This is a genomic window from Pseudomonas paraglycinae (genome assembly GCF_021601625.1).
GTDB classification, from domain to species: Bacteria; Pseudomonadota; Gammaproteobacteria; order Pseudomonadales; family Pseudomonadaceae; genus Aquipseudomonas; species Aquipseudomonas paraglycinae.
Window position 1 is genome coordinate 339,336 of sequence record NZ_BQHR01000002.1, and the last position, 55,033, is coordinate 394,368.

Sequence of the window (55,033 nt, forward strand, 5' to 3'; positions counted from 1 at the left end):
TGCCTCCACCGGGCCCGGCCCCGACCGGCTGGGGATGGCCATCTAATGGCATTCTGATTGGAAAATTCTCTTCAAACGGTAGTTTGAATAAAGGAATTGATATCGCCGGAGATTTGGGACAGCCTGTTTTAGCTGCGTCTGATGGGACGGTGGTATACGCCGGGAGTGGCTTAAGGGGCTACGGCGAATTGGTCATCATCAAACACAGCGAAACCTACGTCAGTGCTTACGGACACAACCGTCGGCTGTTGGTACGGGAGGGGCAGCAGGTCAAGGTCGGACAGACAATTGCCGAAATGGGGTCAACGGGTACAGACCGGGTGAAACTGCATTTTGAGATTCGCCGACAAGGTAAACCTGTAGATCCGCTGCAGTTCCTGCCAAGACGTTGATTTGCAGACCAGCCTGTTCCGTCGCGTAGAGGGGACAGGCTCCAGCGTTGCCAAGGATAAAGGCGCCGCTTGAGCTTGGGGTCGAACTCACCAAAGGACTATAACAATGGCTCTCAGTAAAGAAGTGCCGGAGTTTGACATCGACGATGAGGTTCTCCTGATGGAGACCGGCATCGATTCGGATTCGATGTCGAATGATGAAGGGGCTGCTCCACCTTCCGTTCGTGCCAAATCCAAACACTCCGCTTCACTTAAACAACATAAGTACATCGATTACACTCGGGCACTCGATGCCACGCAGCTGTACCTCAACGAAATCGGCTTTTCCCCACTGCTCTCCCCGGAAGAAGAAGTTCATTTTGCGCGCTTGTCGCAAAGTGGCGACCCTGCCGGGCGCAAGCGCATGATCGAAAGTAACCTGCGGCTGGTGGTCAAAATCGCCCGGCGTTACGTCAATCGGGGGCTGTCGCTGCTGGATCTGATCGAAGAGGGCAACCTCGGACTGATCCGCGCGGTGGAAAAGTTCGATCCCGAGCGCGGCTTCCGCTTCTCGACCTACGCGACCTGGTGGATTCGTCAGACCATCGAACGCGCAATCATGAATCAGACCCGGACCATCCGGTTGCCGATCCATGTGGTCAAGGAGCTCAACGTGTACCTGCGGGCTGCACGGGAGCTGACACAAAAGCTCGACCACGAACCTTCACCCGAAGAAATCGCCAACCTGCTGGAAAAACCGGTGGGCGAAGTCAAGCGCATGCTGGGCTTGAACGAGCGGGTTTCTTCGGTCGACGTCTCGCTGGGTCCGGATTCGGATAAAACCCTGCTGGACACCCTGACGGATGACCGTCCGACCGATCCATGTGAACTGCTGCAGGATGACGACCTGTCGCAGAGCATCGATCAATGGCTCTCGGAGCTGACCGACAAGCAACGCGAGGTGGTCGTGCGCCGCTTCGGCCTGCGCGGCCATGAGAGCAGCACGCTGGAAGATGTAGGCCTGGAGATCGGCCTGACCCGGGAACGGGTGAGACAGATCCAGGTAGAAGGCCTCAAGCGCCTTCGGGAAATTCTCGAGAAAAACGGCCTGTCGAGCGAGTCGCTGTTTCAATAAGCCACCCGCATGACCGCTATACAGAAAGCCCCGACTGGTTCGGGGCTTTTTGTTGGCGCACTGAAAGCGGGAGGCGTTCCCACCTTGTAGGTTTGCGTTGTAAGCCTTTGCTGACTGTATCGTAAGTGTTCGTTATTTTTACACTGCCGCTGAAGGCGATTGCGCTCATGGACGAATCGTAACGCAATGATTTATATGGTTATTTTTTAATGTGAAGGGCTTATGACAGCAGGTTAGTGCGCTGGAGGCCAGTTGCCCCCGGCGGGGAAATCTCTAGTATCTGGGTTGTGTCGACGGATAGACACGCCCTTCAAGGAAGAGGGGAACGGACATCGCAGGAAGCGATTCATCAGGACGATGAAAAGGAACACAGGGAATAGGGAAAAAATGTGGGCGGGTCAAACCGCCCCTTTTTTTGCCTGAAATAAAGCAAAACCCGAAAAAGCAAAAAGGCCCGCAAGGGGCCTTTTCTTCAAACGCGGGACAGATCAGCGTTCGAGGTCTTTGATCTTGCCTTTGACGCCATCCCACTCTTCGGCATCCGGCAGCGATTCTTTCTTTTCGGTGATGTTCGGCCAGATCTCGGCCAGTTCTACGTTCAGCTGAATGAATTCCTGCATCTCTTCCGGAACTTCGTCCTCGGAGAAAATGGCCACGGCCGGGCATTCCGGCTCGCACAGGGCGCAGTCGATGCACTCGTCCGGGTGAATCACCAGGAAGTTCGGGCCTTCGTAAAAGCAGTCCACCGGACAGACTTCTACGCAGTCGGTGTACTTGCACTTGATGCAGTTGTCGGTGACGACGAAGGTCATTTCTAATTTTCTCCTCAGGCGGCGGCAGCGTTGCCCCTTCACGGTTGGGGTCGCCAGGTTCGGGAGCGATGTCTGCCAGCCAGGCTATTAGCCAGCAGCATCCCAAACCGCGCGAGATTCTAACAGCTTGAAGCCGTTTGCGTTATATCCGGTTCGTCGGTGCTTAGATCCGGTTCTTTAGTGCATAGAGCATTTCGAGTGCACGACGCGGTGTCACGTCATCCAGATCCAGCTTGGCCAACTCATCCAGCACCGGGTGCGGCAGGCTGGCGAACATGTCGCTCTGCTGCGGCGTCGCCGGTTTGCCCTTGACGGCCGGTTTTGGCGCCTCATGCGGCAGCGCGGTATCTTCCAGGCGGCTCAAGTGCTCACGAGCACGTACGATCACTTCGCTTGGCACACCGGCCAACTGCGCGACCGCAAGGCCGTAGCTCTGGCTCGCGGGCCCTGGCAGCACATGGTGCAGAAACACGATGCGCTCGTTGTGTTCGGTGGCGTTGAGGTGCACGTTGGCCACCAGCGGTTCGGCTTCCGGCAACACGGTCAGTTCGAAATAGTGCGTCGCAAACAGAGTATAGGCGCGCAGCTGCGCCAGACGCTCCGCCGCCGCCCACGCCAGGGACAGACCGTCGAAGGTGCTGGTGCCGCGACCGACTTCGTCCATCAGCACCAGGCTGCGCTCGGTGGCGTTGTGCAGGATGTTCGCGGTCTCGCTCATTTCCACCATGAAGGTCGAGCGCCCGCCGGCGAGGTCGTCGCTGGAACCGATCCTGGTGAAAATCCGGTCCACCAGCGACAGTTCGCAACTCGCCGCCGGCACGAAGCTGCCGATGTGTGCCAGCAGCACGATCAGAGCAGTCTGGCGCATATAGGTGGATTTACCGCCCATGTTCGGACCAGTGATCACCAGCATGCGGGTGTTGTCGTCCAGGCTCAGGTCGTTGGCCACGAACGGCGTGGTCAGCACTTGCTCGACCACCGGGTGACGGCCCTGGGAGATACGCATGCACGGTTCGCTGACGAATGTCGGGCAATTCAGGTCGAGATTCAGCGCACGTTCGGCGAGGTTGCTCAGCACGTCCAGCTCAGCCAGGGCGCCAGCGGTGTCCTGCAACGGCGGCAACTGGCTGATCAGGTCTTCCAGCAACGCCTCGTAGAGCATTTTCTCGCGAGCCAGAGCGCGGCTCTTGGCCGACAGTGCCTTGTCTTCAAACTCTTTCAGTTCCGGGGTGATGAAGCGTTCGGCACCTTTGAGGGTCTGACGGCGGATGTAGTCTGCCGGCGCCGATTCAGCCTGCTTGCTTGGCAATTCGATGAAGTAGCCATGAATGCGGTTGTAGCCGACTTTGAGATTGGCGAGGCCGGTGCGGGCCTTTTCACGGGCTTCCAGATCGATCAGGAACTGGCCGGCGTTCTCGCTCAGCGATTGCAGTTCGTCTAGCTCGCTGTCGTAACCGGTTTTCAGCACGCCGCCGTCACGGATTACCGCTGGCGGGTTGTCGATGATGGCTTTTTCCAGCAGCGCCGCCAGTTCCGGGTAAGTGCTGGTGGTGGTCGCCAGACGTTGCAGGTGCGGCGCCTCGAGATCCATCATCGCCACTTGCAGTTCAGGCAGCGCACCGAGCGCATCACGCAGGCGAGCGAGGTCGCGAGGGCGAGCATTGCGCAGGCCGATCCGCGCCAGAATCCGCTCGATGTCGCCGATCTCCTTGAGTTGCGGTTGCAGGTTTTCAAAACGATAGCGGTCGAGCAGGCAAGTGATCGAGGTCTGGCGAGCCAGCAGCACAGTCAGGTCGCGCAGCGGACGGTTGAGCCAACGGGTCAGCAAACGGCTGCCCATGGCCGTCTGGCAACGGTCGACCACCGATTGCAGGGTGTTGTCGCGGCCGCCAGCCAGGTTGGTGTCGAGTTCGAGGTTGCGGCGGCTGGCGCCGTCCAGCACCACGGTGTCGTCCAGCCGCTCATGGCGCAAGCTGCGCAAGTGGGGCAGGGCGGTGCGCTGGGTTTCCTTGGCATACGCCAGCAGGCAACCGGCGGCGCCGATTGCCAGGGTCAGGGTTTCGCAGCCAAAGCCTTTCAGGTCCTGGGTGGAGAATTGCTGACAGAGGCTTTTCAGCGCCGAATCGCGCTCGAAATCCCACGGTGCACGACGACGTACCCCACGGCGTTTTTCTGCCGGCAAGTCTTTTGGCCAATCATCCGGGATCAACAACTCGACCGGATTGACCCGCTCCAGCTCCGCCAGCAGGTTTTCCCAGCCCTTGATCTCCAGCACGGTGAAATTGCCGCTGGTGATGTCCAGCACAGCCAGGCCGAACAGGCGCTCGTCGCCCAGCACCGCCGCGATCAGATTATCGCGACGCTCATCCAGCAACGCCTCGTCACTGACCGTACCCGGGGTGATGATCCGCACCACCTGACGTTCCACCGGGCCTTTACTGGTGGCCGGGTCGCCGACCTGCTCGCAGATCACCACCGACTCGCCGAGCTTGACCAGCTTCGCCAGGTAGCCTTCCGCCGCGTGATACGGAATCCCGCACATCGGAATCGCCTGCCCCGCCGACTGCCCGCGCGCGGTCAGGGTGATGTCCAGCAACTTGGCCGCCTTCTTCGCGTCCTCGTAGAAGATCTCGTAGAAGTCGCCCATGCGGTAGAACATCAGCTGGTCCGGGTGCTGATTTTTCAGGCGCCAGTACTGCTGCATCATCGGAGTGTGGGAGGACAGGTCGGAGACGGCTTTATTCATCGGATTGTCAGGCAACTCGTTCAAAAGTGTGGGGCAAAAGCGCGGCAGTGGCCGGGCTTTTCCGTGATGGGCGCAAGGTTACCATGGGCGGTCTGTCGGACGCAGGCATCGCGGTCGGGTGACATGCATCGGTGGTAAAAAGGTCGACTATGCACGATTTATGCAAATCAGCATTTGTTTTCCCGAAAAACTTCAAGCACTATGCGCGTTATGCAAAAACGCAACGTATCTACCGTCTTAAGAGCACTGCTCGACCAGCACGGGATCTCCCCCACGGAGCTCCACCGTCGCACCGGCGTGCCTCAATCCACGCTCTCGCGGATTCTCAGCGGGAAGATCGTCGATCCTTCGGATAAACATATCTCGAAGATCGCCGAGTACTTCGCCGTGAGCACCGATCAGTTGCGCGGGCGCGCGGATGTTGCGCCTGCCGCCAACGGCGGACGCGACGAGTTGCATTCTGAACTCAAGGACATAAGCCTGTGGGACGACGACACCCCCGTCGATGACGATGAGGTGTCGGTGCCCTTTCTTCGCGAGGTTGAATTGGCTGCTGGATCAGGAAGATTCGTCATCGAAGAGAGCGAACGCTCCAGCCTGCGCTTCGGCAAGCGCAGCCTGCGCCATAACGGTGTGCAGTTCGATCAGGCCAAATGCGTGACGGTACGCGGCAACAGCATGTTGCCGGTGCTGCGCGACGGCGCCACGGTCGGGGTCAACGCCGGCAAGTGCGGGATCGGCGACATCATCGATGGCGACCTTTATGCGATCAACCACAATGGTCAATTGCGGGTGAAGCAGCTCTATCGCCTGCCTACCGGAATCCGTCTGCGCAGCTTCAACCGCGATGAACATCCGGACGAGGACTACAGCTTCCAGGATATGCAGGAAGAGCAGATCGTCATCCTCGGTCACGTCTTCTGGTGGGGCATGTACGCCCGTTAACCCGATCCCTTTCAGATAAAACCCGCCTCGGCGGGTTTTTTTTCGCCTGTAGAAAACCGGGCAACCCTTGATTGGCGGGGCTTCCATGCATCCGCGCATTTCTCGTGCATAAATAAATGCATTTACGCATTGACTGTATATGCATCCATGCATATTCTTGCCACCAAGCCGCTCGACAAAGCGGCTGGCAACAACAGCTCTTTAGTTCCACAAGAACAGGCAGCGATGAACCGGCCTCAACGGTTCAGAGGGTTGGCAACTGACCCGGGTGTGCAGCGTAAAGCACCAGAAGCAGTTATCCGGCGGGCAGGGACCGCGGTCGGAAAAACAATTTGAATGGACTCGTACCGCGCCAGTAGCGCCGAAAAGTCAGCTTCCTTCACGAACACAGGATTGAAGGAAGGCAAAGGAGTGCATTACTGAAAAGCCCGGCGGATTGCCGGGCTTTTTGGAATGCCTTCTGGGCAGAAACAGAAATGCCGGGAGGCCGGCAATCAAAAAGGATGATGACCATGAAGAAGTACGTGCGTGTTGTGGATGGCAAAGTCGACAACATCTTCGAAACCAACAACCCGATCACCGACGATTTTCCGGCGAGTCAAGTCTGGGTGGATGTCACCGCATTGCCAAAGATCGACTACTCCTGGAACGCGGTGAATACCGATGGCGTCTGGACCTTTACCGACAGCGATATGTGGGGTCAGCCATCGCAGTTGTCCATGCAGCTGCGCGCCGAACGCTCCCGCCGATTTGATCGAGTCAACGCCACTCTGCTGGCTACCGCCCTGGAGCAGAAGGTTGAGCTGGGTCTGGCGACGCCTGCCGATATCGCGGGGTTGCAGGCTTACAAGCAGTTTTTCGTTGATATGAGCAACGTCAACAAACAGCCAGGTTACCCGCTGGCAATCACCTGGCCTGAAGTTCCATAAATCACCGTTTCATGACTCTGCATAAGGACCGCATGACTGAATGACCCGGCGTATAGCCGGGCTTTCTGGATTGCCTGTCCGGCAGGAACGGAAATGCCGGGATTCCGGCAATCAAAAAGGACGATAAGAATGAATCGATACGTTTTCATCACGATGCCCAATTCCAAGGTATATCGGGTGGTTGATACCGACGAAGGGATGCCGGTCAGCTTTCCTGACGGATTGGGGGGGCTGTGGGTGGATGCCACAGGAAACACGGAAGTCGTGGTCGGATGGAATGCCCGACTGGTCAACAACCAGTGGGAGTTGCATGCACCCACTTTCGAAGAGGTGGCAAGCCAGGTCAAGTTCATCGCCACTGAGAAGCTATCGAATGCCAAAGGTTGGCTGACGTTCAACCCGCTGGATTACAAGCAGGATCTGGGCATCGCAACGCCAGAGGAAGAAGCGGCGTTGCTGGCTTACAAGCAATACGTCATCGCCGTGTGCGATTACAGGAATCAACCGGGTTACCCGTACACCATGATTTGGCCGACAGAGCCTTTTTCGCTGGTTTGAATCGACGACCCGATTGTTCTGGTCTGTATGACCGAAAAGCCCGGCCCCTGCGCCGGGCTTTCTGGAATGCCTGCCTGAGGCAGGCGCTTCAACAAGGTTTCGCGGCATGAGCAAGGCCACGCAGAGAATCAAAAGGATTTGTCGATGTTGAAAGAGTGCCGCTGCGGCCATTGCAAAAGACTGCTCGCCCGGGTGGGCGAGTACACAGAACTCCAGATCAAATGTTCCCGCTGCGGAACGTTGAATCATGTGAAGGCCGCGAGCCCCGAGCGATCGCCTGTGAGCGACATGCGTGCTGCATCGTCAGCACAACCTGATCAATCTCCTCATAGGTAAAGACATGAACATTCTCAAGAAATACGTAGCACCGTTTCTCGCTGTTGCACTGCTGGGCAATGGCGGCAGCGCAATTGCCGCCAACCTCCTGGTGAACGGCAGCTTTGAACAATCGACATGCGGTGGTGGCTGCATTCTGGACACCCCGGCAAAAACCAATGCCATCACAGGCTGGACGACGTTCCTGTCCGGTGCCGAATACTTCAACATGCCCAATGCCATCGGCGGTTCTGTGGCAGCAGATGGCGTGATGATCGTCGACCTGGCCAACTACGTTTATGGCAACGGTGGCGGGATTCAGCAGAATTTCGCGACCACTCCGGGCGCCAAGTACCGTCTGACTTTCAGTGCCGGCAACTCCCGATTCGCCAGCCGCTCCGGCGACGGTGTCATTCAGGTGAAAGTGGCCGGGCAAACCGCTACGTTCAACACACCGACAGCCAAAGGCGTCGCGGTCGAGTGGAGCACCGTCACTTACGAGTTCACCGCGATTACCGCGCAGACAACTCTGGCGTTTTCCAACGAGCAGAACCCGTACGCCAACTACGCCTTCATCGACAACGTCATTGTCGAGCGCCTGTAACTGCTGAATGCGCGGAACCTGTCGCTGTTCTTCCCCGCATCAGAGGCGACACCCGTCCGGTGTCGCCTCTTCACTTCTCTTCATTCATCAACGCTTTCAGGAGGCGTGACATGACAAACGAGCAACAAGCGTTGCTGGACATGCCAATCTGGCTGGTCATCCTCCTTGCCGTGGCGGGCGGGGTGTCCGGCGAAATGTGGCGCGCCGACAAGGAGGGCGCCCGCGGCTGGCCGCTGCTGCGGCGGCTTGCCTTGCGCTCCGGTGCCTGCATGATCTGCGGCGTGTCGGCAATCATGCTGCTGTACGCCGCCGGCATGTCGATCTGGGCCGCCGGGGCATTTGGTTGCCTCACTGCAATGGCCGGTGCCGACGTCGCCATCGGCCTTTACGAACGCTGGGCTGCCAAGCGCATCGGCGTCTGCGAAGTTCCGCCGCGCGACCCCTCATCCGAACAATGATCATTGCCAAGAGAGTCACAGACCATGAATGACGAAGACCTGGCGGCGCTGAACAGGCTTATTGCCGCTCTGCAGGCTCAGACCGATAGTCAGACGGCCATGAATGCTTCCATCAGATTGTTGGCTCAGAGCAATCAGGCGCTGGTCGACCTGATCAAAAGCCGCGAGCCGGATCCGAATGCCCCACCTTACCTGGATGGTACGCCGGCGCCCTGAGCGCATCGGCGATGCTCTTCCAGAAGTACTCAACCGAGCAACACCCACAACCCCGCATCCGCGGGTTTTTTTATGTTCGCTGGAGAACGCCAGATGTCGATCCTTACCCAAGGTACTCAAATTTTTGCCCTCGTGCCGCCGACCACCGGTTCCGGTCCTTACACCGTGCTGGAAGTCGAACACGCCACTTCTTTCGATCCGGGCGGTGCACCTGCCGAGCAGATCGAAGACACCACGCTCGATGCCCAGGAACGCACCTACAAGAAAGGTCTTCGTACACCTGGCACGGCCAGCCTGGGTCTCAATGCCGATCCGACCAATGCCAGTCACATCCGTCTGCATCAACTTTCCGAAGCCAATGGCGACACCGGCATCAAATGGGTGGTGGGTTGGTCGGATGGCAAAGGCGTTCTGCCAACCGTCAATACTCAAGGCAATGCCTTTGAGTTGCCGACCACTCGTACCTGGTTCACCTTTGATGGTTACGTTTCGGACTTCCCGTTCAATTTCGCCTTGAATGCCGTAGTGACCACAACTGTCACCATCCAGCGCACCGGCGGTTCCGCCTGGATCAAGAAAGCCTGAGGCCCGTCATGAACCTCAAACAGTTGAAAGCCAGGGGCGGCATTGTCGATGGTCAGCCCGTCAAGAAAGAAGTGAGTTGGAAGCATCTGGATGCCGAGTCGGGCCAGGAAGTGACCGAGTCCTTCACATTGCATATCCGCCGTCAGTCGTTCGGGGTCATCGAGCGGCTGTTCGCTCAAGATGAAACCGAGCAAAGCCGCAATGCGAGCTATCTCGCAGCTTGCGTGTCGCTCGGCGACGACGGGACGGAAGCGCTCGGCTACGACGATGCCTACAACCTTGAGCCATCGTTGGGGTTCCTGATCCTCAACGCCGTCAATGAGGTCAATGGCACTGGCGGTGTTGCAGCAAAAAACTGACGGCCGCCGATGAGTTCTGGCACGAACTGGTGCTGAACGGAGTCGGCGGCCGGACGATTGCCGAAGCCAAGGAACGCATGACCTACCACGAAGCCTTGGCGTGGGGCCGCTATATCGATCGATATGGCTCGCTCCACACCGGTAGGCGGCTGGAGGCGGGCAGCGCGCTGGTCGCGCTGCAAACCCACCGGCTGGGCGGCGGGATGGCGGAGCTGCTGGACTTCATGCCTTATGAGCATCGCCAGGGGCTTTCTCTCGAGCGTGCCCTTGAGCAGTGGCGATAGGCGTTCATTCACACGACCCGTTTCGGCGGGTTTTTTCTTAACCCGGAGAAAAGCACATGGCAGTTACTTCTTCAGCAGGGTTGACGCCTAACCTCGACGGCCTTGAACAAGCCTGGACCCAGGCGTCACGTATTACTGAACAAAAGCTGCGTCAGATGCAAAAGCAGATCGAGGACGCGGCAAAGAAAATCGGCGTGACGCTGAATGCGTCTGCCAGCTCGATCACCCAGGCAAACATCGCGACCTATGTCGATGTTCAGGAAGAAGCCAGGAAGCGAATCAATTACTCAGACGATTTCGACAAATTGCGACGTAATGGTGCTCTTGCTGCCGTGCAAGTCGGAATGGGGACCCGCGAAAGTGCGGGGGCGCAGGCGCTGAGCGATATCGACCAAAACTATGCTGCGGCACGCAAGAAGCTGGACACACCTTTGGCAGGAGGGGGCGACCCTCGGGAAGGGGCCGATTACGCAGCCAATCTCGATGCGTTGAAAGCCAACCACGATCAATTGACCCTGCAAGTTCAAAGCAACTATGAGGCGATGACCGAGGCCCAGGGTAACTGGATCAACGGGGCCACCTCGGCCTGGGATGACTACCTCACAACGAGCGGCAATGTGGCCGGCAAGTCCAGGGAGGTTTTCACCAAAGCCTTCAACACCATGGGCGATGCCGTGAGCACGTTCGCGATGACGGGGAAGTTCTCGTTTTCCGACTTTGCCAAATCGGTACTCGGCGATATGGCCAAACTGGCCGCGCAGACGGCTGTTTCCAGCGGTTTGAGTTCATTGTTCGGCCTGGTGGGGTCGGCGGCATCGTCGATGTTCGGCAGCGCAACTACACCGACTCCGCAAACATTCAAACTGGATGGCATGAGTACGACTTACGTCCCGCAACTCGACGTGTCGAACGTTTCCTTCCACGCCAAGGGCGGGGCCTTCACCAATGGCATCGCCACCGGGCCGACCCTGGCTCCGATGGCAATGTTCGGCGAAGCCGGACCGGAAGCCATCATGCCGCTGAGTCGCGGTTCCGATGGCTCCCTCGGCGTGCAGGTGCAGGGCGCTGGCCTGGGTGGCAGCAGCAGCCAGCAGGTCGTGATTCAGCAAACCATCAATGTGGGCGACAGCTCGGGTGCAGCGGCGAGCGGGGATATGAACTCGCAGACCGTCGCCAAGGCTTACGCCAGCGCCGCCAAGCAGGGCGCTGCCGAGCAGATCGCCCGTGATCTGAAACCGGGCGGCCAGATCTGGTCTGCCATCAACGGCCGTTGAATATCAGCGGCCGCAACGGCTTACGCCCGGAGGAAACATGACAACAGAAACATTCACCTGGACTCCGAAAGTCGAACCCGTCGGCAACGTCGAGTTTCGTCTCAAGTCCGCAAAGTTCGGCGATGGTTATCAGCAGGTGGCACAGGACGGCATCAACAACAGATCTCAGTCCTGGCCGTTGACGTTTGTAGGGGATGAGGCGCGGATCAAAACAATCGTGCAGTTCCTCGATCGCCACGCTGGCGCCACACCGTTTTATTGGACGGCCCCCTTGGGCGAACCTGCTCTCTACCGTTGCAAGGGTTATCAGCCGAGCCCGCTGGGGGCTGGCTTGTACAGCCTCGCGGCGACCTTCGAGCAGGCCTTTCATCCATAAGACGCTGACGGCGCTGAATGCCATGACCACAACCCCGCTTCAAGCGGGGTTCTCTTTGCCCGGAGATTCACATGTCCATTACTGCAGATATTCAGGCGCTGGAGCCCGGCGCCTGGGTCGAATTGTTCGAGCTCGATGCCACCAGCCTCGGCGCCGAGTTGTACCGCTTTCACGGCTATCCCCAGCAATCCTCGATTTTCTGGCAAGGCCTTGAGTATTCACCCTGGCCGATCCTGGCCGAGGGTTTCGAAATGACCGGACAGGGCACGCAACCGACGCCGACGTTGTCGGTGGGCAACGTCGGCGGTTTCATTACGGCGCTGGTGCTGTATTTCCAGGATCTGGTCGGGGCGCGGTTGATCCGTCATCGCACCCTGGGCAAATACCTTGATGGCCAGCCTGAAGCCGACCCGGAAGAAGAACTGCCTCCCGACCTCTGGTACATCGAGCGCAAGGTCAGTGAAGACAGCGAAGCAGTGAAGTTCGAACTGGCCAGCGCACTGGATTTCAACGGCGTGCAATTGCCACGTCGGCAGATTGTCGCCAACGTTTGCTGGTGGCTCAGTTGCGGTGGTTACCGTGGCCCCTACTGCGGTTATACCGGTGGCCCGGTGGCAGATGCCAATGACGTGATCGTCACCGACGCCGTCAAGGACAAATGCGGTGGACGTCTGAGCAGCTGCAAGCTGCGTTTCGGCGAAAACAATCCGCTGCCCTACGGCTCGTTTCCAGCCGCCGGCCTGGTTCGGGGCTGATCATGAACAAGGCAATCCTGGCGGCCATCGAACTTCACGCCATCGCTCAATACCCCGACGAATGTTGCGGCCTGTTGATCCTTGAAGGGCGCAAGCAACGATATGTACCGTGCCGCAATACCGCAACCACGCCCAGCGAGCATTTTCGTCTGGCACCGCAAGATTATGCGGCGGCCGAAGAATGCGGCGAGATCCTGGCCGTGGTGCACAGTCATCCGGATTATCCGGCGACGGCCAGCGAGGCGGACCGGGTCGCCTGTGAAGCCTCCGGATTGCCCTGGCACATTCTGGAAGTACGCAAAGGTGATGATGGAACAGTTGGCAAAGGCGAACTGGTCAGCATCGCCCCCTCGGGTTATCGGGCGCCCTTGATCGGGCGGGATTTTGTCCATGGTGTGCATGATTGCCTGAGCATCATCCTCGATTACTACCGCCGGGAAATGGGCATTGAACTGGGCAACTATCAGCGCGAAGACGGCTGGTGGGACAAGGGCGGCAATCTCTATCTCGACAATCTGCCCGCCGCCGGTTTCGAACAGGTCAGCCGGCTGCAACAAGGCGATGTCGTATTGATGCAGATCCGCTCGCCAGTGCCCAACCATGCCGCCATTTATCTGGAAGATGGCGTGCTCAACAGCGAGCCGGATCACTTTCCGGCGCCGGGTTCGATCCTGCATCACTTGTACGGACGCGACAGCCGTCGTGACACCTACGGCGGGTATTGGGCAGAGGTGACGGTGAGTTGCTGGCGACATCGGTCGAAGATGTCCAGTGCGACCGTCTGATATCCGAACAACGGATTTACAACCACATTGGAGTTCTTCTCCTGGAGCCGTGAGATGAATCAGCAAAAACTCAGAACAATTCGCCTCTACGGCACCCTGGGGGCCAGTTTCGGCCGTGTACACCGGTTGGCCGTCAGCAACACGGCTGAAGCCATTCATGCGCTGTGCATTTTGATCCCGGGTTTCGAGCGCTTCCTGATGGAATCAAAGGACCGCGGGCTGGCGTATTCGGTCTTTCTAGGGCACGAAAATATTGGTCAGGACCGGCTCAAGGCGCCGAGTGGCAATACGGATATTCGTATTGCGCCGATGGTGATCGGCAGCAAGCGGGCGGGGTCGTTACAGACCATCATCGGGGTTGCACTGGTCGTCGCAGCCTCCTACTTCACCGGAGGAATGGCTGCAGGTGGCACAGGCCTGCTGGGCACAGGGGCCGGTGCGGGCTGGACAGCGGCTGCGAATGTCGGGATTGCAATGGCAATGGGCGGCGTCATGCAAATGATGTCGCCGCAGGCCAAGGGGCTGGGCTCCATGGACGCTCCCCAGAATCGTGCCAGCTACAGCTTCAACGGACCGGTCAACACCAGCGCCCAAGGCAATCCCGTGGGCCTTCTTTACGGTCAGATGATTGTCGGCAGCGCCGTGATCAGCGCCGGCGTTTACGCTCAGGATCAGCTCTAGCGTTACTCGTTTCAATGACTTCCACCCAACCCGCCCGGTGCGGGTTTTATTTCGCCTGAAGGAAAGCCATGACTGACCTCATTCTCGCTGGCAGCAAAGGCGGCGCCGCCAAGCCGCGCCCCTCCGTGGAGGCGCCAGACAGCCTGCAAAGCACGGCCTACGCTCGTATCCTCGATCTCGTCAGTGAAGGCGAGATTGTCGGTCTAAAAAGCCATACTCAATCGGTGTTTCTGGACGAAACGCCGCTGGCCAACGACGACGGTAGCCTGAACTTCAACGGCGTGACGCTCGACGTTCGTACCGGTAGCCAGGACCAGGCACACATCCCGGGTTTTCCTGCGGTGGAAAACGAAACGGCGGCGGCTGTCGAATTGCGCAGCGATCAACCCTGGACCAAGGCCTTCACCAACCTGCAACTGTCTGCCGTACGTATTCGCCTGGCGGTTTCGCGTCTGGCGCAGACCAATACCGGCAATGGCGACACCAATGGCTACACGGTCAAGTACGCCATTGACCTTTCGACTGACGGCGGTGCATTCGTCGAGGTGTTGGCGTCTGCTTTCAGTGGCAAGACCACCACCAAATACGAACGCTCGCACCGCATCGATCTGCCGGTCGCCAAAAGCGGCTGGACCGTGCGGGTGCGTCGTTTGACGCCCAATTCCACCAGCGGCGCCATCGCCGACACCACCAGTGTCGAGTCGAGCACCGAGGTGATCGATGCCAAGTTGCGGTATCCCGGTTCGGCGATCATTGGTCTGCAATTCGACGCGTCGCAGTTCCAGTCCATCCCGTCGCGCTCCTTCGAGCTGCTGGGCCGGATCATTCGAGTACCGAGCAACTACGACCCACAGAACCGCGTGTATTCGGGCGTTTGGGACGGTACGTTCAAATCGGCCTGGACCGATAACCCGGCGTGGATCTACTACGATCTTTTGCTGCATCCACGTTATGGCCTGGGGCATTTGCTCAATGCAGGCCAGGTCGATAAATGGGAGCTGTATCGCATCGGTCAGTATTGCGATCAGCCCGTCCCCAATGGCAAGGGCGGCACCGAGCCGCGCTTTACCTGCAACCTGTATCTTTCGGCGCGTTCCGATGCGCTGAAGGTGCTGCAAGACTTGGCCACGACGTTCAGGGGTATGTCGTATTGGGGCGCAGGTTCTGTCATGGCGGTAGCCGATATGCCGGAGGATCCGGTCTACACCTACTCCAATGGCAATGTCATCGACGGTAAATTCATCTACGGCGGGTCGGCGAAAAAGACCCGGTTCAGCGTGGCGCTGGTCAGCTGGAACGACCCTTCGGACTTCTACCGGCAGAAGGTCGAGTATGTCGACGACCCGGACGGCATCGCCCGTTATGGTGTGCAGCAGACAGAAATCAGCGCCACCGGCTGTACCTCTCAGGCGCAGGCACAGCGAATCGGTAAGTGGGCACTGCTGACCAATCGCCTGGAAACCGAAAGCGTCACCTTCGCGGTGGGGCTTGATGGCACGTTGGCGCGCCCGGGGCAGATTATCCGGGTGGCCGACAATGACCGCGCCGGGCGACGAATCGGCGGACGCCTGCGTGATGCGACGCTTGATATGCTGACCCTTGACGCGCAGGTCACCGCCACAGTGGGCGACACCATCACGCTGGTCATGCCAACTGGCAAAGCGGTATCCCGTTCGATCAAGTCAGTAGACATCAGTGGCGATGTTCAGCGCGTGAGACTGGCTCAGCCACTGATCGAGCGGCCGCCGGCCCAGTCGATGTGGGCGATCGATTCGCCCAACCTGGCTACGCAACAATTTCGCGTCATGTCGATTGCCGAAGATTTCACCGATAACGAAATCAAGTACAGCATCAGTGCCGTCAAGCATGTACCGAGCAAATTTGGCGCCATCGACAATGGCTCCCGTATCGAGCGGCCGCCGATCACCGTCATTCCGCCAGGTGTTCAGGCGCCGCCGGGTTCGGTCACCGTCAGTAACAACCACTTCATTGATCAGGGCAGCGCGGTCGGCGTCATGACCATTGAATGGACGCGTCCGGCCAATGCCATCGCCTATGAAGTCCACTGGCGCAAGAACGACAGCGAATGGGTTTTCGCCGGCCGTACCGGCGGTACGTCGATGGAATTGCGGGGCATTTATGCCGGGCGGTATGTGGCCAAGGTTCGGGCAATCAATGCGCTGGACATCGGCTCGGTGTTTGCGACGTCCGTGGAAACGCAACTCTCTGGTAAAACCACGCCACCGCCTTCGGTGACCACGCTCAAGGCCGAAAGCCTGTTGTTCAGTATCGGCCTGAAATGGGAATTCCCTGTGGGTGCCGAAGACACTCAGCGCACGGAAATCTGGTACGGGCCGACGCCAAACCTGGAAACGGCCACGAAACTGGCCGACCTGGCTTATCCGCAAAGTGATTACACGATGCAGAGCCTGCTGGCCGGTGCAACGTTCTTTTTCTGGGCGCGGCTGGTTGATCGCACGGGCAATATCGGTCCGTGGTATCCCGTCGGAGACGGGGTACTAGGGCAGGCCAGTTCCGAGGCGGGGCCGATTCTCGAAATGCTCGCCGGAAAGGTTTCGCAAACCGAGTTGGGTAAAGACCTGCTGACTGAAATCGAGAAGATTCCGGGCTTGCAGAATCAGATCGACTCACTGGAAGAAGGTTATGACGCGGCCCGAACCTACGCCAAATACGCGATCGTGCGTCAGGGCGATCGACTGTATCAAGCCAAGGGCCCGGTACCGATCAACTTGCCACCGCCGAATACTACTTATTGGGCGGACGTAGGGCAGACGGTCGAGACCGCCAGTGGTCTGGTTCAACAGGTTGGAAGCAACACTGCCGAGATCAGCAAGATCGACGGTGTGGTGACCGCCCAGGCGGCGACCTTCCAGGCACTGCGAGCAGCATCCCGCGACGATAACGGTGAAGGCGAGCTGGCGGATGCGCTCAAAGGGTGGACGAGTACGGCGGCCATCGCTACGGAAAGCCTGGTCCGGTCGACACAGAACGAGGCAACCGCGCAGCGGCTTTCGACGCTGGAAGTCAGCACCGGAGGCAACGCTGCAAATATCAAATCGCTGGAGAAGGTCGTCACGACGACCAACTCGGCAACAGCGACGAAAATCGAGCAGTTGAGCGCGACTGTCGGTGACAACAGCGCGGCCGTTCAGCAAACCTCGACAGCCCTGGCAGATACCAATGGTAAGTTATCGACGATGTGGTCGGTGAAGATGGATACCACCGCAGGTGGCCAGAAGTACGCAGCGTCCTTTGGTCTGGGACTTCAGGTCGATCCATCCGGCGTCTCGTCGCAGTTTGTCGTTCGTGCGGACACGTTCATGTTGCTAAACCTGGCCAATGGCACTCCCGTCTCTCCATTTGCGGTCAGTGGCGGCCAGACCTACATCAGAGATGCCTTTATTCAGGACGGCACGATCACCAACGCGAAGATCGGGGAATACATTGCCTCGACCAACTACCAGATCGGCAAGTCCGGCTGGGCCATTCATAAAAATGGCGGCTTCGAAATGAATGGGCAGGGCGCGGGATCGAGCAGAATTGCAATCAATCCAAATAGCGTAAGGCTCTATCACCCTAACGGCGTTCTCGCCATTGATATGAGTGTCTGACATGACCGGGCTGATAATCAGAAGTCCTACGGGCGCGATCATGGTCGATATGACGATGAACATTAGCCAGGATCAAGGCTTCGTCGATACCGGTGGCGTCAATGGTTCTATCGCCATTGCGCCGCCTCCCGCCGGAAAGACTCAATTCTTTGGAGTGGTTCCACTGGTTGATATGCAGCGCGAGGCTGGGCATTTACCCGGAGTTACACTGTCGTCGGGTGTGCTGTCGTGGAACTATCGCTATGTCACCAGCGGCTGGGGGTTCTTTTCCGCCAATGCCAGAATTTTCTATGGGTACTATTAAAGATGGCAGGATTAACCGTCTATAAAGACAACGGTCAAATGCTCTTTGACACCACGAAGATTTCTTATGGACTGGTAAAGAGCGGGTACATGACGTTTCAGCAATCGTGGTCGCGCCGGCAACTAAGATCGGCCCAACTTAATCCGACCGAAGGGGCAAACTGGTCCCCGGTGCAAAATGTTGCGCAAGACAAGGGTGATAACCTGTTTGGTTTTACCTTGAGCAATGCGCGTAACCCAATTGTATTTCTGGTGGGGTCAGGAACACTTAACGGTTCGCAGAGGGCGGGCAACAACATCACGTTTCTATATTCGAACTCTACTGCTGAAACGCGATATTACTGCTTCGATCTGATGGCCGATAACATCGCCGGAACCACGTTCTTGAAGATCTATAACGACGATCGGACCCTGACGTTCAACTCTCTGCAGCCACCACTCAATGTAGTCGGTCAGTACACCGCTCCACCTCCTGACCCGCGAACGCAGGCCGGCCGGTACTTTCTCCTTTACCAGGGCGGGAGAACCCAGCGACGTCAATTGAGAATGGCGCCCGACTACAGAGTGCCGCAGGCCGATTGTATTTTTGACGTGCCGCTGGCGTCAGGCGTTGAGTATGCCGCTTTTCTCCCATGGTCCAGAGGTTCGAGCATCATGGATTTCAACTCTGGGTATCAAGGTGATGCGGCGGCCTATGCTGTTCTGGAGGGTGCTTACGGGCGCACTGGAGGCATCAGCTTCATGTTTGGAGCCTCGGCCGGGACTACAGACTCCAGAGCCATGGCCGGGGGCGGTGTGCCAGCCGGAATAAGTTATGGCAGCGTGGCCATCGATCGATTTCCCACGGCCTTGATTATTCAGACTGCCGCACTTCCGCTTCCATACGGTTAGAGCAACTCAATTGTCTTGAAATGTGATCTTCAATGCCTGGATCGTTTATCGGTGTCTCGGTTGTATTGAAGTGAGTTCTGGTGTTTGTCTTTATATTTGATAGATGCCGCATCTTTTAAGTTGGTTTGTCTCTGGAGAGATATATGCCATGGTATAAGTCCGGAACAGTTTCTGTTGTCCAGAATTCAACTGCCGTCGTTGGAAGTGGTACGGCCTTCATTGCCAACAGCCGTGTGGGAGATGCCTTTAGAGGCCCAGACGGGGGATGGTACGAGGTCGTCAATATTGCCAGTGATACGGCGCTATCCATCTCGCCGGAATACAGGGGGGCCACCGCAAGCGGGGCTTACACCCTGGCGCCCATGCAGGGTTACGTCAAGGATTCGGCGGATCAGTTGCGTACCTTCGTTAATCAGGCCGGGGCGAAACTGGCCGCGCTTGGCGACACTGCGTACTACAACATATTGCCCATTTCAAAGGGTGGAACCGGCGGCACAACGCCCGCCGAAGTGAGGGCTGCGCTGGCGCTCGGCACCACGGGCAACTACGACGTACTGCCGGTTGAAAAGGGTGGCACCGGCAGCGTGACATCCGCTGCGGCACGGGTTGCCCTGGAGCTTGGCTCCGCCGCAACGGCAACCCTTCAAGTCAATTCAAAGGACGCCACCGCAGGCCGTGTCATGCAGGTCGGCGCCTTCGGCATTGGGGGTGACAGCCCTGTTTTTGATGGAAATATTGACGACACCACAGCAGTACCTGCGGGGCGCTGTTTCGTTATCAACACCAGCGGCGGGGTCAAGCCCCCAAACGCCAGTTACGGCTTGCTGGACACTATCAAAGTTGTTGGCCAACCCGTTCATCAAATCTGGCACGAAGTAAACGGAATTGCCTCCGGCGGCACCCTGCGCACCTGGGAGCGTGATCAATACGGCGCGGGGGTATTTGGCCCGTGGCGCATGGTTTACCGGCAGAACAACATTATCGGGGCCGTTACCGGGGCGGGTGCTCCTACGGGGGCGATCATCGAGCGTGGCGCCAATGCCAATGGTGAATACACCAAGTATGCCGACGGCACCTTGATCTGCTGGAAGGCGATCACGACGAACTCGACGGGCACCTACGCGGCGGGCGCGCTGTTTGGTAGCGATGCCTATGGACCGGGTGCATTTCCCTCAGCCTATGTATCGGTGCCAATGGTGGCTGCGGGCGCGACGCGGGGTGTCAACTCCGATTGTGTCCTTGCCAGCGCTTTCAATCCCCCGACGCTGAACAGTTGGGGCGCATGGCGCGCAATGGCAATTTCCAACGCAGCCGTGGCTGCTCAAATCAACCTGATCGCAATCGGGCGGTGGTACTAATGAAGATTATTTTGTCGCCGCAGCGCAGAGAAGACTCTCTGGTGCTGCGCAAGCTTGGAGATCAGCTCACGGTCAACGGTGAAGTGTTTGATTTCTCCCGCCTGGGGGACGGCGATACGCTTCCGGAAGGTGCAATTCAATCCGAATGGTTTGTCGGGGATGTCACCCGTGAGCAAGGCGAGCTGACGCTTCGTCTGTTGCTTCCGATTCCTGCTTACTACAGCCCGGCTCAAGCGTATCCCGAGGACCTTGTCGAGGTTCCTGATGGAGAGGTGGCATTGCCACAGCCGTTGTCGCAACCGGAGGCAGGCGAATGAATATCGACTGGTCGCAACTGATCACCCGTGACATGAAAGAGGCCGCTGCTGCTGTTACCAGATTGAACGAAGCGCAAGCGCTGCTCACTGAGCGGAACGAGGCGGCTGGCGCGCAGATTTCGCGTATTCAGGATCGTGTCGAAACCTTGGGTTACGGCATTGAAGCCGGCGCCGCGACGCCTCAGGACGAGGCGGAACAACGCGCGTTGATGGAGGGACTCAAAGCCTGGAAAACCTACAAGTTCAACCTCGGTAATGTGCCCCGTCAGGCCGGTTGGCCAGTGTCGCAGGCATGGCCTGTGCCGCCGGCCATTCCGGAGATTTCAGCAGTGTCGGAACAGGCCGTCGATGCAACGGCATGAGCCTGCGCAGCCTGTGATTCCCCGCCCTCAGAGGCGGTTTTTTTTATTCAGAAAACAAGGACGATGACATGCCATGGCTAAGAGCAGGCACGGTCAATGTCACGAACAACTCGCCAGCGGTCATCGGTGTCAATGTTGATTTCGTGAGCAATGCCCGGATAGGCGATGCCTTCGTCGGGCCGGACGGCCGGCAATATGAAGTGAGCAATATCGCAGGCCCGGCGCTGTTGTCGATCACGCCGGCCTATCAGGGCGCAACAGTAAACGGTGCGAGCTATTCGATCATGCCGGTGCAGGGCTACCCCAAGGCGCTGGCCGATGCATTCAACAACCTGAATGTTCAATACGGCCCGAAGCTGGCGGCACTGGGTGCTGCGAGTGGTTTCGATGTCCTGCCTGTACGAAACGGCGGAACCGGCGCGACCGATGCCATTGCCGCTCGTCAGGGACTGGGATTGGGGGCCGTGGCCACTGATGCGATCGTCCCGATCGTACGGGGCGGAACCGGTGCCACCGATGCAGCTTCGGCGCGAGCGGCGCTTGGTCTGGGTGCCGTTGCCGCCGACTCAGTCGTCCCGATTGCGCGTGGCGGCACCGGGGGCACAACCCTGGCAGCGGCCAGGTCTGGCCTTGGTTTGGGGAGCGCGGCTGTCGCCTCGCTGGTGGGAACGGTCAGTCAAGTCGCGGGCATTGCCACCGGCGCTGTCATCGAGCGTGGCTCTAACGCCAACGGGGAATACGTCAAGTTTGCCGACGGTACTTTGATTTGCACGCTCTTCAATAAGGGGCCGGTCGCGTTCAACAACACGTCCAACATGGGATTCAACTGGACGTATCCAATGGCCTTCGTGGCGCCGGGTTTTGTGACCGGCAATCTGGTGGGCGTATTGGGTGTGGCGAGACAAGTGACGTCCGTTGGCGCCTATAGCAGAACCAACACCTTCGCCAGTATCTGTGTCTTCAGTCTCGGGCAATTCGCGGAGGCCGACGTCTCGATGGTCTCCTTCGACTGTCTCGCGATCGGACGCTGGTTCTAGCGACAGCACCTACTGGTACTTTCATCATGAAAATGACTCCCCTGATCACGCAACTGCGCGGCCAGTGCCCGACCCTGGGCAATCGAATCGCAGCCGGGATCGACCTGGCAACACTTCAAACTGACAACCCGCTGCAACCTCCCTGTGCCTACGTTTCACCGCTGGAGGATCTGGCCAGCGCCAGCACCGCACAGAACGCCGCCATCCAGCCGATCCGCGACCGCTTCGAAATCATCCTGGTACTGGATGCCACGGACGCCACAAAAGCGCTGGATCTGTTGCACGACCTGCGCGCCGAACTGTGGCGTGCGCTGGTGGGGTTCAAACCCGATTCCAACTACAGCGCCATCGTTTACGACGGCGGCGAAACGGTCTCGATCAACAGCAGCCGCGCGTTCTACCGGCTGCGCTTTTTTGCCGAGTTCCAGCTGGGCCGCAATCTGCCAAGTCAGCCTGCGGAGAGCTGGCACGAACGCGAACTGGACGGTTTGTCGTCCTTTACCGGGGCCACCGTGCGGGTCGATGCGATCGACCCGGCCGACCCCAACCTGAAACGCCCGGGCCCTGACGGGCGCGTGGAACTGACTTTCTCTGGAGACGTAACCCCATGAGCAACCGCATCACCGTAGTGCCGGCCGCCGGCCGTGCCGTGCCGGACCCGGAAGCAGGCGACCTGCTGCCACTGGAAGGCCGTGAAGTGCTGGACAGCGCCTGGTGGCGCCGGCGTCTGGCCGACGGCGATATCACCCTCAAAACCGCAACAGCTAAACAAAAGGGAGCCAAATAATGGCGATCGGATTCAGCAACATCCCTGCGGACATTCGTGTACCGCTGTTCTATGCCGAAATGGACAACTCGGCCGCCAATAGCGCGACCTCGTCCATGCGTCGCCTGATCGTGGCGCAGGTCAACGACGACATCGCTCCGGGCGAAGTCGGCAAACTGGTGCTGGTTTCCAGCGTGGCGCTGGCCAAGAGCATTGGCGGCCAGGGCTCGATGCTCGCGTCCATGTACGAAACCTTCCGCAAGGCTGACCCGATCGGCGAGATCTGGTGCCTGCCGCTGCACAACGCAACTGGCGCCATCGCCAAAGGCGTAGTGACCCTGACCGGCACCGCGACCCAGGCTGGCGTGCTCAACCTGTATGTCGGCGGCGTCCGCGTACAGGCCACCATCGCCAACGGCGCCACCGCTGCACAAGCGGCCACTTCGCTGGCGCAGAAAGTCAACGCCACCGCCGATCTGCCGGTGAGCGCGACCGTCGCCGAGGGTGTGGTAACGCTCAACGCCAAATGGACTGGCGACAGCGGTAACGACATCAGTCTGCAATTCAATCGCCTGGGCAAGAGCAACGGCGAAGAAACGCCGGCCGGCCTGGTCACCGCGATCACGCCGATGATCGGTGGCGTCGGCGTGCCGGATCAGGTGGCAGCGGTTGCTGCGCTGGGTGACGAGCCTTTCGAGTTCATCGCTCTGCCATGGTCCGACCTGGCCACCCTCAACACCTGGCAAGCGGTGATGGACGACAGCACCGGTCGCTGGTCGTGGGCCAAGCAACTGTTCGGTCATGTGTACAGCGCCAAGCGCGGCACCGTCGGCACTCTGGTGGCAGCCGGTCAGGCGCGCAACGACCAGCACGTGACCATTCAGGCACTGGAGCAGGGCGTTCCGCAACCGGTCTGGGTGCAAGCCGCCGCATTGACTGCGCGCACCGCCGTGTTCATTTCCGCCGACGCCAGCCGTCCGACCCAGAGCGGCAGCCTGCCGGGTGTCGATCCGGCCCCGGCCAGCGAGCGCTTCACCCTGACCGAGCGTCAGTCGCTGCTCAACTACGGCATCGCCACCGCGTACTACGAAGGCGGCTACGTGCGCATCCAGCGCTCGATCACCACCTACCAGAAGAACGCTTACGGCCAGGCTGACAACTCGTACCTGGACAGCGAAACCATGCACCAGTCGGCGTTCATCGTGCGTCGTCTGCAAAGCGTGATCACCAGCAAGTACGGTCGCCACAAACTGGCTGCCGACGGCACCCGCTTCGGCGCCGGCCAGCCGATCGTCACCCCGGCAACCATTCGCGGTGAGCTGATCGCCCAGTACGCCAAGCTCGAACTCGAAGGCCACGTGGAAAACGCCGAGCTGTTCGCCGAGCACCTGATCGTCGAGCGCGACGTGCAGGACCCGAGCCGCGTGAACGTGCTGTTCCCGCCGGATTACATCAACGGTCTGCGCGTGTTCGCACTGCTCAACCAGTTCCGTCTGCAGTACGACGACGTCGCCTGATCGGCGCGTTTGACACTGTGATTTCAGCCCACCTTGCGTGGGCTTTTTATTTGAAGGGAGTAACACCATGGGTCAACTGATTGCAGGCACCTGCTACGTCAAGGTCGACGGTGCACAACTGACTATCAATGGCGGCTGCGAAGCCCCGCTGATGGCCGTCAAACGCGAAACCGTCGTGCCGGGTTTCTACAAGGAAACCGACGTCGCGCCGTCGTTCAAGGTGACCGCGCTGCACACCGCCGACTTCCCGCTGAAGAAGCTGATCGAAGGCACCGATATCACCGTCACCTGCGAATTCAGCAACGGCAAAGTCTACGTACTGGCCGGTGCCTACCTGGTCGAAGAGCCCGTCTCCAAAGGCGATGACGCCACCATCGAACTGAAATTCGAAGGCATCAAGGGGACCTGGCAATGAGCGGCGCCGTGAAGCTTCAAGTTGCGATCGAAGCTCACGGCGAGCCTTTGACCGAACTCGTCCTGCGCCGTCCGACGGTGCAAGAGGTGCGAGCGATCAAGGCGCTGCCGTACAAGATCGACAAGAGCGAAGAGGTCAGCCTCGACATGGACGTGGCGGCCAAATACATCGCCGTGTGCGCCGGCATTCCGCCGTCGTCGGTCAACCAGCTGGACCTGGCTGACCTCAACGCGCTGAGCTGGGCCGTTGCAGGTTTTTTCATGAGTGCGGCGTCGGAACCATCACCGACCTGATTTCGGTCGCCTATGACCTGGCCTGGTTCTGGAAGGTTGACCCCGAACAGATGATGGCCAGGCCACTGGATGTGCTTCGCGAATCGCTGGAGCACGCGCAACGGATCAATGCGATGCAGCAGGTGCAGTGATGGCTAATACACAATTGAGCCTGATCCCGCAGAACTTCCCCGTCACGGTCAACATGCTCGTGGTGCTCAAGGGCGCCGAGAAAATGGAGGCCGAGATGAAGGGGCTGCGCGGCAAGGTCGCAGCATTCAAGAAAAGCATGGAAGACAGCGGCCTGGAGCCGCTGGATGTCGCCGGATTCATTTCCGAAGGTGGCCTGCTCAAGCCGTTTCAAGACGGCATCAAGAAGGCCATCGAAGCGCAGGATGCGCTGGCGAAGAAAGTCCGGGCGAACAAGGGGCTGAAAGTGCCCAAGGTTGTGCACGGAGAAACCTCGGCCAACCTTGAGAAGTTCAACAAGGCACTGGACAAGGTATCGCTGAAGATCGGTCAGGCGCTGTTGCCGGCAGTCAACAGCATCGTCACCGCTATCACGCCGGTGATCACCTCGATTGGTCAGTTCCTCGCGAACAATCCGTACCTCGTCGAGGGACTGGCTGCCGCGGCGGTGGCGTTCACGGTGGTGACGGTCGGTGCAATGGGGCTCGTCGCAGTGCTGGGCATCCTGGCTTCACCGATCGGCCTTGTTGCTGCGGCCATCGCCGGGGCTGTGGCGCTGATTGTGATTGGTGCGCGCCTGATCACCAACAACTGGTCTTCGATTTCCGGGGTCTTCAGCAAGATGTGGGCGTTCACCCGTGAGGCCTTCGATAGCGGAGTCACATCCGTGAAGGAGGGACTGGCTTCGATGGGCGCCTCTGTCGGCAAAACGTGGGATGAGACAGTTGAGCTGTTCTCTGCGGGCGTCGACAGCGTCACGAAGTTCTTCGACGAGACCGTGGCGAGTGCGACGGCGGGTATCGAGGCACTCAGTACGAAGTTCTCTTTCTCGCCGCGTGAGGTGATGGATAAGGCCTTGGCAACCGCCGGTACAGTCATCAGTGACTTCTTTGACAGTACGATCGCCAGGACGAAGGCGGGTATCGAAGCACTCAGTGCGAAGTTCTCTTTCTCGCCTCGCGAGGTGATGGACAAGGCGCTGAAGACCGCCAGTACGGTCGTCAATGATTTCTGGGACAGTGCGGTCGCCAATGCAACGACCGGCATCGAAAAACTCAAGGCCTCGTTCTCGTTTTCGCCCCGTGAAGTGCTGAGCCAGGCGCTGGCCACTGCCAGTGGTGTGGTCGGTGATTTTTACAACGGCGTGGTAGCCAGCGCAGGGGCGGGTGTGGAGTCGCTCAAGGCGCGGTTCAGTTGGTCGCCGATCCAGACCATCAACGAAGCCTGGCAGCCGGTCACTGATGTGTTCTCGGCGCTGCGGGATGTCGTTGGGGCTTCCATGGCCTCGTTGCAGGACAGCTTGCGCCGAGTGTTCGACGTCTTGCCTGTGGAGTCCGCAACGGCGGCCTGGGGTGGCGTGACAGGCTACTTTTCCGGTTTGTGGGCATCGTTGACCACGGATGCGCAATCGGTGAAGGGTGTGTTCGGTGACCTTTTCGGCCAGTCTCCGCTGGACTCGATCAAACAGAAGTGGGAGCCCGTCATCGTCTGGTTCAGTGATATGTGGACGAGGCTGCAGAGCATCTTCGGACAGGTCAAGGAACTGCTGGGTGGCCATTTCTCCGGATTCTTCGAAACCGTAACCGGCAGCGCTGCGACACCTGCGGGGGCGGCCGGGTTGAACAGTCCGTTGCCACAGTCCTCCAGCGCCCTGATCCAGCAAAGTGCCGCCAACAGCCGCACGCAACTCGAAGGCGGCCTGACGGTGCGCTTCGAAAATGCGCCGGCCGGGCTGCGTACCGATCAACCGCAAACCAATCAGCCGGGCCTGGCGCTGTCTTCGCGCATCGGCTATCGCTCGCTGTCCATGGGAGGTTCCAATGAACTGGCGTGACCGTTTGGTGCCGGCGTCCTTTCGGGGGGTCGGTTTTTGGGTCGATCAGGCGAAAACCCCGGTCGGCCGCAACGGGCAATTACACGAATATCCGCAACGCGACCTGCCGTTTTTCGAGGATCTCGGCCAGCAGGCCAAGACCCACGACCTGACGGCGTTCATCGTCGGCCCCGATTGCCTCGAGCAGCGCGACAAGCTGCTCAAGGCGCTGGAGCAAGGCAGCGGCGAACTGGTGCATCCGTGGCTGGGGCGCCTGCAGGTCAAGGTCGGCGAATGCGACATGACCCACACCCGCCAGGATGGCGGGCTGGTGACTTTCGCACTGAAGTTCTACCCCGACCGTCCTTTGCCGTTTCCGACCGCCACCGTCAGCACGCAGAAGGTGCTTCTGGCCAAGGCTGATACCTTGCTGGGTTCTGCGGTGGCACGTTTCGAACAGGCCATGACCCTGATCAAGGCTGCGCGGATCGGCATCGCCAATCTGCGCAATAGCCTCACCGGGGTCTATGACGTGATCAAGGAACAGCTCAAGCCACTGATCGAGCAGTACAAAGAGATCACCGAGCTGGTCAAGGCCGTCAAGGAACTGCCCAAGGAAGTGGCGGCGGAGTTCAAGGGGCTGCTGGGTGATATCAAGGAGCTGAAGGCGTTTGCGAAGGAGGGCTATCGTGGCGTGATTGCCGACGTGTCCCAACAGATCGAAGCCATCCGCAAGGCCGATGCGCCGAAACTCACCACCGGCAAGGACACCACGGCAGCGGCGCAGGCCATGGCCGATCTGGTGCAGGACACGCTGATCGTGAAAGTGGCGCAGTGGGTCGCCTCGATGCCGGTGGCTTCGACACCGGTGAAACTGACGTCGACGCCCACGGTGGCGCAACAGGCGATTCAACCGGTTACCCGCCAGGAAGTGCCGGTCACCGACGATCTGCAACTGCTGCAAAAAGAGCTGGTCGAGGCGCTCCAGCTGGCGCAGAACAAGGCCGATCCCGCGCACTATCAAGCCATCAGCGATGTGAAGGAAGCGCTGATCGCGCACCTCAAGGCTGTGGCGTCGTCCGGTGTGCGACTGGTCAGCAAGTCGTTTCAGGAAAGCCTGCCGGCGCTGGTCGTGGCCTACAAGCAATTTGCCGATGCGACCCGGGTCACGGAAGTGACCCAGCGCAACGGCATCGCTCATCCGGTGTTCTCACCCAACGATGTGAAAGTCTCCAGGGAGTGAGCCATGGACGAGATGGACAACCACGTCACACTGACGGTCGGCGACATGGAATATGGCGGCTGGAAAAGCGTGGAAATCAGCGCCGATCTGGAGCGCCAGTTCCGCACCTTCAAACTCGATATCACCTGGCAATGGCCGGGACAGACCGTCGATCAGCGGATCAAGGCCGGCGACCCGTGCGAGGTGCGGATCGGCAAGGATCTGGTCCTCACCGGATACGTCTTCAAAGCCCCGATCAGCTATGACGGGCGGCAGATCAGCCTGAGTGTCGAGGGCAGTTCCAAGACCCAGGATCTGGTGGATTGTGCGGCGCGAAACATCCCCGGCCAATGGCAGGATCAATCGCTGTTGAACATCGTCCAGGCCCTGGCCGGGGAATACACGCAGTTTGTGGTCAACGAGATTCCCGAGACTGCACGCCTGAGCAAGCACACGATCGTCCCGGGTGAAACGGTGTTTCAGTCGATCGATCGTCTGCTCTCGCTGTACCGGGTGTTTTCCACCGATGACGCCGAAGGTCGACTGGTGCTGGCCAGACCGGGCAGCGGCGGCCGCGCCAGCGATGCGCTGGAGCTGGGCAAGAACATCCTGTCGGCCAACGCGCCGATGGATTACAGCCAGGTGTTCTCCGAATACCGGGTGATCGGCCAGCAAAAGGGCAACGACAAGAAGAGTGGGGCGGCGGTCAGCGAGGTTGAATCCAGTGCGACCGATCTGACATTCAAGCGTCGACGCACCACCATCATCAACGAAGGCTCGCAACTCACGTTCGAACTGGCCCAGCAACGGGCCCAGTGGGAAAGCGCCACGCGCATGGGCCGGGCGCTGACCACCACCTATCAGGTGCAGGGCTGGCGCCAGTCCAACGGCGATCTGTGGCGCCACAACACGCTGGTGAAGGTCAAGGATCCGGTACTCGGGTTCGATGAAGACATGCTGATTTCCAAGGTCACGTACTCGTTGTCGGCGCAAGGCTCGGTGACCACCCTGCAAGTGGCGCCGCCGCATACCTTCGACGCCAATCCGATCCCACCGAAAAAAGCCTGAGCCGGCACCTCCCTCCAAGGAAACCCTATGAGCCTACTGACACGCCTGCTGGCGCGCGGCACTGTCGTGCTCGCCAGTTCGGCCTCCAAGCTGCAATCGCTGCAAATGCGCCTCACCGCCGGTGAAGTGAACGACGACGTGGAGCACTTCGAACCCTACGGTTTCACCAGCCATCCATTGGCCGGTGCCGAAGGCGTCGTCACGTTTCTCGGCGGTGACCGCTCTCATGCCATCGCCCTGGTGGTCGCTGACCGCCGTTACCGCCTGCAATCGCTGGCGGCCGGCGAGGTGGCGATCTACACCGACGAGGGCGACAAAATCCACCTCAAGCGCGGGCGGATCATCGACATCGAAACCGCCACGCTCAATATCCGTGCAAGCACGGCCGTGAACTTCGACACACCGGTGATCAACCAGACCGGCAAGATCTTGTCCACCGGCGATCAGGTGGCCGGCGGCATCAGCCAGATCAAGCACGTGCACGTCGGCGTGCAGGCCGGTAGCGGCCAGACCGGTGCGCCGGCGGGAGGCCAGTGATGTTTATCAGTCAAAACCTGCACGCCGCGCTGACTCGCGCGGTGTTGATCAGCCTTTTTACCTGGCGCCGCGCTGCCGACGACGATGCCCTCGACGACGAGGAACGTTACGGCTGGTGGGGCGACACTTTTCCCACCGTGGCCAATGACCGCATCGGTTCGCGGCTGTGGCTGCTGCGTCGGGTCAAGCTGACCCGCCAGACACAGATGGACGCCGAGTTCTACGCCCGTGAAGCCTTGCAATGGCTGATCGACGACGGCCATTGCAGCGCCATCGACATCATCAGCGAACGCCTCGACGCCCAGCGCCTGAACCTGCGCACGGTCCTGACCCTGGCCGACGGCGAGCGCCTGGACATCAACCCCGAAAACAGTTGGCAGGTGATCTATGCCGTTTGAAACCCCTTCGCTGCCGGTGCTGATCAAGCGCACCCAAAGCGACCTGGCCGGCGATTCGCTGCGCCAGTCCGATGCGCAAGTCCTGGCCCGCACCCTCGGTGGTGCGGTCTATGGACTGTATGGCTATCTCGATTGGATCGCCGAGCAGATCCTGCCCGATACGGCCGATGAGTCGACCCTGGAACGGATCGCCGCCCTGCGTCTGAACCAGCCGCGCAAATCCGCGCAGGTTGCCACCGGCAGCGTCAGCTTCAGTGCCAGCGCCGGGGCGGTGCTGGATGTCGACACGTTGCTGCAATCGAATGACGGCCGGACTTACCGGGTCACTGCCGCACGCACCACCAGCAACGGCGTCAACAGCACGACCATTGCAGCCCTGGATCCCGGTAGCCAGGGCAATGCCGATGCCGGGCTGACACTGGTGCCGGTGCAACCGATTCTGGGCATTGCCGGTAACAGCTTTATCGTCCTGGCACCCGGGCTGACGGGCGGCATCGCCCGGGAAAGTCTGGAGTCCCTGCGTTCGCGGGTGATCCGCTCCTACCGGCTCATTCCTCACGGCGGTTCGGCCCAGGACTACGAGACATGGGCGCTGGAGTGCCCCGGGATCACTCGGGCATGGTGTCGCGGCAACTTCCTGGGGCCGGGCACGGTCGGCGTATTCGTCATGCGGGACGACGATGCGCAGCCCATCCCCAATGACGAGCAGCTCGCTGAAGTACAGGCCTATATCGAACGGTTGCGGCCGGTGACGGCGGATGTGAGCGTGATGGCGCCAGTGAAAGTGTTAGTGCCTTACAAGCTGCGCATCACGCCTGACACCAGTGCCGTGCGTGCCGCTATCGAAAGTCAGCTGCGCGATTTGCATAACCGTGAGGCGGGTCTGGGCGAGACGCTGTTGCTCAGTCACATCAATGAAGCCATCAGCAGTGCAACGGGTGAGACGGATCACTCCCTCTCATTACCCTCCGCCAATGTCACGGCCGCCAGTAACCAACTCCTGGCTTTTGGGGGGTGCGAATGGCTGTCTTGAGAAGTGCCACGCAATACCGCGATCAGTTGCGCAACCTGTTGCCCAGTGGCCCGGCCTGGGAGCCGGGACGAGTTCCGGAGCTCGACCAAGTGCTTGGAGGCATCGCCCAGGAACTGGCGCGGCTTGACGCCCGTGCGATCGACGTCCTCAACGAGATGGATCCGGTCACTGTCAGCGAGTTGGTGCCGGATTGGGAGGCAGTGATGAACCTGCCGGATCCGTGCCTGGGCGCCACACCGCTCTTTGACGATCGGCGACTGGCCGTGCGCCGGCGCTTGCTGGCGGTAGGCAGCCAGACGGCAGCCTATTTCGTCGAGGTCGCACGAAGCCAGGGGTATCCACAGGCAACGGTCTCCGAACTCCGGGTTCCGCGCATGGGGCGCTCGCGATTTGGCAATGCGCATTTCGGCACCTGGAGAGCGCAATTCATGTGGATCCTCAATACCGGCGGACGCCTGTCCAGCGGGCGCCGTTTTGGTGCCAGTTACTGGGGGGAGCGTTTCGGCATGAATCCAGGCTCGGCTCTGGAATGCCTCATTCACCGCAGCACACCGGCTCATACCCAGGTGTACATCAACTATGACTAAGGAATGAATAATGGATTATCCAAAGAGTGTGCCCAGCGTTGGGCTGGTCAATGGCAAGTTTGTCGATGAAAACCCGGTGGCCGGTACTCCTGGATCGCTGATCCCGGCAGTGTGGGGCAATTCCGTCACCGAAGAGTTGCTCGGCGTCATCAAGGCCGGTGCGCTGGTTCCAGACGAAGCCAACGTCGGTCAATTGCTCGTGGCCATCCGCAAGATCAATCAGGCGGGTCTCATCGATTTCGCCCTCGACACCGGCGCGGTCAATGCCTATGCCGCCACCTACTCGCCGGCTCCGACCGCTCTGGTCGACGGTATGGTGCTGCGTTTCAAGGCACTCAATACCAACACCGGCGCCAGTACCTTTTCCGTGGCGGGATCAATCGCCAAACCTATTGTAGGCGTCGATCATTCCCCGCTTCGCTCCGGTGAAATCGTCGCGACGGGCGATGCCTGGGTGCAATGGAACAGCTCCGTGGGCAGCGGAGCCTGGATTCTGATTGCGAGTACCGGTGTGGCGCGGCAACTGGGGGCCGATGTCGGCGACGTGAAAACGGTCGCTACCGTCGACGCTCCAAGCGGCTGGCTCAAGTGCAGCGGACAGCCTGTATCGCGGACTCAGTACGCCAATCTGTTTGCCGCGATCGGTACCCGGTTTGGTGCCGGGGATGGTACCAACACCTTCAACGTGCCGGATCTGCGTGGCGAGTTCGTTCGAGGTCTGGACGATGGTCGCGGCGTCGATCCTGGTCGTGTACTGGGCAGCAAACAGGCAGGACAGAACGCCTCGCACATTCACGATGTTTCGGCGGCCGCTGCGGGCAACCACGCTCACACGGCGCGCACGGATGCTGCCGGCGTCCACGCACACGGAGGTGCTGTCGTCGGCGGTGGCGCGTTCAACATTGATGTCGTCCTGGGCGGGCAGGGTGTCATCAACGGCGGCAACACGGCGGGGTCGATCATGGGCTCCAGTTCGGCCCCCTTCGTCAACCGCAACTTTACGACCAACGCCCCGGCGCACTCCCACGGCATCGTGGCGGACGGCAACCATGCGCACAATGTGGGCGTGGATGCCGCGGGTCAACACACGCACACGATGTCTGTCGCTGCGTCGGGTGGCAACGAGGCGCGTCCGATGAACACGGCTCTGTTGTACGTCATCAAGTTCTGATGTCTACCGGCGGGGCTACTGATCGCTTCGGCGAACAGTCCCCGACAGCACCCCTGAAAATTCTGGCAAAAAATGGCTGACAGGCATCAGCCTGCAGCCATGGTTCAATCGGAGCATCCAGGGAGGATCACGCATTATGCAAATAACTGAAAACAACCTTTTAACCATCATGCCCAACGCCCGCTCCCAAGCGGGCGTTTTTGTTTCGGCGCTCAACACGGCCATGGCCCGCCATCGCATCGATACACCGAAACGCATCGCTACGTTTCTCGCCCAGATCGGACACGAGTCCGGGCAATTGCAGTACGTACGTGAGCTGGGCAACAACCAGTACCTGAGCAAATACGACACCGGTACGCTGGCCTTGCGCCTGGGCAACACGCCCGAGGCTGACGGCGACGGGCAGAAGTATCGCGGGCGCGGGCTGATCCAGATCACCGGGCGCAGCAATTATCGTCAGTGCAGTCTCGGACTTTTCGGTGACGAGCGCCTGCTGGCCTTGCCTGAGTTGCTCGAACAACCGCAATGGGCGGCGGAGTCCGCGGCGTGGTTCTGGGAGAAGAATGGCTTGAACGAACTGGCGGATCAGGATCAGTTCAACAGCATTACCCGGCGGATCAACGGCGGGTTGAACGGTTTGCAGGACCGCCTCGACATCTGGGCGCGGGCGAGGGCAGTGTTATGCCAGCCTTCGGTCTGAAGTTCTGGTGTGTCATCGGCGCTTTGCTGCTGGCCGGTGGTTCGGCGGCGCTGGCCTGGCAGGTCCAGGACTGGCGCTACGAAGGACGGCTGGCCGAGCAGGCCCGGCTGCATGCCGAAGCCCTCAATCAATTGACTCTGACCGCCGCCACAGCGCAACAGGCGGAGCAGGACAAGCGCCTGGCCCTGGAGCAACGGCTCACGGCCAGTGATCAAACCCATTATCGAGCACTGAACGATGCCCAACGTGATCAGGATCGCCTGCGCGATCGTCTTGCCACTGCTGATCTGCGCCTGTCAGTCCTCATCGACGCAGGCGACGCTGCCCAAGGCTGCGGTGTGCCAGCCACCTCCGGCGCCGGCGGCGTGGATCATGCAGCCGTACGCGCCCGACTTGACCCGGCGCATGCTCGACGAATTGTCGCCATCACCGGCGAAGGCGACCGCGGACTGATTGCCTTGCAGGCTTGTCAGGCCTATATCAGAGCGCTGGCGCCCGAACATTTTGAATAAGCTTGTGTATTGAAAGCGCAACCGGCTCGTGTACGGTGGTACCCATTCCATCCGATCCGGAGCGCGCCGTGAAAGAAATCACCCAACTGGCGGCCGAACTTGGCCGACGTCTGCAATTGCTCAATTCTCACGTCACGACGGCCGAGTCCTGTACCGGTGGCGGGATTGCCGAAGCGATCACCCGCATTCCTGGGAGTTCGGCGTGGTTCGAAGCGGGTTACGTGACCTACTCCAACCGCCAGAAAACCCAGCAGTTGAATGTGCCGGCGGAGCTGTTCGGCACCGTGGGCGCGGTCAGTCGCGAAGTGGTCGAGGCCATGGTGCGCGGCGCCCAGGAAAAAAGCCTGGCGCGGTTTGCCGTGGCGGTCAGCGGCGTGGCCGGGCCGGACGGTGGTTCGCCGAACAAACCGGTGGGCACCGTCTGGCTGGCGTGGGGCGTGGGCGACCAGGTTTCCAGCGAGGTCCAGCACTTCCCCGGCAACCGCGACGACGTCCGCCGACAAACGGTGAAGGCCGCGCTAGAGGGCTTGCTGCGACTAGCGGCACGAGAAATCGAAAATCAGGGGTAGGCGATCCGTGAACGCTGTGGAATAATACTGGCTACTTATACAGGTGTTGGCCGTCAGGCCTTATTGATTACGTGAGGACTTTAATGGACGACAACAAGAAGAAAGCCTTGGCTGCGGCCCTGGGTCAGATCGAACGTCAATTCGGCAAGGGTGCCGTAATGCGTATGGGCGATCAGGACCGTCAGGCGATCCCGGCCATTTCCACCGGCTCTCTGGGTCTGGACATCGCACTCGGCATCGGCGGCCTGCCAAAAGGCCGTATTGTTGAAATCTACGGTCCTGAATCTTCCGGTAAAACCACACTGACGCTGTCCGTGATCGCCCAGGCTCAAAAAGCCGGTGCGACCTGCGCCTTCGTCGACGCCGAACACGCCCTCGACCCAGAGTACGCCGGCAAGCTGGGCGTCAATGTCGACGACCTGCTGGTTTCCCAGCCGGACACCGGCGAACAGGCCCTGGAAATCACCGACATGCTGGTGCGCTCCAACGCCGTTGACGTGATCATCGTCGACTCCGTGGCCGCTCTGGTACCGAAGGCAGAAATCGAAGGCGAAATGGGTGACATGCACGTGGGCCTGCAAGCCCGTCTGATGTCCCAGGCGCTGCGTAAAATCACCGGTAACATCAAGAACGCCAACTGCCTGGTGATCTTCATCAACCAGATCCGCATGAAGATCGGCGTGATGTTCGGCAGCCCGGAAACCACCACCGGTGGTAACGCGCTGAAGTTCTACGCCTCGGTTCGTCTCGACATCCGCCGTACCGGCGCGGTGAAGGAAGGCGACGAAGTGGTCGGCAGCGAAACCCGCGTCAAGGTTGTGAAGAACAAGGTGGCTTCGCCGTTCCGTCAGGCCGAGTTCCAGATTCTCTACGGCAAGGGTATTTATCTGAACGGCGAGATGATCGACCTGGGCGTACTGCACGGTTTCGTCGAGAAGTCCGGCGCCTGGTATGCCTACGAAGGCACCAAGATCGGTCAGGGCAAGGCCAACTCGGCCAAGTTCCTGGCGGACAACCCGGAAGTCGCGGCCAAGCTCGAGAAGCAACTGCGTGACAAACTGCTGTCGCCAGCTGTGATTGCTGATTCCAAGGCTTCTGCGGTCAAAGAGACCGAAGACGACCTGGCTGACGCCGACATCTGATTGCACCGATGACAACCGCCGTACTCGATACCCTCGTCGCGGTGCGGCGAACCGCCATGGACCTGCTCGCACGTCGCGAGCACGGTCGAGTCGAGCTGACGCGAAAACTGCGTCAGCGTGGCGCTCCCCCCGAGATGATCGAAACAGCCCTCGACCGTTTGACGGAAGAAGGGCTGCTTTCCGAAGCCCGTTATCTTGAAAGTTTTGTTTCCTATCGCGCCCGCTCCGGTTATGGCCCTCTGCGGATTCGCGAAGAACTGAGCCAGCGCGGTTTGCAACGCGCCGATATCGAACTCGCCTTGCGCGAGAGCGGCATAAACTGGCAGGAGCAGCTAACGGACACGTGGCAACGGAAGTTCTCCGGACAACTTCCCTGCGATGCCAAGGAACGCGCCAGACAAGGTCGATTCCTGGCGTACCGGGGATTCTCGATGGAGATGATCAACCGCTTGTTCAGCGGCAGAGGGATGGACGATTAAATTGTTCCAGCTTCAGCTCAGCTTCATCTGAAAAATAAAAACGGCCCGCTATTTCGATAGCGGGCCGTTTTTTTTGCCTTCACGTTACCTTCGACGGTTCGCGAGTGCGTTGCGCGGTTTGGGGTTTTGAGTGGGCCCAGTTTTCCGGCAGGTTGATGTAGTCCACCAGCTCCCGCAGACGCCCGTGATCCCGGGCATTGAAGGCGAATGCCAGGCGCGTCAGGTGGCTGAATTGAGCATCGTCGTGCTCTTCGCCGGCGTAGGCGTGTTGATGGAACTGGTCACTCAGGCACAAATCGGCAAACGCTTCCTGCATATGCTCCAGGGCCTGATCGCTCAACTTGTGGTTCATGCGAATGACAAACTGGCGCTTGAGCCAACGGCTGGAGTGGAAGTTGCCGTAGAACTTGTTGATCTGCTCCACCGCCTCTTCAACGTTGTAGACCAGGCGCACCAACTTCAGGTCGGTCGGCAGAATGTAACGGTTTTCCTCCAGTTGCTGGCGAATGAAGTCCAGCGCGCCTTGCCAGAAAGTCCCGCCCGGTGCGTCCAGCAGCACCACCGGCACCAGAGGGCTTTTGCCGGTCTGGATCAGCGTGAGCACTTCCAGCGCTTCGTCCAGGGTGCCGAACCCGCCGGGGCACAACACCAGCGCATCGGCTTCCTTGACGAAGAACAGCTTGCGGGTGAAGAAGAAGTGGAACGGCAGCAGGTTGTTGGTACCGTCCACGGTGGGGTTGGCATGTTGTTCGAAGGGTAGGGTGATGTTGAAACCCAGGCTGTGATCGCGGCCGGCACCTTCATGGGCGGCGGCCATAATTCCGCCGCCGGCACCGGTGATGACCATCATGTTCGAGCGGGCCAGCGAGGCCCCGAGTTCCCGAGCCATGGCGTAAAGGGGATGTTCGACCGGGGTGCGGGCCGAGCCGAACACCGTGACCTTGCGTCGCCCCTTGAACTGTTCGAGCGTGCGAAACGCCTGCTCCAGTTCGCGCAGGGCTTGCAGGGTGATCTTGGCATTCCAGCGGTTGTGATCTTCCTGGGCCATGCGCAGCACGGTCAGGATCATGTCGCGGTAGATGGGGGAATTCGGACTGTTGGGTGACACCAGGTTGAGTTGTTCTTCGACCTTGCTGATGAGGTCGTGGCCGCTTTCCTGAAAATGACGGCTGAGCAGGTCATTCGGTTGGTAAGGCATGCAACTTCTCCTTCTGCACAGAGCTTTCGGCTCTGACGTGCGGCGTCAGTGCCGCGCTGCAAGAAAACAAACAGTCGGCAGCTCCTTTCCTGCCGTTAATAAAAGATCGGGAATACGTTGAATCTAGACCCTCAAAGCATTTTTCGCTCATTGAGCATTGCGCCGCAAAGTCTTTCCTGGCAACTGCTTATTGCCGCTTTGCGAAGTGTTTTCACCGCTCGTCCGATGCCACGTCGAGGGCTGAATGCTCTGATTTACTAAGTTAAAGGCGCCGTACGACAACTTTGCGTCAACGACCGTACGCAAGGTGCACGCTATTCAAGGATTTGCGGGTGGCAAGGAGGCAGGACACATGACCAGAGTCATTCTGGAGATCGATACGCAGCTGTATCGGTTGTTGAAAGCATCGGCCGAGACCAACCATGTGAGTCTCGAAGAGGAGTGCTGCCGACGCCTGGCGGGAGGGGAGCGCCGCTCGCGTTACTTGCAGGCCTTGCTGGCCGAACTGCGCGCCGAGGATGAACAGCGGCGCGCTACGTCGCGATGATTACTTCTTCTTCGCTGGAGCCGCTTTCGGGCAATCCGATTCCTGGTAGCTGGCGGAGCCGATCGCCTTGTTGCTTTTCACTTCGGTGAATTCATAACGCATGATCGCGCCTTTGGCCATCAGCTTGCGGTACGACGGATTGTTGCAGACCGAGGCGCCCAGCTGGAAATACACGGCTTTGGGATCGGCGCGCATTTTGTCGGCGTGGCTCTTTTGCACGCTCAGGTGGTTGACCAGCGTGGTGCCTTCGACGGTGTAGCCCTGATCAAGAATGTCTTCGTTGATCGCCCGTGGCGTGCCGACGCTGCTTTGTGCGGCGACATTGCGCAGCTCTCGGTTCAGATTCTGCTCACTCAGGGATGCAGCCTGAGCGCTGAAGGACGAGGCCAGCAGAATGGCAGCGGTGGGAACGATAAGGCGCAGCATGAAACTCTCCTGGTTCAGTGACTGGTGGTTCGACCAGCCACGTGACTGTGCGTTCAGTGGCGGCGAATTATAGGGGAGCCGGTCGGGAGGGTACAGGCTTGTGCCCGTCGCTCTGGTAAACTGCCGCCCTTTATTGCCCTGCCGAGTGTCGTTCGTGTCGAGTTTTCCTGTCTGCCGGTGCCGTCTGCGATGAATCATGCCCCCAACGCCGTGGCCCGCCTGCGCGATCAGCGCGAGGACGAAGGCATCAAACCGATCCAGGCCCGTGGCTTTCGCTCCCCGCGCTGCCGCGATTGCCGGGTGATCATCAGCCATTGCCTGTGCGCCTGGCGGCCAACCGTCGATACACGCTCGGGCGTTTGCCTGATCATGACCGGCAAGGAAGTGTTCAAGCCAAGTAACACCGGTTGGTTGATCGCCGACATCGTGCGCGACAACCATGCCTTCATCTGGTCGCGGACCGAACCCGACGAGCAACTGCTGGCGCTGCTGAACGACCCGCAATGGCAGCCGTATCTGGTATTCCCTGGCGAGTACGTCGAACCTTCGCGGGTGACCAACACCGTGGATCTCGATAGCAGCAAGCGTCCGCTGTTCATCCTGCTGGATGCGACCTGGACCGAAGCCCGGAAGATTTTCCGCAAGAGCCCGTATTTCGACCGTTTGCCGATCCTGAGCTTGTTGCCCGACAAACTCTCGCGCTATCGCCTGCGCCGCTCGACCCGCAGCGAGCACCTGTGCACCGCCGAAGTGGCGGCGCTGTGTCTGGAACTGGCCGGCGATTCGGACGCGGCGTCGGCGCTGGATGCCTATTTCGATGTGTTCAGCCAGCATTACCTGGGGGCCAAGCAGCAACTGGATGTCAATGTGTCGACGCCGGCCCACGCCGAATTGCTGCCCTATATCCGAAACGCGGCGCCAGTACCGGCCTGATCCTGGCCCATACTGCTAAAGCAGTGGCCGTGCGGCTTGACCACCCCGGCTTCGCTGGTCATGCTTGGCGCCGATTGGGGTGCGGCCAAGGTTTGAAACGCCGTTTTTGTTCGTGATTGGCGTTGAACGTGCCCCTGTGGATACCGCTGCCGGGCGGTATCTGGATTTGCTTTGGTGAGGCCCGAATGCGCGGGCCCGCCATCAAAAACAGGATCATTTGAAAAATGGCCACATACGACATCCTGATTGCCGATGATCACCCTCTCTTTCGTAGCGCGCTGCATCAAGCAGTGACGATGGGCCTTGGCCCGGATGTACGCATGGTGGAGGTGGCGAGCATCGCCGAGCTGGAAACCCGCCTGACCGAAAAGGCTGACTGGGATCTAGTGCTGCTGGACCTGAACATGCCGGGCGCTTTCGGATTTTCCGGGCTGGTGATGCTGCGCGGTCAATACCCGCAGATTCCGGTGGTGATGGTTTCGGCCCAGGAAGAAGCCTCGGTGATGGTCAAGTCCCGGGAATTCGGTGCCAGTGGTTTCATTCCCAAGTCCAGCGACCTGAGCGTGATTCAGGAAGCGGTGCGTAAAGTGTTGGACGGGGACGTGTTCTGGCCACCCCAGGCGTTCGAAGCGGTCAGCGTTTCGGATGAAGCCAAAGCCGCCAGCGATGGCCTTGCGAGCCTGACGCCGCAGCAGTTCCGGGTGCTGACCATGGTCTGCGAAGGTTTGCTGAACAAGCAGATCGCCTACGAGCTGAGCGTGTCCGAAGCGACCATCAAGGCCCACGTCACGGCGATTTTTCGCAAGTTGAACGTGCGGACCCGGACCCAGGCAGCTTTACTGCTGCAACAACTTGAGTCAATTCCGAGCCAGTAAGCGCTGGCGTCTTCACGCTTTTTTGACTTTCGTTGATCTAGCTTCCCCACTTCCTTTCGGTCGGTTATCTACTTTATGTCACCTTTCAAGGGCCAGACGGGCCTGAAACGCATCCTCAACGCTTCCGGTTACTCGCTGGACGGCTTGCGCGCCGCCTTCACTGGCGAAGCCGCATTCCGCCAGTTGGTGCTGCTTAACGTGGTACTGATTCCGCTGACGTTTTTCCTCAATGTCAGCCGGGTCGAGCAGGCGCTGCTGATCGCCGTGTGCCTGCTGGCGCTGATCGTCGAGCTGTTGAATTCAGCGGTGGAGGCGGCCATCGACCGTATCTCGCTGGAGTTGCACCCGCTGTCCAAGAACGCCAAGGACATGGGCAGTGCCGCGCAATTCGTGGCACTGAGCATGATCGCCCTGGTGTGGGCGGTGATTCTGCTCTAAGCGATGCTCGGCAGAACGATCTCGTCGCTGCGCTGGACCCCGGCGGTGAAGGCGCGGCACAGATCGAGGAATTCGCGCATGGCGGAGGTCTGGTACTTCTGCTTGTGCCAGATGAAATAGAACTGCCGCGCCAGATCCAGATCCGGCGTCTCCACCGGCACCAGGCTGCCGCGACGGAAGGCGTCACGCAGCGCCAGGCGCGAGATGCAGCCAATCCCCAGACCTGATTCCACCGCGCGTTTGATCGCTTCGGTGTGTTCCAGCTCCAGCCGGATGTTCAGCGCGCTGCGATGATGACGCATCGCCTGATCGAAGGTCAGGCGCGTCCCCGACCCCTGTTCCCGCAAAATCCATGCTTCATGAGTCAATTCCTCCATGGTCGCGCTGCCGCGCTTGGCCAACGGATGCTGTGGGGCGCAGAACACCACCAGTTCATCCTCGACCCAGCTTTGCACCTCGATGTCCGGGTGGCTGCAATCGCCCTCGATTAGACCCAGATCAATTTCGTAATGAGCCACTTGTTGCACGATATTGGCAGTGTTCTGCACATGCAGCTTCACCTGGCTTTCGGGGTGGCGCTGCATGAAACCGCCGATCAGCAGGGTCGCCAGGTAATTGCCGATGGTCAGGGTCGCGCCCACCGACAGCGAGCCGAAACCGGATTTGCCGTTGAGCAGGTCTTCGATTTCCTTGGCCTGATCGAGCAGGGCCACCGCTTGTGGCAACAACTGTTTGCCGAGGGCGTTGAGGCTCAGGCGTTTACCGGCGCGGTCGAACAGCTGGCAGCTGGACTGGCGCTCCAGTTCGGTGATGGACGTGCTGGCAGCCGATTGCGACAGGTTGAGCAGACCCGCAGCACGGGACACGCTTTCCTGCTGGGCGACGGCGACGAAGACTTGCAGTTGACGAAGAGTAAATCGCATATCGATATAACCGATAACCCTTATCTTAATAATCCAGTTAACAGATATTGTCGGCGCTATTAGAATGCGATGCAATTGCGCACCGTCGGCATTCTTCAACACGAGCCGGGCAGGCGCAGATCAATCTCCAGGAGTCCCACGTACATGAGCAACATGAACCACGAGCGTGTCCTCAGTGTTCATCACTGGAACGACACTCTGTTCAGCTTCAAGTGCACCCGCGATCCGGGCTTGCGCTTCGAGAACGGTCAGTTCGTGATGATCGGCCTGCAACAGCCAAACGGCCGCCCGCTTATGCGCGCTTACTCGATCGCCAGCCCGAACTGGGAAGAGCATCTCGAGTTCTTCAGCATCAAGGTGCAGGACGGTCCGCTGACCTCCCAGCTGCAGCACCTGAAGGAAGGCGACGAGATCATCATCTCGAAAAAACCGACCGGCACCCTGGTGCTGGACGACCTGAACCCGGGCAAGCACCTGTATCTGCTGAGCACCGGCACCGGTCTGGCGCCGTTCATGAGCGTGATCCAGGACCCGGAAACCTACGAGCGCTTCGAGAAAGTGATCCTGGTTCACGGTGTTCGTTACGTCAACGAAGTCGCCTACCGCGAATTCATCACCGAGCACCTGCCGCAGAACGAGTTCTTCGGCGAGGCGCTGCGTGACAAGCTGATCTACTACCCGACCGTGACCCGCGAACCGTTCGAGAATCAGGGCCGTCTGACCGACCTGATGCGCAGCGGCAAGCTGTTCAGCGACATCGGCCTGCCACCGATCAACCCGCAGGACGACCGCGCGATGATCTGCGGCAGCCCGAGCATGCTCGACGAGACCAGCGAAGTGCTCGACAGCTTCGGCCTGAAGATCTCGGCGCGTATGCGCGAGCCGGGTGACTACCTGATCGAGCGCGCATTCGTCGAGAAGTAATCCCGACGATGCCAAAGAAAAGCCCGCGTTGCCTGAGAAGGCAGCGCGGGCTTTTTCGTTTTCGCGATTCAGTCAGCGGCGGGGATGACTTCCAGGACGCGGATCTGCTCAGGCACAGGGTAATGCCAGCGCACGTCCAGATCCCAGAACTGCGCGCCGTATTCGCGTTCGGGCGCGGGCGTCTGATAGGCCGGGCGCGGATCCTGGGCCAGGCACTGCTCGATCAGCTCGACCAGCGGCTCGGCCAGGCGCTGAGCGTGCGTGTGCGCCTGTTGCAGCGCCGCGTCCGTCCACTGCACGTCGATCAGTTGCGGCGCGGCACTGGCGATGCTGTTGGAAGCGTCAGCAATGATGTCGGCGTACGGCACGTAGGGTTTGACGTCGAGAATCGGCGTGCCGTCCAGCAAGTCGATGCCGGAGATGAACAGGCGGTTGGCCTCGACCTTGTCCAGTTTCACCACCGACTGACCGATGCCGTTCGGCCGGTGCGTGGCGCGGGTGGCGAACACGCCCATCGACTTGTTGCCACCGAGGCGCGGAGGGCGGACCTTGAGGCGCGGCTTGTCTTCCAGCGCCTGATGGAACAGGAACAGCAGCCAGACATGACTGACCTGCTCCAGTCCCTGCACCGCGTCGCCCTGATCGAACGGTGCCACCAGTTCCAGCACGCCACGGGCGGCGGGTGCCAGTTGCGGCTGGCGCGGGATGGCGAACTTCTCCTTGAAGCAGGAGCGGACGAAGCCGATGGGGGAGACGCTGTAAGTCATGGTTTGCATTCGAAGCGGAGCAGGGCGGGCATGATAACCCGTCCGGCCGCCAGTCTGGTGCTGGCAGACCTGACGCTATCGCCGGCAAGCCAGCTCCCACAGGGTTCGCGGGAGTTCGCATCATGTGTGTACACCAAAAGACCTGTGGGAGCTGGCTTACCAGCGATAGCCTCACCGCCGATATCAGAGACTAAACCCGCCATCCAGCGGAATGATATTCCCGGTCATGTACGCCCCGGCGGTACTCGCCAGGCTGATCGCCAGCGCTGCCATCTCTTCCTCACGCCCCCAGCGTTTCATCGGGATCAGCGCAGTGTCTTCGGCCAGCGCCTGCTGGTCGCTGCCGATGTGCTGGGTCATTTTGCTCGGGAAGCGTCCCGGCGCGATGACATTGACGTTAATGTGCTGGCTCACCAGTTCCCGGGCGAGAATCCGCGACAGTTGATGCAGAGCCGCTTTGCTCGGTCCGTAGGCATAGGCCTGTTCACCGAAAGACGAGATCCCCGCTACCGAGCCGATGTTGATGATCCGCGCCGGATTGGCCGCCGACCCGGATTGGCGCAGCAACGGCAGAAACTGCTGGATGCAACTGAACACCGAGGTCACGTTGAGTTGCATGACTTTCTCCCAGCCCTTGACCGGGTAGCTCTCCAGCGGCGCGCCCCAAGTGGTGCCGGCGTTGTTCACCAGAATATCCAGATGAGTGATCTGCTCGCCCAGTCGCGCGGCCAGCTCTTTCACGCCTTCTTCTGTCGCCAGATTCGCCGCCATGCCATGACACGTGCCCAGGGCACTGAGTTCTTCAGCGGTTTGATGACAGGCTTCCGCGTCACGGGAGCAGACGTACACGCGGGCGCCTGCTTCGACAAACGCCTTGGCGATCATTTTGCCGATACCACGGGTGCCGCCGGTCACCAGGGCGGTGCGGCCTTGCAGGGAGAAATACGGGTGCATGGCGAATCCTGAGGGCTAGGGTTCAGTACACCCTAGTCGCCGGCTGCGAAAAGCGGAGCCACTATTTTTGGAAGGAATGGGAGGCCATAGGGCCAGCTTCAAGTTGCGAGCGTCGAGCTACGAGTAAAAGCTTGCAGCTCGACGCCTGTCGCTGCTTTACGCTCTCACGCGGAGCGTGAGCCCCTTGAGGAAATTGCGCAGCAACTGATCGCCGCACGGGCGGTAGTTGGTGTGGCCGACCTTGCGGAACAATGCGCTCAGCTCAGGCTTGGACACCGGGAAGTCGGCAGCCTTGAGGATCGCGTGCATGTCGTCTTCCTTCAGTTCGAAGGCCACGCGCAGTTTTTTCAGGATGATGTTGTTGGTCACCGGCACTTCGATCGGCAGCGGCGGACGGCTTTCGTCCTTGCCGCGCTTGAAGATCACCAGACCGTCGAGGAAGTGCGCGATGACTTCGTCCGGGCAGCGCACGAAACCTTCTTCGTCTTCTTCTTTCTTGTCGAGGTACGTCACGACATCGGCAAGCGTGACGTCCAGGCCGCCGAGTTTGATGATCTCGACCACTTTCTTGTCGCTGATGTCGAGCATGTAGCGCACGCTGCGCAGAACGTCGTTGTGAACCATGTGTGCAATCCTGATTGTTCGCTGTGGGCACCGAGCGGGGCGCGATGCCGGAATGTAGGGTGGCTTGCGAGCCTTAGAATTTCTCTTTGCCGGACAGGTAGCGCCATTGGCCGACCGGCACTTTGCCGATGGACACGCCGCCGATGCGGATGCGGCGGATGCCGATGACCTTCAGGCCGACCGCTTCGCAGAACTGGGCGATGATCCCCGGCTGCGGGTTTTTCATGGCGAAGCGCAGACGGTTTTCGTTCTGCCAGCTGGCTTTGACCGGCGGCAGCTCCTTGCCCTTGTGGGTGAGGCCGTGCTGCAGGCGATTGAGGCCGTGGGCAACCATGTCGCCTTCGACTTCGACCACGTATTCCTGCTCGATCTTGGCCGCGTCTGCGGTGAGCTTGCGCAACACCTTCCAGTCCTGGGTGAACACCAGCAGGCCGCTGGCCTTGGGTTGCAGGTCGGCGCTGGCGGTCAGGCGCAGGAAGTGCCCGCGCAGCGGACGCTTGCCGTAGCGGTGTTCTTCGCTGAGGGTTTCGGCGTTCAGCGACTGCATGGCGCTGTCGACATCCATGCCGGCCGGCACGTTGAGCAGGATGGTCACCGGCTCCGGCGCGGTGGCCTTGGCGTCCTTGTCGAGCTCGACCTTTTGGTCGCCGACCTTGAACTGCGGCTCGTCGATGACTTCGCCGTCCACGGTGACCCAGCCGCCCTCGATGAACAGCTCGGCCTCCCGGCGGGAGCAACCGACCAGCTCGATGAGGCGTTTGGAGAGGCGAATCGGGTCAGTCATGACAGGGGCCGTAACAAAAAAGGGGTGGGCATTGTACCTGCCTGGGGCCGGTTAAGCCCGATTGCATTTGCGCCGTGTGGCTTTTAGCCGCGTACGGCGCGCTGCTCCGGTTGTTTCAGGCGCATGTGCAACAGCGGATACGGCTGGCCCATGCCATCGACTTCCGAGCGGCCGATCACCTCGAACCCTTGCTTGAAGTAAAACCCCAGGGCCTGCGGGTTTTGTTCGTTGACGTCCAGTTCGTCGGCGTTCAGGTGCTCCATCGCGTACTTCAGCAGTTTCTTGCCAAGGCCCTGACCGCGATGGGCCGGGTCGATGAACAGCATTTCGATCTTGCCCGCAGCAACCCCGGCAAACCCGGTGATGCGCTGGTGGCTGTCCCGGGTGCAGATCAGCATCACCGCATCGAGGTAGCGGGTCAGCACCAGATTCTTCAGCAGCTCGATGTAGGATTCCGGCAGGAAATCATGAGTCGCGCGGACCGAGGCCTCCCAGACCCGGGTCAGTTCCTGATAATCGCTGAGTTTCGGCGTGTGGATGACCGAGTGGTGACGCATGCCCGATAGCCTCTTTGTCATGGATGAGGGAGTCCTTCCCACCCCAAACGATAGCCGTAAAAAAGCCCCGCATCTCGTAAAAGAGAGCGGGGCTTTCTGTATTTTTCGCGCTTAGATCTGTTCGGCCCAGAGGTCGTATTCGTCGGCGTCGGTCACCTTGCACCAGACCTTGTCGCCCGGCTTGAGGTTGCTGCCGTTGTCGATGAACACGTTGCCGTCGATTTCCGGGGCATCGAAGAAGCAGCGGCCGACCGCGCCTTGCTCGTCGACTTCGTCCACCAGCACTTCGATTTCACGGCCGATGCGCATTTGCAGGCGCGCCGAACTGATGGCCTGCTGGTGCGCCATGAAGCGTTCCCAGCGGTCCTGCTTGACGTCGTCCGGAACCACTTCCAGATCCAGATCGTTGGCTGGAGCGCCTTCGACCGGCGAATACTGGAAGCAGCCGACGCGGTCGAGCTGGGCTTCGGTCAGCCAGTCCAGCAGGTACTGGAAGTCTTCTTCGGTTTCGCCGGGGAAGCCGACGATGAAGGTCGAACGGATGATCAGGTCCGGGCAGATTTCGCGCCAGTTCTTGATCCGCGCCAGGGTCTTGTCTTCGAACGCCGGGCGTTTCATCGACTTGAGGACTTTCGGGCTGGCGTGCTGGAACGGAATGTCCAGGTACGGCAGGATCTTGCCGGCGGCCATCAGCGGGATCAGTTCGTCGACGTGCGGGTACGGGTAAACGTAGTGCAGACGGACCCAGACGCCGAGGGTGCTCAGCGCTTCGCACAGTTCGGTCATGCGGGTTTTCACCGGCGCGCCGTTCCAGAAACCGGTGCGGTACTTGACGTCAACGCCATAGGCGCTGGTGTCCTGGGAAATCACCAGCAGTTCCTTCACGCCGGATTTGACCAGACGCTGGGCTTCGTCGAGCACGTCGCCCACCGGGCGGCTGACCAGTTTGCCGCGCATCGACGGGATGATGCAGAAGCTGCAGCTGTGGTTGCAGCCTTCGGAAATCTTCAGATACGCGTAGTGGCGCGGGGTCAGCTTGATGCCTTGCGGCGGCACCAGGTCGATCAGCGGGTTGTGATCCTGCTTCGGCGGCACGACTTCGTGCACCGCGTTGACCACTTGCTCGTACTGCTGCGGACCGGTGACGGCCAGCACGCTCGGGTGCACGTCACGGATATTGCCTTCTTCCACGCCCATGCAGCCGGTCACGATGACCTTGCCGTTTTCCTTGATCGCTTCGCCGATGACTTCCAGCGATTCGGCCTTGGCCGAGTCGATGAAGCCGCAGGTGTTGACCACGACCACGTCGGCGTCCTGATAGGTGGACACCACGTCATAGCCTTCCATGCGCAGCTGGGTCAGGATGCGCTCGGAGTCGACCAGTGCTTTCGGGCAACCCAGAGAAACGAAGCCAACCTTTGGATTGGCCGGCGCAGGAGTGGTGGACATGTCTAACCTCGGTGTTTTGTGACGTCGCTTGCCTGATGGCAGAAGCCGACGGACGGGCGCTTGAAGTGCGCCTCTGATCAAAAAGTGCGCAATTCTAGCGACGAGCAGCGCACTTGACCAGCTTTATGCAGGGAAATACGACGAGTGCTGCGCTATGCTTCGCGCCGTTGCGCTTTACTGAATTTTTACAGTCAAGAAAACGTCTGTTACAGGGCGTAAAAACGCGCATGCTGCACACAAAGCATAGTGCTTCATCTAAGAAGCCGGTCTGGGAATCAGGAGTGTTGGATGGGTCAGGCAAGTAGTCACGCGGCAGGCGCCGAAGGTTCGGCCACCAAGCCGCTGAGCATGCTGGTCGCGGCGGTCGGGGTAGTTTACGGCGACATCGGCACGAGCCCGTTGTACACCCTCAAAGAAGTGTTTTCCGGCGCTTACGGCGTGCCTGTCAATCACGACGGAGTGCTCGGCATTCTGTCGCTGATTTTCTGGTCGCTGATCTGGGTCGTTTCAATCAAGTACATGATGTTCGTCCTGCGCGCCGACAACCAGGGCGAAGGCGGGATCATGGCGCTCACCGCGCTGGCCCGTCGGGCGGCGGCGGGGCGCAAGCGGTTGCGTACGTTGCTGGTGGTCTGCGGGCTGATCGGCGCGGCGCTGTTCTATGGCGACAGCATGATCACCCCGGCGATTTCCGTGCTTTCGGCCATTGAAGGTCTGGGCCTGGCATTTGACGGGATCGACCATTGGGTCGTGCCGTTGTCGTTGGTGGTGCTGGTCGGGTTGTTTCTGATCCAGAGCCATGGCACAGCACGGATCGGCATTCTGTTCGGGCCGATCATGGTCACCTGGTTCCTGGTCCTCGGCGCGCTCGGCGTGTACGGGATCAGCCACACTCCCGAAGTGCTGCACGCGATGAATCCGGCGTGGGCGGTGCGGTTCTTTACCGTCCACCCTGGCATGGGTGTGGCCATCCTCGGCGCCGTGGTGCTGGCGCTGACCGGTGCCGAAGCGCTGTACGCCGACATGGGCCACTTCGGTCGCAAGCCGATTGCCCGTGCGTGGTTCCTGCTGGTGCTGCCGGCGCTGGTGCTGAACTACTTCGGTCAGGGCGCCTTGCTGCTGGACAACCCCGAAGCGGCGCGCAACCCGTTCTACCTGCTGGCCCCAAGCTGGGCTTTGATTCCGCTGGTCGGCCTGTCGACCCTGGCCACGGTGATTGCCTCTCAGGCGGTGATTTCCGGCGCGTTCTCCCTGACCCGTCAGGCGATCCAGCTCGGTTACATTCCGCGCATGTACATCCAGCACACCTCCAGCGACGAGCAGGGCCAGATCTACATCGGTGCCGTGAACTGGTCGCTGATGGTCGGCGTGGTGTTGCTGGTGATCGGCTTCGAATCCTCCGGCGCCCTGGCTTCGGCCTACGGCGTGGCGGTGACCGGCACGATGCTGATGACCACGATTCTAGTCTCGGCAGTCATGCTGCTGCTGTGGAAATGGCCACCGATTCTGGCGGTGCCGGTGCTGCTCGGCTTCCTGCTGGTGGACGGCCTGTACTTCGCCGCCAACGTGCCGAAGATCGTCCAGGGCGGTGCCTTCCCGGTAATCGCCGGTATCGCGCTGTTCGTGCTGATGACCACCTGGAAGCGCGGCAAGCAACTGCTGGTCGAACGCCTCGACGAAGGCGCGCTGCCCCTGCCGATCTTCATCAGCAGCATCCGCGTCCAGCCGCCGCACCGTGTGCAGGGTACAGCCGTGTTCCTCACCGCCCGCTCCGACGCGGTGCCGCACGCGTTGTTGCACAACCTGTTGCACAACCAGGTGCTGCATGAGCAAGTGGTGCTGCTGACTGTCGTTTACGAAGACATCCCGCGCGTTCCGCCATCGCGGCGCTTCGAAGTCGAAGCACACGGCGAAGGCTTCTTCCGGGTGATCCTGCACTTCGGCTTCACCGACGAACCGGACGTGCCGCAGGCACTGAAACTATGCCATCTGGACGACCTCGACTTCAGCCCGATGCGCACCACCTACTTCCTCAGCCGCGAAACGGTCATCGCCTCGAAACTCGAAGGCATGGCCCGTTGGCGTGAAGCGCTGTTTGCATTCATGTTGAAGAACGCCAACGGGAACCTGCGGTTCTTCAATCTGCCGCTGAATAGGGTGATTGAGCTGGGGACGCAGGTGGAGATGTAACCCCGTCTCAACTGAAAAGCCCCCGTCAGCCTTGTGGCTGGCGGGGGCTTTTTTGTATCCGTGTCCAAACGTTTCCAGGCGCCCATCCTCTCTGGTAGCTGGTAGGCTGCCTCTCATAGAGTCATTACGGTGCACGAGGACGATTTGCATGACGGAGTTACCGGAGCAACAAAGGCTGGATGAACTCGAGAGTCTTCGGGTTCAAGCGGCAGTCGAGGCGCGATTGAGCAATTTCGATCCGGCTCAAGCGATCAGTCACGACGACATGCGGGCGAGGTATGGCCAGGAAGCGCTGACATCTAACTGAGTCCTGTGCTTACCGTGGGAGTCCTCGAAATGAAAAAGCCCCTGCAACTGCGAAGTTGCGGGGGCTTTTCGTTGGTGCGCTTCAGATCACTCTTCCGCCACCTGCGCCGTGTTCTGGCGCTTCTCGATCAAGTCCACAAGACGCTTGGCCAGCGCCGGGTAGTTCTCGTCGAAGTGGTGACCACCAGGCAGTTTCACTGCTTCGCCCACCGCGGTCTTGTCGGTGCAGCCGCTTTCGTCGGTTTCTTCTTCACCGTAGATGCACACGACCTTGGCCGGTGGCAGCTTGGCCATTTCCGGGCCGGTGGCGGCTTCTTTGCCGGCGTTGCCGAGCCAGCCTTCGACTTCGATTTCGAAGCTGCCGGTGCGGGCGAAGGCCAGCAGGATGATTGCGTCGACGCGTTGCTGCTCGGTTTCCGGCAGGCGGTTGTAGATGGCCGGCAGGACGTCGGCGCCGAACGAGTAGCCGGTCAGGATGAAGCGCTTGGTGCCCCATTTCTGGCGGTAGTGCTGCATCAGTTCGGTCAGGTCCAGGGCGCTCTGTTCCGGGCTCTTGTGCTGCCAGTAGTAGCGCAGGGTGTCGATGCCGACCACCGGATAACCGATCTTGGCCATTTCACCGGCCACGTCGCGGTCGAGGTCGCGCCAGCCGCCGTCACCCGAGAGGAACAGGGTGACGGTGTCCTTGGCCTGGCCGGCCGGGACTTCCACCACCGGGATCTGCAGGCCGCCGTTGGCCTTGTCGCCGCCGACGAGGATCTTGCGCAGTTCGTTGTTCAGCACTTGCGGCAGGTTGATGTCGTAGTCGCTGATGCTGGTTTCGGCGTTCGGTTGATCGCGCACGAAACCGGCGCTGGTGTCGTCCGGGTTGTCGTTCCACGCCACCAGCCAATGGCCGTGGGCGGCAGACTTCGGCAGCAGGTGAGTGCAGCCGGGTTTTTCCAGGGCCAGGTCGACCGATACGGCTTGAGCCTTGTCGTCTTTCTGCTCGGACAGCCAGCGCCACGCCAGCACGGCGCCGGGGCCGATGCCGCTGACCAGGGTCGCCGGGCCGTTCAGTTCACGCAGGCCGGCTTGCAGGGCGCGGCTTTGCAGCAGGCAGTCCTTGGGCAGAATCACCTGAACGATCTGCGCCGAAGCGCTGCGGCTCAGGGTGCTCAGTTGCTTGTCGCTGAGTTTCTGGTCGTCGTTGACCGCCACCAGCACCTGAGCCTTGGGCTTGGTGCCGGGGATGACCCGGGTCATGGCGGCGCCATCGGCCGGGGTGAGCTGTTCGAGGGTCGGTTCCGGTGCCGGGCGTTTGAGGTACCAGAAACCGCCACCGGCAATCGCGGCCAGCACCAGCAGTGCGACCAGGATGTACTTCAGGGAGCGTTGAATCATCAGCGTTTCACCAATCCAGTCAAGCCGCCCGCGATCAGGGCAGCAGTGTCGGCCAGCGCCACCAGCGGATCGAGTCCGGCGGGCACGGCCATATAACGGGGTTCCCAGTCAGGCTGGAACTTGTCTTTGAAGCGGCGCAAGCCTTGGAAGTTGTACAGCTGCTCACCACGGCGGAAAACCATCGAGCCCAGACGCTGGGTCAGCGGTGCACCGCGCCGGGGTTGCAACCCCGACAGCGGCACCATGCCCAGGCTGAAGCGCGCGTATCCGTGACTCTTATAGTGTTGAATCAGACCGACCATCATGAATTCCATGGTCAGCTTGGGGGCGTCCGGGTGCGCGCGCATCAGGTCGAGACTGGCCAGGTCATGGCTGTAGGTCTCGAGCAGGTTGGCGAACGCCACCGGGCGACCTTCGAAGCGAATCACCGCAATGCGGAAATGCTTCAGGTAATCATCGCTGAAACGGCCGAGGGAGAAACCTTTCTCGCGCACGTTCTTGCCGGTCAGCCAGGCATCGGAAATCACCTTGAGCTCATCCATCGGCGCCTGGCCCGGCTCATGGATCTCCAGCGACAGGCCGTCGCGGGTGCCACGGTTCCAGGTGTAGCGCAGGTCCTTCATCTCCTTGCCCTTGGCTTCCAGGTCAAAGCGATGCAGATCGACCCGGGCTTCCTCGCCCAGCTTGATCGCGGTCAGGCCGATGTCCATGTAGTACGGCAGGTTCTCGGCGCGAACCTGATAGAACACCGGGCGGGCGTGATGGATGTCGCACAGGTCGCGGAACTGCCAGATCATCTCGGCCCGTTGCTGGCCGGGGCCGATCGGGTCGTACAGGGCCACCAGACTGCGGCCGCGGCGGGCGTACATCAGGAAGGCTTCGTCGTTGGGATGAAACAGCAGCGCCTTGTCGCCGGTCAGGGCCAGGCCGCCGTCCGGTTGCGAGGAGGCCATCAGAATCTTCGAGGCGCGTTCCAGTTCATCCGGTGTCGGCAGATGGATCACCGGGCGAGCGGTGCGCAGCAGCCAGGTCAGTGCGATTACCAGCAGCAACACGGCGGCGCCGAGCAGCGAGCGCAGGCCGCGCGGGGCGTCGGCGTCGAGAGTGAACTGCCACCACAGTTGATGGCTGTACGGAACGTCCTGATAAGCGAACAGCAAAAGCCACGTCGAGGCGCCGAGTACGCACAGACTGGCCACCAGATACAGCGGCGAGAACGGCAGTTCGGTCAGGCGGCTCGGGCGGTAGAACGAGCGACGGAACACCCCCAGCAGCGCGGCGGTGAGGGTCATCAGGGTCGCTTCTTCCCAGTCGAAACCCTTGAGCAGTGAGAGCAGGGCGCCCACCAGCAATAGAATGGTGGTCAGCATCCACGCCGCCGACAGCCGGCGACGCAGGCCCTGAGCGAGCATCAGACACAGCACGCCGATCAGGCTGGCGCCAAAGTGCGAGGCGTCGACCAGACGGTGAGGAATCAGAAAACCGATGTGTTCCAGACGGGTGTCGATCTCTGGCGTCGCGCCGGAAAACAGCAGCACCACGCCGGACAGGAACACCAGCACCGCGAGAATCGGTGCTGCCAGACCGGAAGCCGCACGCATGGTCTGCGACTGAAACAGGCGCTGGCCTTCGTTGATCAGCAACAGCACGCAGGCCACCAGCAACGGCAGCACCACATAGATCAGGCGATACAGGAGCAGGGCGGCCGCCAGTGGCGCGGCGCCGAGTTTGTCGGCAAACGCCGCGAGCAGAATGGCTTCGAAGACACCTACGCCACCTGGAACGTGACTGAGTACACCGGCGGCCAGTGCCAGCAGATAAACCAGCAGGAACGCACCGAAGGGCGGCGCTTCCGGTAGCAGCAGATAAAGGACGGTCGCAGCGGCAGCCACGTCGAGGGCGGTGATGACCAGTTGCAGGAACGTCAGCCGACGACCCGGCAGACGCAGGGTGCGACGACCGGCCCGGACCAGCAGGTTGTCCGGATAAGGTTGTTCCGGCAGGCGCCGGCGATAGATGCCGATGGCCAGGATCGCGCCGAGCAGCAGCACCACGCCGGCAACCGTCCCCAACAAGGTCTCGGAGAGCCCCAGTGCCTGTGAGGCGGCGGGCAGGTTGCTCAGGGTCGCAAGCGCGGCCAGCGGCGGCAGGGCGCAGCCCAGCGACAGGCTGGCGAACAGGGTCATGTGCGCGACTTCGGAAGCGCCCAGGCCATGGCGTGCATATAGACGGTATCGCACCGAGCCACCGGACAGCATCGACAGGCCGATGGCGTTGCCGATGGCAAACGCGGTGAAACCGCCCAGTGCCAGCACTTTCGGCGCCAGCGTCACGCGGGCATAACGACTGGCCGACCATTCATAGCCGAGCAGGATAATGAAGCCGACGACCGTCGCACCGAGGGCACCGAGCAGGGCCGGTTTCGGCACGTCGAGAATCGAGTCGTGCAAGGCGTCGAGATCGAGTTCGCTGAGCAGATGGCGACAGGCAATCAGCGCAATGGCGAATAGCAGCAAAGTGACCGCCAGACCGATCGGTTGCCGGTATTTGCTGATCCGATCCAGCAGGCGCAGACGCTCAGGCTTGATCGGTGGGTTCGCTGTGACGGTGTCTTGTGAATCAGACGAGTTGGCGCGCATCAATCACCTCTTGGATTGTGCGCGACAGGATGGAGGTATCCAGCCAAGTTACCAATCCCTGTAGAAAAAAATAATCACAAAATACTACGCCTCTCATCGGGTATCGGCGAGGGCAGCTCCTGGATTGCAGGCGCCTTGCCTGCGACTTGAAGCATAGTCGCAACTCGGCCGGCCTTCAGATCCTGAACGGTTCACTGCACAGTGACAGATCATTGTTGCGAAAGGACTTTTTCCACAGATACAAAAAAGGCCACTCTTTCGAGTAGCCTTTTTTGATGTTTGGTTGCGGGAGCCGGATTTGAACCGACGACCTTCGGGTTATGAGCCCGACGAGCTACCAGACTGCTCCATCCCGCGTCTGTGTGGCGGCATTCTACAGGCGAACGGCGGGGTGTCAACCGATAATCCCGAGAAGGGTCAAATAAGTGTGCAATCGCGGCAAACGGTCGCAGGGGAGCGCTAAGTTTCGGAATCGGAACGATTTCCGGAATATGCGGCTGGATCCAAAAAAACAGACGCGCACAAAAAAGGCCAATCTTTCGATTGGCCTTTTCTGATGTTTGGTTGCGGGAGCCGGATTTGAACCGACGACCTTCGGGTTATGAGCCCGACGAGCTACCAGACTGCTCCATCCCGCG

The 55,033-nt window shown here is 60.2% G+C and carries 62 protein-coding genes and 2 tRNA genes (1 of these 64 running past the window's edge); 49 read left to right on the forward strand and 15 right to left on the reverse strand.

Translation table 11 applies throughout. The features are described 5' to 3' along the window. On the forward strand, positions 1–392 hold the 3' end of the coding sequence (locus L6D82_RS03735) for a peptidoglycan DD-metalloendopeptidase family protein (protein ID WP_085748123.1). It extends 490 nt beyond the left edge of the window; only the last 392 of its 882 coding nucleotides appear in the window; the start codon falls outside the window, past its left edge; its stop codon occupies positions 390–392. Between the two features lie 106 nt (positions 393–498). Beyond that, entirely contained in the window at positions 499–1,506 is a 1,008-nt protein-coding gene (gene rpoS, locus L6D82_RS03740; RefSeq protein WP_007954831.1) for an RNA polymerase sigma factor RpoS, read from the forward strand. Between the two features lie 488 nt (positions 1,507–1,994). Here the strand turns inward: rpoS and fdxA are convergent, their stop codons facing one another. Both fdxA and mutS read right to left on the reverse strand, forming a co-directional pair. After that, entirely contained in the window at positions 1,995–2,318 is a 324-nt protein-coding gene (fdxA, locus tag L6D82_RS03745; protein WP_007908827.1) for a ferredoxin FdxA, read from the reverse strand. A gap of 163 nt (positions 2,319–2,481) precedes the next feature. Then, positions 2,482–5,064 (reverse strand): DNA mismatch repair protein MutS, encoded by a 2,583-nt coding sequence (gene mutS / locus L6D82_RS03750; protein ID WP_102717206.1) that lies wholly within the window; start codon positions 5,062–5,064, stop codon positions 2,482–2,484. 210 nt (positions 5,065–5,274) lie between these two features. Between mutS and L6D82_RS03755 the strand changes: the two genes are divergently transcribed. From L6D82_RS03755 to recX, 40 genes are all read left to right on the forward strand, one after another. Next, positions 5,275–6,009 carry a LexA family transcriptional regulator gene (locus L6D82_RS03755; RefSeq protein WP_085666844.1) on the forward strand — a complete coding sequence of 245 codons (735 nt, stop codon included), beginning with the start codon at positions 5,275–5,277 and terminating at the stop codon, positions 6,007–6,009. Positions 6,010–6,521: 512 nt separating this feature from the next. Next, a complete protein-coding gene (locus L6D82_RS03760) occupies positions 6,522–6,938 on the forward strand; it encodes a tail fiber assembly protein (protein WP_085748125.1) in 417 nt (138 codons plus the stop codon). 129 nt (positions 6,939–7,067) lie between these two features. Then, positions 7,068–7,496: a tail fiber assembly protein gene (locus L6D82_RS03765; RefSeq protein ID WP_236188100.1), complete on the forward strand. Its 429-nt coding sequence runs from the start codon at positions 7,068–7,070 to the stop codon at positions 7,494–7,496. A gap of 144 nt (positions 7,497–7,640) precedes the next feature. After that, the gene (locus tag L6D82_RS03770; protein WP_085748127.1) at positions 7,641–7,832 is read left to right on the forward strand and encodes a Com family DNA-binding transcriptional regulator; all 192 of its coding nucleotides are present in this window, start codon (positions 7,641–7,643) and stop codon (positions 7,830–7,832) included. A 4-nt stretch (positions 7,833–7,836) separates the two neighbouring features. Then, on the forward strand, positions 7,837–8,415 hold the full coding sequence (locus L6D82_RS03775; protein ID WP_085748128.1) for a DUF642 domain-containing protein: 579 nt from the start codon (positions 7,837–7,839) through the stop codon (positions 8,413–8,415). 110 nt (positions 8,416–8,525) lie between these two features. Continuing rightward, complete coding sequence (locus tag L6D82_RS03780) at positions 8,526–8,873, forward strand: phage holin family protein (RefSeq protein ID WP_236188101.1); 348 nt, start codon at positions 8,526–8,528, stop codon at positions 8,871–8,873. Between the two features lie 24 nt (positions 8,874–8,897). Beyond that, positions 8,898–9,089 (forward strand): hypothetical protein, encoded by a 192-nt coding sequence (locus L6D82_RS03785; RefSeq protein WP_236188102.1) that lies wholly within the window; start codon positions 8,898–8,900, stop codon positions 9,087–9,089. Between the two features lie 93 nt (positions 9,090–9,182). After that, entirely contained in the window at positions 9,183–9,674 is a 492-nt protein-coding gene (locus L6D82_RS03790; protein WP_236188103.1) for a phage tail tube protein, read from the forward strand. A gap of 8 nt (positions 9,675–9,682) precedes the next feature. Then, positions 9,683–10,033, forward strand: coding sequence for a phage tail assembly chaperone family protein, TAC (locus L6D82_RS03795; protein ID WP_236188104.1), 351 nt, complete (start codon positions 9,683–9,685; stop codon positions 10,031–10,033). 29 nt (positions 10,034–10,062) lie between these two features. Continuing rightward, a complete protein-coding gene (locus tag L6D82_RS03800) occupies positions 10,063–10,317 on the forward strand; it encodes a hypothetical protein (protein WP_236188105.1) in 255 nt (84 codons plus the stop codon). Positions 10,318–10,373: 56 nt separating this feature from the next. Further along, entirely contained in the window at positions 10,374–11,591 is a 1,218-nt protein-coding gene (locus L6D82_RS03805) for a phage tail tape measure protein (RefSeq protein ID WP_236188106.1), read from the forward strand. A gap of 37 nt (positions 11,592–11,628) precedes the next feature. Beyond that, complete coding sequence (locus tag L6D82_RS03810) at positions 11,629–11,967, forward strand: phage tail protein (RefSeq protein ID WP_236188107.1); 339 nt, start codon at positions 11,629–11,631, stop codon at positions 11,965–11,967. Positions 11,968–12,038: 71 nt separating this feature from the next. Next, positions 12,039–12,722, forward strand: a complete 684-nt coding sequence (locus L6D82_RS03815; RefSeq protein ID WP_236188109.1) for a phage minor tail protein L — start codon at positions 12,039–12,041, stop codon at positions 12,720–12,722. A gap of 2 nt (positions 12,723–12,724) precedes the next feature. Next, complete coding sequence (locus tag L6D82_RS03820) at positions 12,725–13,507, forward strand: C40 family peptidase (RefSeq protein ID WP_236188110.1); 783 nt, start codon at positions 12,725–12,727, stop codon at positions 13,505–13,507. A gap of 54 nt (positions 13,508–13,561) precedes the next feature. Beyond that, positions 13,562–14,188, forward strand: coding sequence for a tail assembly protein (locus L6D82_RS03825; RefSeq protein ID WP_236188113.1), 627 nt, complete (start codon positions 13,562–13,564; stop codon positions 14,186–14,188). Positions 14,189–14,256: 68 nt separating this feature from the next. Further along, the gene (locus L6D82_RS03830) at positions 14,257–17,820 is read left to right on the forward strand and encodes a TipJ family phage tail tip protein (RefSeq protein WP_236188114.1); all 3,564 of its coding nucleotides are present in this window, start codon (positions 14,257–14,259) and stop codon (positions 17,818–17,820) included. 1 nt (position 17,821) lies between these two features. Then, on the forward strand, positions 17,822–18,124 hold the full coding sequence (locus L6D82_RS03835; RefSeq protein WP_236188115.1) for a hypothetical protein: 303 nt from the start codon (positions 17,822–17,824) through the stop codon (positions 18,122–18,124). Between the two features lie 2 nt (positions 18,125–18,126). Further along, positions 18,127–19,014: a hypothetical protein gene (locus L6D82_RS03840; protein WP_236188116.1), complete on the forward strand. Its 888-nt coding sequence runs from the start codon at positions 18,127–18,129 to the stop codon at positions 19,012–19,014. A 143-nt stretch (positions 19,015–19,157) separates the two neighbouring features. Further along, positions 19,158–20,372: a hypothetical protein gene (locus L6D82_RS03845; protein WP_236188117.1), complete on the forward strand. Its 1,215-nt coding sequence runs from the start codon at positions 19,158–19,160 to the stop codon at positions 20,370–20,372. Continuing rightward, on the forward strand, positions 20,372–20,689 hold the full coding sequence (locus tag L6D82_RS03850) for a hypothetical protein (protein WP_236188118.1): 318 nt from the start codon (positions 20,372–20,374) through the stop codon (positions 20,687–20,689). Before L6D82_RS03845 ends, L6D82_RS03850 begins: the two co-directional genes overlap by 1 nt. Next, complete coding sequence (locus L6D82_RS03855) at positions 20,686–21,051, forward strand: phage tail protein (protein ID WP_236188119.1); 366 nt, start codon at positions 20,686–20,688, stop codon at positions 21,049–21,051. Before L6D82_RS03850 ends, L6D82_RS03855 begins: the two co-directional genes overlap by 4 nt. 68 nt (positions 21,052–21,119) lie before the next feature. After that, a complete protein-coding gene (locus L6D82_RS03860; protein WP_236188123.1) occupies positions 21,120–22,088 on the forward strand; it encodes a hypothetical protein in 969 nt (322 codons plus the stop codon). Positions 22,089–22,114: 26 nt separating this feature from the next. After that, positions 22,115–22,699: a phage tail terminator protein gene (locus L6D82_RS03865; RefSeq protein ID WP_236188124.1), complete on the forward strand. Its 585-nt coding sequence runs from the start codon at positions 22,115–22,117 to the stop codon at positions 22,697–22,699. Beyond that, positions 22,696–22,875 carry a DUF2635 domain-containing protein gene (locus L6D82_RS03870; protein WP_007954893.1) on the forward strand — a complete coding sequence of 60 codons (180 nt, stop codon included), beginning with the start codon at positions 22,696–22,698 and terminating at the stop codon, positions 22,873–22,875. The genes L6D82_RS03865 and L6D82_RS03870 overlap by 4 nt, the downstream gene beginning before the upstream one ends. Beyond that, the gene (locus tag L6D82_RS03875) at positions 22,875–24,371 is read left to right on the forward strand and encodes a phage tail sheath subtilisin-like domain-containing protein (protein WP_236188126.1); all 1,497 of its coding nucleotides are present in this window, start codon (positions 22,875–22,877) and stop codon (positions 24,369–24,371) included. Before L6D82_RS03870 ends, L6D82_RS03875 begins: the two co-directional genes overlap by 1 nt. Before the next feature lie 67 nt (positions 24,372–24,438). Beyond that, positions 24,439–24,786 (forward strand): phage tail tube protein, encoded by a 348-nt coding sequence (locus L6D82_RS03880; protein WP_085697365.1) that lies wholly within the window; start codon positions 24,439–24,441, stop codon positions 24,784–24,786. Continuing rightward, positions 24,783–25,079: a phage tail assembly protein gene (locus L6D82_RS03885; protein WP_085748142.1), complete on the forward strand. Its 297-nt coding sequence runs from the start codon at positions 24,783–24,785 to the stop codon at positions 25,077–25,079. Before L6D82_RS03880 ends, L6D82_RS03885 begins: the two co-directional genes overlap by 4 nt. A gap of 130 nt (positions 25,080–25,209) precedes the next feature. Continuing rightward, positions 25,210–27,081 (forward strand): phage tail tape measure protein, encoded by a 1,872-nt coding sequence (locus L6D82_RS03890; protein ID WP_445009170.1) that lies wholly within the window; start codon positions 25,210–25,212, stop codon positions 27,079–27,081. Then, on the forward strand, positions 27,068–28,303 hold the full coding sequence (locus L6D82_RS03895; RefSeq protein ID WP_102686575.1) for a DNA circularization protein: 1,236 nt from the start codon (positions 27,068–27,070) through the stop codon (positions 28,301–28,303). Before L6D82_RS03890 ends, L6D82_RS03895 begins: the two co-directional genes overlap by 14 nt. Before the next feature lie 3 nt (positions 28,304–28,306). Then, complete coding sequence (locus L6D82_RS03900) at positions 28,307–29,350, forward strand: phage baseplate assembly protein (RefSeq protein WP_085748145.1); 1,044 nt, start codon at positions 28,307–28,309, stop codon at positions 29,348–29,350. A 27-nt stretch (positions 29,351–29,377) separates the two neighbouring features. Further along, complete coding sequence (locus L6D82_RS03905) at positions 29,378–29,887, forward strand: phage baseplate assembly protein V (protein WP_236188130.1); 510 nt, start codon at positions 29,378–29,380, stop codon at positions 29,885–29,887. After that, positions 29,887–30,285: a phage GP46 family protein gene (locus L6D82_RS03910; protein ID WP_085748147.1), complete on the forward strand. Its 399-nt coding sequence runs from the start codon at positions 29,887–29,889 to the stop codon at positions 30,283–30,285. Before L6D82_RS03905 ends, L6D82_RS03910 begins: the two co-directional genes overlap by 1 nt. Continuing rightward, the gene (locus L6D82_RS03915; protein WP_236188132.1) at positions 30,275–31,318 is read left to right on the forward strand and encodes a baseplate J/gp47 family protein; all 1,044 of its coding nucleotides are present in this window, start codon (positions 30,275–30,277) and stop codon (positions 31,316–31,318) included. Before L6D82_RS03910 ends, L6D82_RS03915 begins: the two co-directional genes overlap by 11 nt. Further along, positions 31,306–31,905, forward strand: a complete 600-nt coding sequence (locus L6D82_RS03920) for a YmfQ family protein (RefSeq protein ID WP_236188134.1) — start codon at positions 31,306–31,308, stop codon at positions 31,903–31,905. Before L6D82_RS03915 ends, L6D82_RS03920 begins: the two co-directional genes overlap by 13 nt. Before the next feature lie 10 nt (positions 31,906–31,915). Then, entirely contained in the window at positions 31,916–33,076 is a 1,161-nt protein-coding gene (locus L6D82_RS03925) for a phage tail protein (RefSeq protein WP_236188136.1), read from the forward strand. A 136-nt stretch (positions 33,077–33,212) separates the two neighbouring features. Continuing rightward, positions 33,213–33,776 (forward strand): glycoside hydrolase family 19 protein, encoded by a 564-nt coding sequence (locus tag L6D82_RS03930; RefSeq protein ID WP_236188138.1) that lies wholly within the window; start codon positions 33,213–33,215, stop codon positions 33,774–33,776. Then, positions 33,758–34,288 carry a lysis system i-spanin subunit Rz gene (locus tag L6D82_RS03935; RefSeq protein ID WP_085748152.1) on the forward strand — a complete coding sequence of 177 codons (531 nt, stop codon included), beginning with the start codon at positions 33,758–33,760 and terminating at the stop codon, positions 34,286–34,288. The genes L6D82_RS03930 and L6D82_RS03935 overlap by 19 nt, the downstream gene beginning before the upstream one ends. Before the next feature lie 68 nt (positions 34,289–34,356). After that, complete coding sequence (locus L6D82_RS03940) at positions 34,357–34,857, forward strand: CinA family protein (protein WP_236188140.1); 501 nt, start codon at positions 34,357–34,359, stop codon at positions 34,855–34,857. Between the two features lie 83 nt (positions 34,858–34,940). Continuing rightward, positions 34,941–35,999, forward strand: a complete 1,059-nt coding sequence (gene recA, locus L6D82_RS03945) for a recombinase RecA (protein WP_003222269.1) — start codon at positions 34,941–34,943, stop codon at positions 35,997–35,999. A gap of 8 nt (positions 36,000–36,007) precedes the next feature. Next, positions 36,008–36,478: a recombination regulator RecX gene (gene recX, locus L6D82_RS03950; protein WP_236188142.1), complete on the forward strand. Its 471-nt coding sequence runs from the start codon at positions 36,008–36,010 to the stop codon at positions 36,476–36,478. A gap of 79 nt (positions 36,479–36,557) precedes the next feature. Here the strand turns inward: recX and L6D82_RS03955 are convergent, their stop codons facing one another. Next, the gene (locus L6D82_RS03955) at positions 36,558–37,676 is read right to left on the reverse strand and encodes an LOG family protein (protein ID WP_236188144.1); all 1,119 of its coding nucleotides are present in this window, start codon (positions 37,674–37,676) and stop codon (positions 36,558–36,560) included. 352 nt (positions 37,677–38,028) lie between these two features. On the opposite strand from L6D82_RS03955, the gene L6D82_RS03960 reads away from it, so the two are divergent. Then, positions 38,029–38,223 (forward strand): hypothetical protein, encoded by a 195-nt coding sequence (locus tag L6D82_RS03960; protein ID WP_085748155.1) that lies wholly within the window; start codon positions 38,029–38,031, stop codon positions 38,221–38,223. Here L6D82_RS03960 and L6D82_RS03965 read toward each other — a convergent pair whose 3' ends face one another. After that, positions 38,224–38,649: a PA3611 family quorum-sensing-regulated virulence factor gene (locus L6D82_RS03965; RefSeq protein WP_085748156.1), complete on the reverse strand. Its 426-nt coding sequence runs from the start codon at positions 38,647–38,649 to the stop codon at positions 38,224–38,226. Positions 38,650–38,838: 189 nt separating this feature from the next. On the opposite strand from L6D82_RS03965, the gene L6D82_RS03970 reads away from it, so the two are divergent. From L6D82_RS03970 to L6D82_RS03980, 3 genes are all read left to right on the forward strand, one after another. Then, complete coding sequence (locus L6D82_RS03970) at positions 38,839–39,582, forward strand: tRNA-uridine aminocarboxypropyltransferase (protein WP_007954936.1); 744 nt, start codon at positions 38,839–38,841, stop codon at positions 39,580–39,582. A gap of 224 nt (positions 39,583–39,806) precedes the next feature. After that, a complete protein-coding gene (gene erdR / locus L6D82_RS03975) occupies positions 39,807–40,457 on the forward strand; it encodes a response regulator transcription factor ErdR (RefSeq protein WP_007954938.1) in 651 nt (216 codons plus the stop codon). Between the two features lie 75 nt (positions 40,458–40,532). Beyond that, entirely contained in the window at positions 40,533–40,895 is a 363-nt protein-coding gene (locus L6D82_RS03980) for a diacylglycerol kinase (protein WP_003222276.1), read from the forward strand. Here L6D82_RS03980 and L6D82_RS03985 read toward each other — a convergent pair. Further along, on the reverse strand, positions 40,892–41,818 hold the full coding sequence (locus L6D82_RS03985; RefSeq protein WP_011332748.1) for a LysR family transcriptional regulator: 927 nt from the start codon (positions 41,816–41,818) through the stop codon (positions 40,892–40,894). The genes L6D82_RS03980 and L6D82_RS03985 overlap by 4 nt on opposite strands. A 144-nt stretch (positions 41,819–41,962) precedes the next feature. Here L6D82_RS03985 and fpr point away from each other — a divergent pair, with 144 nt between their 5' ends. Continuing rightward, the gene (fpr, locus tag L6D82_RS03990; RefSeq protein ID WP_007908723.1) at positions 41,963–42,742 is read left to right on the forward strand and encodes a ferredoxin-NADP reductase; all 780 of its coding nucleotides are present in this window, start codon (positions 41,963–41,965) and stop codon (positions 42,740–42,742) included. A 68-nt stretch (positions 42,743–42,810) separates the two neighbouring features. On the opposite strand, the gene tsaA is transcribed toward fpr, so the two are convergent. The 6 genes from tsaA to rimO all read right to left on the reverse strand — a co-directional run bounded on the left by tsaA (position 42,811) and on the right by rimO (position 47,877). Beyond that, on the reverse strand, positions 42,811–43,509 hold the full coding sequence (gene tsaA, locus L6D82_RS03995; RefSeq protein ID WP_165369569.1) for a tRNA (N6-threonylcarbamoyladenosine(37)-N6)-methyltransferase TrmO: 699 nt from the start codon (positions 43,507–43,509) through the stop codon (positions 42,811–42,813). 183 nt (positions 43,510–43,692) lie between these two features. Beyond that, positions 43,693–44,463, reverse strand: coding sequence for an SDR family oxidoreductase (locus L6D82_RS04000; protein WP_085748158.1), 771 nt, complete (start codon positions 44,461–44,463; stop codon positions 43,693–43,695). A gap of 156 nt (positions 44,464–44,619) precedes the next feature. Next, the gene (locus L6D82_RS04005; RefSeq protein ID WP_236188155.1) at positions 44,620–45,087 is read right to left on the reverse strand and encodes a YehS family protein; all 468 of its coding nucleotides are present in this window, start codon (positions 45,085–45,087) and stop codon (positions 44,620–44,622) included. Between the two features lie 73 nt (positions 45,088–45,160). Beyond that, positions 45,161–45,871, reverse strand: a complete 711-nt coding sequence (locus tag L6D82_RS04010) for an rRNA pseudouridine synthase (protein ID WP_011332751.1) — start codon at positions 45,869–45,871, stop codon at positions 45,161–45,163. Between the two features lie 83 nt (positions 45,872–45,954). Further along, positions 45,955–46,428 (reverse strand): GNAT family N-acetyltransferase, encoded by a 474-nt coding sequence (locus L6D82_RS04015; protein ID WP_041475157.1) that lies wholly within the window; start codon positions 46,426–46,428, stop codon positions 45,955–45,957. 111 nt (positions 46,429–46,539) lie between these two features. Further along, positions 46,540–47,877, reverse strand: coding sequence for a 30S ribosomal protein S12 methylthiotransferase RimO (gene rimO / locus L6D82_RS04020; RefSeq protein WP_085748160.1), 1,338 nt, complete (start codon positions 47,875–47,877; stop codon positions 46,540–46,542). 348 nt (positions 47,878–48,225) lie between these two features. On the opposite strand from rimO, the gene L6D82_RS04025 reads away from it, so the two are divergent. Together L6D82_RS04025 and L6D82_RS04030 are read left to right on the forward strand one after the other, a co-directional pair. Further along, entirely contained in the window at positions 48,226–50,067 is a 1,842-nt protein-coding gene (locus tag L6D82_RS04025; protein ID WP_373870896.1) for a potassium transporter Kup, read from the forward strand. A 148-nt stretch (positions 50,068–50,215) separates the two neighbouring features. Then, entirely contained in the window at positions 50,216–50,374 is a 159-nt protein-coding gene (locus L6D82_RS04030) for a hypothetical protein (RefSeq protein WP_236188159.1), read from the forward strand. 86 nt (positions 50,375–50,460) lie between these two features. Here L6D82_RS04030 and L6D82_RS04035 read toward each other — a convergent pair whose 3' ends face one another. The 4 genes from L6D82_RS04035 to L6D82_RS04050 form a co-directional block, all read right to left on the reverse strand. After that, complete coding sequence (locus L6D82_RS04035; protein ID WP_102717227.1) at positions 50,461–51,756, reverse strand: virulence factor family protein; 1,296 nt, start codon at positions 51,754–51,756, stop codon at positions 50,461–50,463. Further along, positions 51,756–54,395, reverse strand: a complete 2,640-nt coding sequence (mprF, locus tag L6D82_RS04040) for a bifunctional lysylphosphatidylglycerol flippase/synthetase MprF (RefSeq protein WP_102686587.1) — start codon at positions 54,393–54,395, stop codon at positions 51,756–51,758. The genes L6D82_RS04035 and mprF overlap by 1 nt, the downstream gene beginning before the upstream one ends. Before the next feature lie 280 nt (positions 54,396–54,675). Beyond that, positions 54,676–54,752, reverse strand: a tRNA-Met gene (locus tag L6D82_RS04045). Between the two features lie 204 nt (positions 54,753–54,956). After that, positions 54,957–55,033 (reverse strand) — tRNA-Met (locus L6D82_RS04050).

Excerpts from the sequence above, each read along its gene's own strand:
- L6D82_RS03935 (WP_085748152.1), top strand. The coding sequence starts at position 33,758 with ATGCCAGCCTTCGGTCTGAAGTTCTGGTGTGTCATCGGCGCTTTGCTG.
- L6D82_RS03805 (WP_236188106.1), top strand. The coding sequence starts at position 10,374 with ATGGCAGTTACTTCTTCAGCAGGGTTGACGCCTAACCTCGACGGCCTT.
- L6D82_RS03965 (WP_085748156.1), bottom strand. The coding sequence starts at position 38,649 with ATGCTGCGCCTTATCGTTCCCACCGCTGCCATTCTGCTGGCCTCGTCC.
- L6D82_RS03845 (WP_236188117.1), top strand. The coding sequence starts at position 19,158 with ATGCCATGGTATAAGTCCGGAACAGTTTCTGTTGTCCAGAATTCAACT.
- L6D82_RS03865 (WP_236188124.1), top strand. The coding sequence starts at position 22,115 with ATGAAAATGACTCCCCTGATCACGCAACTGCGCGGCCAGTGCCCGACC.
- mprF (WP_102686587.1), bottom strand. The coding sequence starts at position 54,395 with ATGCGCGCCAACTCGTCTGATTCACAAGACACCGTCACAGCGAACCCA.
- L6D82_RS03880 (WP_085697365.1), top strand. The coding sequence starts at position 24,439 with ATGGGTCAACTGATTGCAGGCACCTGCTACGTCAAGGTCGACGGTGCA.
- L6D82_RS03985 (WP_011332748.1), bottom strand. The coding sequence starts at position 41,818 with ATGCGATTTACTCTTCGTCAACTGCAAGTCTTCGTCGCCGTCGCCCAG.
- L6D82_RS03790 (WP_236188103.1), top strand. The coding sequence starts at position 9,183 with ATGTCGATCCTTACCCAAGGTACTCAAATTTTTGCCCTCGTGCCGCCG.
- L6D82_RS04030 (WP_236188159.1), top strand. The coding sequence starts at position 50,216 with ATGACGGAGTTACCGGAGCAACAAAGGCTGGATGAACTCGAGAGTCTT.
- L6D82_RS03760 (WP_085748125.1), top strand. The coding sequence starts at position 6,522 with ATGAAGAAGTACGTGCGTGTTGTGGATGGCAAAGTCGACAACATCTTC.
- L6D82_RS03855 (WP_236188119.1), top strand. The coding sequence starts at position 20,686 with ATGAATATCGACTGGTCGCAACTGATCACCCGTGACATGAAAGAGGCC.
- L6D82_RS03890 (WP_445009170.1), top strand. The coding sequence starts at position 25,210 with ATGGCTAATACACAATTGAGCCTGATCCCGCAGAACTTCCCCGTCACG.
- L6D82_RS03785 (WP_236188102.1), top strand. The coding sequence starts at position 8,898 with ATGAATGACGAAGACCTGGCGGCGCTGAACAGGCTTATTGCCGCTCTG.
- fpr (WP_007908723.1), top strand. The coding sequence starts at position 41,963 with ATGAGCAACATGAACCACGAGCGTGTCCTCAGTGTTCATCACTGGAAC.
- L6D82_RS03960 (WP_085748155.1), top strand. The coding sequence starts at position 38,029 with ATGACCAGAGTCATTCTGGAGATCGATACGCAGCTGTATCGGTTGTTG.
- L6D82_RS03775 (WP_085748128.1), top strand. The coding sequence starts at position 7,837 with ATGAACATTCTCAAGAAATACGTAGCACCGTTTCTCGCTGTTGCACTG.
- L6D82_RS04010 (WP_011332751.1), bottom strand. The coding sequence starts at position 45,871 with ATGACTGACCCGATTCGCCTCTCCAAACGCCTCATCGAGCTGGTCGGT.
- L6D82_RS03810 (WP_236188107.1), top strand. The coding sequence starts at position 11,629 with ATGACAACAGAAACATTCACCTGGACTCCGAAAGTCGAACCCGTCGGC.
- mutS (WP_102717206.1), bottom strand. The coding sequence starts at position 5,064 with ATGAATAAAGCCGTCTCCGACCTGTCCTCCCACACTCCGATGATGCAG.
- L6D82_RS03770 (WP_085748127.1), top strand. The coding sequence starts at position 7,641 with ATGTTGAAAGAGTGCCGCTGCGGCCATTGCAAAAGACTGCTCGCCCGG.
- L6D82_RS04000 (WP_085748158.1), bottom strand. The coding sequence starts at position 44,463 with ATGCACCCGTATTTCTCCCTGCAAGGCCGCACCGCCCTGGTGACCGGC.
- L6D82_RS04005 (WP_236188155.1), bottom strand. The coding sequence starts at position 45,087 with ATGGTTCACAACGACGTTCTGCGCAGCGTGCGCTACATGCTCGACATC.
- L6D82_RS03955 (WP_236188144.1), bottom strand. The coding sequence starts at position 37,676 with ATGCCTTACCAACCGAATGACCTGCTCAGCCGTCATTTTCAGGAAAGC.
- L6D82_RS03820 (WP_236188110.1), top strand. The coding sequence starts at position 12,725 with ATGAACAAGGCAATCCTGGCGGCCATCGAACTTCACGCCATCGCTCAA.
- rimO (WP_085748160.1), bottom strand. The coding sequence starts at position 47,877 with ATGTCCACCACTCCTGCGCCGGCCAATCCAAAGGTTGGCTTCGTTTCT.
- L6D82_RS03765 (WP_236188100.1), top strand. The coding sequence starts at position 7,068 with ATGAATCGATACGTTTTCATCACGATGCCCAATTCCAAGGTATATCGG.
- L6D82_RS03905 (WP_236188130.1), top strand. The coding sequence starts at position 29,378 with ATGAGCCTACTGACACGCCTGCTGGCGCGCGGCACTGTCGTGCTCGCC.
- tsaA (WP_165369569.1), bottom strand. The coding sequence starts at position 43,509 with ATGACTTACAGCGTCTCCCCCATCGGCTTCGTCCGCTCCTGCTTCAAG.
- L6D82_RS03825 (WP_236188113.1), top strand. The coding sequence starts at position 13,562 with ATGAATCAGCAAAAACTCAGAACAATTCGCCTCTACGGCACCCTGGGG.
- L6D82_RS03895 (WP_102686575.1), top strand. The coding sequence starts at position 27,068 with ATGAACTGGCGTGACCGTTTGGTGCCGGCGTCCTTTCGGGGGGTCGGT.
- recA (WP_003222269.1), top strand. The coding sequence starts at position 34,941 with ATGGACGACAACAAGAAGAAAGCCTTGGCTGCGGCCCTGGGTCAGATC.
- L6D82_RS03875 (WP_236188126.1), top strand. The coding sequence starts at position 22,875 with ATGGCGATCGGATTCAGCAACATCCCTGCGGACATTCGTGTACCGCTG.
- L6D82_RS03860 (WP_236188123.1), top strand. The coding sequence starts at position 21,120 with ATGCCATGGCTAAGAGCAGGCACGGTCAATGTCACGAACAACTCGCCA.
- L6D82_RS03970 (WP_007954936.1), top strand. The coding sequence starts at position 38,839 with ATGAATCATGCCCCCAACGCCGTGGCCCGCCTGCGCGATCAGCGCGAG.
- L6D82_RS04025 (WP_373870896.1), top strand. The coding sequence starts at position 48,226 with ATGCTGGTCGCGGCGGTCGGGGTAGTTTACGGCGACATCGGCACGAGC.
- L6D82_RS03910 (WP_085748147.1), top strand. The coding sequence starts at position 29,887 with ATGTTTATCAGTCAAAACCTGCACGCCGCGCTGACTCGCGCGGTGTTG.
- L6D82_RS03920 (WP_236188134.1), top strand. The coding sequence starts at position 31,306 with ATGGCTGTCTTGAGAAGTGCCACGCAATACCGCGATCAGTTGCGCAAC.
- L6D82_RS03780 (WP_236188101.1), top strand. The coding sequence starts at position 8,526 with ATGACAAACGAGCAACAAGCGTTGCTGGACATGCCAATCTGGCTGGTC.
- L6D82_RS03900 (WP_085748145.1), top strand. The coding sequence starts at position 28,307 with ATGGACGAGATGGACAACCACGTCACACTGACGGTCGGCGACATGGAA.
- L6D82_RS03835 (WP_236188115.1), top strand. The coding sequence starts at position 17,822 with ATGACCGGGCTGATAATCAGAAGTCCTACGGGCGCGATCATGGTCGAT.
- L6D82_RS04015 (WP_041475157.1), bottom strand. The coding sequence starts at position 46,428 with ATGCGTCACCACTCGGTCATCCACACGCCGAAACTCAGCGATTATCAG.
- L6D82_RS03755 (WP_085666844.1), top strand. The coding sequence starts at position 5,275 with ATGCAAAAACGCAACGTATCTACCGTCTTAAGAGCACTGCTCGACCAG.
- L6D82_RS03850 (WP_236188118.1), top strand. The coding sequence starts at position 20,372 with ATGAAGATTATTTTGTCGCCGCAGCGCAGAGAAGACTCTCTGGTGCTG.
- L6D82_RS03815 (WP_236188109.1), top strand. The coding sequence starts at position 12,039 with ATGTCCATTACTGCAGATATTCAGGCGCTGGAGCCCGGCGCCTGGGTC.
- L6D82_RS03915 (WP_236188132.1), top strand. The coding sequence starts at position 30,275 with ATGCCGTTTGAAACCCCTTCGCTGCCGGTGCTGATCAAGCGCACCCAA.
- L6D82_RS03795 (WP_236188104.1), top strand. The coding sequence starts at position 9,683 with ATGAACCTCAAACAGTTGAAAGCCAGGGGCGGCATTGTCGATGGTCAG.
- L6D82_RS03830 (WP_236188114.1), top strand. The coding sequence starts at position 14,257 with ATGACTGACCTCATTCTCGCTGGCAGCAAAGGCGGCGCCGCCAAGCCG.
- rpoS (WP_007954831.1), top strand. The coding sequence starts at position 499 with ATGGCTCTCAGTAAAGAAGTGCCGGAGTTTGACATCGACGATGAGGTT.
- L6D82_RS03870 (WP_007954893.1), top strand. The coding sequence starts at position 22,696 with ATGAGCAACCGCATCACCGTAGTGCCGGCCGCCGGCCGTGCCGTGCCG.
- fdxA (WP_007908827.1), bottom strand. The coding sequence starts at position 2,318 with ATGACCTTCGTCGTCACCGACAACTGCATCAAGTGCAAGTACACCGAC.
- L6D82_RS03885 (WP_085748142.1), top strand. The coding sequence starts at position 24,783 with ATGAGCGGCGCCGTGAAGCTTCAAGTTGCGATCGAAGCTCACGGCGAG.
- L6D82_RS04035 (WP_102717227.1), bottom strand. The coding sequence starts at position 51,756 with ATGATTCAACGCTCCCTGAAGTACATCCTGGTCGCACTGCTGGTGCTG.
- L6D82_RS03840 (WP_236188116.1), top strand. The coding sequence starts at position 18,127 with ATGGCAGGATTAACCGTCTATAAAGACAACGGTCAAATGCTCTTTGAC.
- erdR (WP_007954938.1), top strand. The coding sequence starts at position 39,807 with ATGGCCACATACGACATCCTGATTGCCGATGATCACCCTCTCTTTCGT.
- L6D82_RS03930 (WP_236188138.1), top strand. The coding sequence starts at position 33,213 with ATGCAAATAACTGAAAACAACCTTTTAACCATCATGCCCAACGCCCGC.
- L6D82_RS03925 (WP_236188136.1), top strand. The coding sequence starts at position 31,916 with ATGGATTATCCAAAGAGTGTGCCCAGCGTTGGGCTGGTCAATGGCAAG.
- recX (WP_236188142.1), top strand. The coding sequence starts at position 36,008 with ATGACAACCGCCGTACTCGATACCCTCGTCGCGGTGCGGCGAACCGCC.
- L6D82_RS03980 (WP_003222276.1), top strand. The coding sequence starts at position 40,533 with ATGTCACCTTTCAAGGGCCAGACGGGCCTGAAACGCATCCTCAACGCT.